The sequence below is a fragment of the Plantibacter sp. H53 genome (genome assembly GCF_001650455.1).
Taxonomy (GTDB): Bacteria; Actinomycetota; Actinomycetes; order Actinomycetales; family Microbacteriaceae; genus Plantibacter; species Plantibacter flavus_A.
Genome location: NZ_LWCT01000002.1, coordinates 57,473 through 112,680 on the forward strand (window position 1 = coordinate 57,473; position 55,208 = coordinate 112,680).

Genomic DNA, 55,208 nt, shown 5'->3' on the forward strand with positions numbered 1-55,208 from the left:
CTTCACCGTCGTCACCGGCGCCTCGGAGGACGAGGTGCGCAGCAGCAAGGCCGACGTCGTCGGCGAGGCCCTCCGGCGCCTCACCGCCGCCGGCGTCGACACGTCCCGCACCGTGCTCGTCGGCGACCGCCTCCACGACATCGAGGGCGCAGCGGCGCACGGGATTCCGACGATCCTCGTCGAGTGGGGCTACGGCTCGCCGGCGGAGGCCACCGGCGCCCTCGCCGTCGTCCACTCGATCGACGCGCTGTCGAACCTCATCACCGGCTGAGCGGGGCCGGAACCACTTGGTGGCCCCAGGAGGGTCTGGTTTCACCGACACCCGCTCACTAGGGTGATGACCATCCTGAGGAGGTCGACATGGCGGTGTTCACACGCGGTTTCGGAGGACGGGCACGGGAGCAGGACGACCGGCTCCCGCCCGGGCAGTTCCTCACCGAGGACTTCCCCGTCCTGTCCGCCGGGCCCACGCCGCGGATCGACACCGATGCGTGGGAGTTCCAGATCCGGACGGAGACGGGTGAGACCCACCGTTGGGACTGGGCGGCCATGCAGGCGCTCCAGCAGGACGACATCACCCGCGACATCCACTGCGTGACGCGCTGGACGAAGCTCGGCACGAGCTGGCAGGGCGTCTCCCTCGACACGCTCTTCGCCGAGGTCGAGAGCGGCTACGACTTCGTGATGGCCCACTCCTACGGCGGCTACACGACCAACGTCCCACTCGACGACCTCCTGGACGGCAAGGCCTGGATCGCCACCGGCTTCGACGGCGAGCCGCTCGCCGCGGAGCACGGCGGGCCGGCGAGGCTCCTCATCCCGCACCTCTACTTCTGGAAGAGCGCGAAGTGGATCCGCGGCCTCGTCATGCAACAGGACGACGAACCGGGGTTCTGGGAGCAGAACGGCTATCACGCCTACGGTGACCCCTGGCTCGAACAGCGGTACTCGTGAGGCGCACGGGCCATGTCGACGTCTGGAAGGCGGCCACCGTGGTCGCGGCGACGCAGCTGACCCCGTCGGGGCGGAGCCTCATCCTCGACGCCCCCGGCTGGGGCGGGAACCTCGCCGGGCAGCACGCCGACGTCCGTCTCACCGCACCCGACGGCTACCAGGCGGTCCGCTCCTATTCGATCGCCTCGGCGGACGCCGGTGACCGCATCGAGATCGCCGTCGACCGGGTCCCCGACGGCGAGGTCTCACCGTTCCTCGTCGACGCGATCGAGGTCGGCGACCAGGTCGAGGTGCGGGGGCCGTTGGGCGGCTGGTTCGTCTGGCGGCCCGAGGACACGGAGCCGGTCCTCCTGATCGGCGGCGGTTCGGGCATCGTGCCGCTCATGGCGATGGTGCGAGCGCACGAGGCGGCCGGGAGCACGGCGCCGTTCCGACTCGTCTACTCGGTCCGCTCACCGCAGGACGCCTTCTTCGCCGACGAGCTCGCCACTGCGACCGGGGTCGAGGTCACCTGGATCTACACCCGGCGAGCGCCCGACGGCTGGGCTCGTCCCGCCGGCCGCCTCGTCGCGGCCGACCTCCAGGCACTCGAGGCCGCCGGCGACGAGGCCCTGTCGGTGTTCGTCTGCGGACCGACCGGCTTCGTCGAGTCCGTCGCCGACACCCTCGTCGCGATCGGCCATGATCCCGCCCGCATCAAGACCGAGCGGTTCGGAGGCGCGTGATGACCTCGCATCTGGACGGGAACGTCCTCGCCGGCACCCTGTCGGAACTGACCGGCACCGACCCGAGCGACACGATGTCACAGTGCCTCGGGTGCCGCGACGTCTCGCCCCTCGCCGCGGAGCTGGTGTTCGGCACCCCGGACGCGTGGGTGGTGCGCTGTCGACACTGCGACGACGTCCTGCTCGTCGTCCTCCATCACGAGGAGACCACGCGCGTCACCCTCGACGGCGTCCGCTGGTGGACAGACCTCGCCTGACGACGTCCCGCCCGGTACCGATTCGTGTTACAGTACCGGTATGGAACCAGATAGCAAGCTCGCGGCACTCCGCCGAGGCATGCTCGAACCCCTTGTGCTCGCTTCGGTCGAGCATCAGCGACGCTACGCGGGCGAGATAGCGACGGCGCTCCGCGAAGCCGGCTTCCCCGTCCAGGAAGCCACGCTGTATCCGCTCCTGAACAAGCTCCGACGCGAAGAGCTCCTGGCGCACGACTGGCAGGAGTCCACGTCCGGCCCGCCTCGCAAGTACCTCTCCCTGACCGAAGCCGGACGAGTACAGCTCCAGAACTTCCGCACTTATTGGTCCTCCCTCACCGACATGATCACGACGATCGGACACTGACATGGAACAGATCCACCACATGAGCCTGAGTGGGCATGCGGAGACGATCCCGCTGACGGCCGCCGCACACGCCCACCTGGTCCGCTACCTGTCGAACACCCGCGCCGCACTCGGCACCGACCCCGATGCGGACGAGACCGTACGCGACCTCGAGACGGCGCTCGGAGACCGCCTGCGATCGATGGCGACGACCCCTGGCGCCGCGATCGACGACGAACAGCTCGCGAGGATCCTCGCGGAGACGGGCTCCGTCGAACAGGAAGCACCGCCGACCCGGATCCTCGCCTATCCCGCTCGCGGTCGATTCTTCTGTCGCATCGGGGAAGGGAGCTGGTTCGGCGGCCTGTGCGCCGGCATCGCCGCGTACGGCGACTTCCGTGTGGACTGGGTCCGCACCGTCGCCCTCTTCCTCCTCCTCTTCACAGGCGGGACCGCCGGTCTCGTCTACCTGGCACTCCTCCTCATCCTGCCGAAGGTCGACACGGTCGCCGAGTATCGGCGACAGTGTTCGGAGCCGGTGCCGAGTCGATGAGGCTGCTCCGACAGGCGGTCCGTAAAAGCTATTGACATTAGCTAAAAGGCAATGCACACTAGCTTCATGAACACGAACCCGGCATCGACAGGGCCCGCCACCCGCCACCTCGACCGCCCCGAGGGCAAGATCGCCTACGAGCTCCAGGGCGACGGCCCGCTCGTCGTCCTCGTCCCGGGAATGGGCGAGCTCCGCTCCTCCTACCGCTTCCTCGCCCCCGCACTCGTCCAGGCCGGCTACCGCGTCGCCTCCACCGACCTCCGTGGTCACGGCGACAGCGACACGACGTTCTCGTCCTACGGCGACGTCGCGACCGCCTCGGACATCCACGCCCTCATCCGCGAACTGGGCACCCCGGCCGTCATCGTCGGCAACTCCCTCGCTGCCGGCGCGGGCGTGATCGTCGCCGCCGAGCACCCCGACGATGTGTCCGGTCTCGTGCTCGTCGGGCCCTTCGTCCGCAACCCGAAGGCGAGCGGGTTCATGCTCGCCTTGTTCCGCGCCATGATGGCTCCGCTGTGGGTCGCACGGGTCTGGAAGGCCTACCTCCCCACGTTGAACGCGGGCCGGAAGCCGGTCGACTTCGACGACCACCTCGCCGCCGTCTTCGCGAGCCTGCGCCGCCCCGCCTACGGCAAGGCCTTCTCGCAGACGACGAGACGGACCGACCACGCCCCGGCCGAGGCTGCGCTCCCCGGTGTGAGCGCTCCGACGCTCGTGATCATGGGCACCGAGGACCCCGACTTCCCCGACCCCGCGGCAGAGGCCCGTTGGATCGGCGACACCCTGCAGGCGGAGGTCGTCCTCGTCGAGGACGCCGGCCACTACCCGCAGGCCCAACAGCCCGAGGTCACCTCGCAGGCCGTCCTCGGCTTCCTCCAGTCGGCGCTGCACCGTGCCTAGGGCGGGACTCAGCCGCACGCGCGTGGTGGACGAAGCGGCTGAACTCGCCGACGAGGTGGGGCTCGAGGGGCTGACCCTCGCCGCCCTCGCCGAACGGCTCGGCGTCCGGCAGCCCTCGCTCTACAAACACCTCGACTCGCTCGCCGGACTCCGCCGGGGCATCTCCCTCCAGGCGAAGGGCGAACTCGGCGACGTCCTACGGCGCGCGGCCGTCGGCCGTTCGGGCGCGGACGCGATCACGGTGATGGCCGGGGCCTACCGGGAGTGGGCCCTGAAGCACCCGGCACGCTATACGGCCGCGCAGTGGATCGCCGGGCCGGAGGACGAGGAGGACACGGCGGCATCGCTCGGCGCCATCCAGGTCATCAGCGACGTCCTCACAGCCTATGAACTTCGCGGCGACGACGCCATCGACGCGATCCGCGCGTTCCGGTCCACCCTGCACGGCTTCGTCTCGCTCGAGGCGGCCGGCTCCTTCGGCCTCGATCGAGACCTCGACCGCAGCTTCGACCGCCTCGTCCGTGGCTTCGTGATCACACTGACCGACTGGGCCGAGACGGACCGTGGCGTGTCCGACGGTCGATAGCTCCGCAACGGCTTCCGCCACGAGGAACGCGCCGGTACATTGCCGTCATGTCATGTCGCATCAGTGAACTCGTCCTGGACTGCCGCGATCCGGAAGCGCTCGCCCGCTTCTGGTGCGACGTCCTCGACTTCGTCGTGCTCGACCGAGACGAGGACGGGGTGGAGATCGGAGCCCGGGACGGCTTCGGTGGATCGCAGCCGACGATCATCCTCAGCCGCAGCGACGACCCGCCGCAGCCGAAGTCGAAGCTCCACATCGACGTCAGCCCGACCGACGGCGACCAGGACGCCGAGCTCGAGCGCCTGCTCGCCCTCGGTGCACGCCCGACCGACATCGGGCAGACCGGCGACGAGTCGTGGCACGTGCTCGCCGATCCCGAGGGCAACGCCTTCTGCCTCCTGCGCACGCCCGTCAAGCCGGTCTGAGGGTCGTCGGGCACGGTGCCGGTGGGATAATCGGCGCATGTCCTCGACCGCGCGGTACGCCAGGCAGCTCGCCCTCCCCGGGTTCGGACCAGCGGCGCAGCAGCGCCTCGCAGACGCACGGGTGCTGATCGTCGGCGCGGGTGGCCTCGGCAGCATCGTCATCCCGGCGCTGGCCGCTGCCGGTGTCGGTTCCGGCGAAGGCGCGATCCACCTCGTGGACGACGACACGGTCGAGCTCAGCAATCTGCATCGGCAGACCGTCCACCGCACCGCGGACGTCGGCCGTCCGAAGGTCGACTCCGCCGCCGACCGCGCCCTCGCCGTCAACACCGATGCGACGATCCTCAGGCACCGCCTCCGCCTCGGACCCGGCGAGATCATGGGTCTCCTGGCCGACGCGGAGATCGACCTCGTCATCGACGGCAGCGACAACTTCGAGACCCGGTATCTGGTCGACGACGCCGCGACGCTCGCCGACGTCCCGCTCGTCTGGGGTGCGGTCTCGCAGTACGGCGGGCAGGCCGGGCTCAGCTGGTCGTCCCGCGGCCCGCGCTACCGCGACCTCTTCCCCCACCCGCCGACGGACGGCTCGGTGCTCTCCTGCGAAGCCGGCGGCGTCCTGCCCACCACGGTCGGGGTCATCGGGTCCATCATGGCGACCGAGGCGATCAAGGTGCTCACCGGGGTCGGGACCCTCTCGCTCGGCCGTGTGACGATGTTCGACGGACTGAGCGGCGGGTTCCGCGAACTCCGGTACGAGCGAGACCCCGCGGGCGCCCGACAGGTGTCGCTGGACGAGCACCTGCACCGGACGCCGGGAGGGGATGCGGCGAGCGCCGCAGCGGCAGCACCCCACGAGCCGCGACACGCCGGACGCACGATCACCGCACCACAGCTGGCGGCGAGCGACGACGAGGCCGTCCTGCTCGACGTCCGGGAGCCGTGGGAGGCGGAGATCGCCCGGTTGCCCGGCTCGACGCTGATGCCGCTCGGCTCGCTCCCCGAGACACTCCACGGTCTCGACCCCGAAACGCCCGTGATCGTCTACTGCCACCACGGCATCCGGTCCGAGTCAGCGCTCCGCCTGCTCCTCGAGCGCGGCTACTCCGCAGTCCATCTCGAAGGCGGTATCGACGCCTGGTCGCGCCTCGTGGACCCGACCGTCCCCCGCTACTGACCGCGGCTCCGAACACCCCGTGCAGCCCCACCGACCGACCTCGACGACGGGAACCACCATGACGACGCCACCGCCCACGAGTCGGAAGACCGTCGAGCAACACGCCTCCGACGTCGCAGCCCTCCTCGACGACGTGACCGACACCGGCGCCGAGCACGTGCCGATCGACGAGGCCGCAGCTCGGGTGACGGCCGTGGCGGTGCCGTCACCGGTCGACCTGCCGCTGTTCCGCAACTCGCAGATGGACGGTTTCGCGGTTCGGGCAGCAGACCTCTCGGGTGATGAGACGCGACTGCGAGTGGTGGGCGAGATCGCCGCGCGCCCGATCGACCCGGCGCCGCTCGAGCCGGGAACCTCGGTGCGCATCATGACGGGCGCGGTCGTTCCGCCGGGTGCGGACGTCGTCGTGCCCGTCGAGGAGAGCGAGGTCGAGACGGATTCCCACGGTGTCGAGACCGTCGTCCTCGGTCGTCCGCGCAACGGCGGCGAGCGCCCGGTGGGACTGTTCGTCCGGGAGCGCGGGAGCGACGTCCGCGCCGGTGAGGAGCTGCTGCCGGCCGGCCTCCGCCTCGCTTCACGACACCTCGCCGTGTTGGCTGCGGCCGGCATCACGACCGTCGAGGTGCGTCGGCGGGTGCGGGTCGCGATCGTCACGACCGGTGCCGAACTCGTCGAACCCGGCGAGACGCCGACGCTCGGCCAGACCTTCGACTCCAACGGGACCGCGCTGGCGGCCGCCGTCGTCGCAGCCGGGGCCGAGGTCGCCGCTCGTGCGCGCGTCGTCGACGATGCCGACGTCCTGCTCGCGCTGCTCGACGACCTCCACGGCGAGGTCGATCTCATCCTCACCTCAGGCGGGATCTCCATGGGAGAACACGAGGTCGTCCGTGACGTCCTCGGGCCATCGGGCGGCTGGATCGGCTCGGTCGCGATGCAGCCCGGCGGTCCGCAGGCGCTCGGTGCCCACCGGGGTGTCCCGATCATCGCGTTCCCCGGCAACCCGGTGAGCACCCAGCTCTCGTTCGAGGTCTTCGTCGCTCCGGTCCTCCGCCGGGTCGCCGGGCTGCCGCAGGCGTCGCGTGTGCCGGCCGAACTCGCGGTGGCCGCGCGTTCGGTGCCCGGCAAGCGACAGTTCCTCCGCGGACGCCGACGAGACGACGGCCGGGTCGAACCGGTCGCAGGCCCCGGCTCCCACCTCGTGGCCGGGCTCGCGGCGTCCGACGTGCTGATCGTGATCCCGGAGGACACCCTCGAACTCGACGCCGGTGACGCTGTGGAAGCATGGGCACTATGACCGGGCTCACACACCTCGACGACGACGGCCGCGCACGCATGGTCGATGTCGGCGACAAGGCCACGACGAAGCGGGTCGCGACGGCGACGGCGACGTTCACCACCCGACCGGACGTGATCGCGCTCGTCCAGGCGGACGGTCTGCCGAAGGCGGACGTCATCGCGACCGCGCGCATCGCGGGGATCGCGGGGGCCAAGCGGACGAGCGAGCTCATCCCGCTGTGCCACCAGCTCGCGCTGTCGTCGGTGAGCCTCGACTTCGCCTTCACCGAGGACTCGATCGTCATCACCGCGACGGCGAAGACCACCGGCCAGACCGGGGTCGAGATGGAGGCCCTGACGGCCGCTTCGATCGCCGGCCTGACGCTGCACGACATGGTCAAGGCCGTCGACCCGGCCTCGGTCCTCGGCGACATCCGGCTGCTCGGGAAGTCCGGCGGCAAGCGCGGGAACTGGACGCCGGAAGCGTCGGAGCCGATCGAAGCACCTGTGGCGCGGACGGTCCGTCCGCGAACCGCGGCCGTCATCGTCGCGTCGACCGCCGGCGCGGCCGGCACGCGCGAGGACCTCACGGGGCCCCACATCTCCGCATGGCTGTCCGAACACGACTACGCGGTCGATGCGGTGACGGTCGTGTCCGACGCCGACGTGCACCTCGCGATCACGGCAGCCCTGGACGCCGCGCCCGCGGTGCTCATCACGACGGGCGGCACCGGCCTCTCGCCGAGCGATCGCACCCCGGAGGCGACGCAGCCCCACCTCCACCGCGAACTGCCCGGCATCTCGGAGGCGATCCGCACCCTCGGGTCGACCAAGACCCCGACCGCGGCGCTCAGTCGCGGGCTCGCGGGGGTCTCAGGCGGCACCGTCGTGGTGAACCTGCCGGGGTCGACCGGCGGCGTCAAGGACGGGCTCGCGGTCCTCGGCGGCCTGCTCGACCACCTCGTCGCCCAGATCGCCGGAGGTGGCGCGCATGAGTGAGTCGACGGTCCCCGAGGTCCTGGCGCTCATCTCGGAGTCGCCACTCGACGCACACGCGATCGAGGACTTCGTCGCGGCGCCCGCCAACGGCGCACTCGTGGCCTTCCGAGGGATCGTGCGCGACCACGACCACGGCGAGGCGGTCGACGCCCTCGACTACCGCGCCCACCCCGACGCCCAACGGTTCCTCGAGGACTGCTGCCGGACGGTCGCCGCGGAGACCGGCCTCCGCGTCGCCGCCGCCCACCGCGTCGGGTCGCTCGTCGTCGGCGACCTGGCCCTCGTCGCCGCCGTCGCCGCTGCGCACCGGGCCGAGGCGTTCGCCGCCTGCGAGCGTCTGGTCGAGGAGATCAAGCGCACCGTCCCCATCTGGAAGCGCCAGTACCTGGCCGACGGCGAGACGGAGTGGGTCGGTCTGTGAACGATCGGCCCGCCCTCGATTCGCCCCGAGTGGTCGCACGCACGAAGCGTGGGCGACCATTCGGGGTGAAGCGAGCTGTCAGCGCGGCAGCACGTCGTAGGTGATGCGCACGAGCCCGTCCTCGGGCGTCGCGTGGGTGCCGCGGAGCCGCAGGCGGACGTCGGCGTCGAGGTCGCCGAAGAGGCGGGCGCCCGAGCCGATGAGCACCGGCGCGACCGACACGGTGAGCTCGTCGACGAGGCCCGCACCGAGGAACGCCTGGATGGTCCTGCCTCCGTCGACGTAGACGCGGCCGGCCCCGGCCTCGTCGAGCAGGGCGGTCGCTTCGTCGAGCGACCCGGCGACCGTGATGCGGTCGTCCCCGGCCTCGAGCGTGGTGCTCAGCACGACGACCCGCTTGCCCTCGAACGGCCACTCGCCGAAGCCGAGCACAGTGTCGTAGGTGGTACGTCCCATCACGAGGGTGTCGATCGTCGGGAAGAACGAATCCCAGTCGAGCGCCGGGTGCCTCCCCGGCGCATCCGCGGCATGCTCCCGCGGCTCGAGCTCCGTGAGCCAGCCGAGGTCGCCGTCGGGCCCCGCGATGAACCCGTCGAGGCTCACGCCGATGAAGACACAGCCGTGCCAGGAACGTCCGCGAGTCATGAGGACGATCCTGCCTCCGACCTCCGACATCGACTCCGTACGGAAGATTGCCGTACAATGACGGCATGGCATCTCCGCTGAAAGACAAGCGCATCGAGGTCCGCGTCACCAGCGCACAGAAGGACGCGATCGCCGCCGCCGCAGCGATCGAAGGTCGGTCCATCACCGATTTCACCACGTCCGCCGCTACGGAACGGGCGGCTGACGTCATCCGCCGTGAGCGCGACATCCGCGTGGACGCGGCCGCCTTCGAACAGTTCGAAGCGATCCTGGAACGCCCAGCGCGTTCGATCGACGGACTCCGCGACCTCCTGAACCGACCCACGATCTTCGTTGACTGACTTCCGGACTCCACGGCCGCTCGCTACTGGAGACGTCCTCTCCGACTTCCGCTGCGGCGTCGACGTCCTCGACAGCTGGCTCCGCGGATACGCACGGAACAACGAGCGCAGCGGTGGGTCGAAGACGATGGTCTCGGTGACGACCGAGGGTCGCGTCGCGGGTTACTACTGCCTCTCGGCGAGTTCGCTCGTTCGAGAAGATGCGCCGCAGCGGCTCGCGCACCGGGCACCCGATCCGATTCCCGTCGTCCTGATCGGCCGGCTCGCCATCGATCAGGAGTTCACCGGCCTCGGCCTCGGAACCGCCCTCCTGCAGCATGCCGTCCTTCAAGCGATCAGCGCGGCGGAGATCATCGGGATGCGAGCGATCCTGGTCCACGCCCTGACCGACGACGTCATCCCGTTCTACGAGCGATTCGGCTTCGAACGATTTCCCGGTTCGAGTCGCGCCCTGTACCTGTTGGTCTCCGACGCACGCGCGACCCTGGTCGGCTGAGCGCACGTCGATCGCCGCCCGCACACCTGTGGGGGCGCGTCAACCACTCCGCATCACGGCAGCGAGCGACGTAGGGTGATCTGATGCCCGAAAACGCCCCCGAAGCATCCGACCCGTTCGTCCGCGTCCGGGGAGCCAACGAGAACAACCTCCGCAACGTGGACGTCGACGTGCCGCGCGATGCGATCGTCGCCTTCACCGGGGTCTCCGGCTCGGGCAAGTCGTCGCTCGCGTTCGGCACCATCTTCACCGAGGCGCAGCGGCGGTACCTCGAGTCCGTCGCCCCATACGCCAGGCGACTGATCCAGCAGGGTCACGACCCGCACGTCGACTCGATCTCCGGCCTGCCACCGGCGGTCGCCCTGCAGCAGCGACGCGGCGCCCCCAGCTCGCGCTCCAGCGTCGGCACGGTGACGACCCTCTCGAACTCGCTCCGCATGCTCTTCTCGCGCGCCGGCACGTTCCCGGAGGGGTTCACGACCCGACTCGACTCCGACGCCTTCTCCCCCAACACCGCCGTCGGCGCCTGCCCGGAGTGCCACGGCATCGGCGTCGCACACACGGTCACCGAGGATTCCCTCGTGCCCGACCCGTCGCTGAGCATCCGCGAGGGAGCGATCGCCGCCTGGCCGGGAGCCTGGCAGGCGAAGAACCTCCGCGACATCACCATCGCCCTCGGATACGACGTCGACCGCCCCTGGCGGGAGCTCGACCAGGAGGACCGCGACTGGATCCTCTTCACCGAGGAGCAGCCGGTCGTGCAGATCACGCCGCAACGAGACCGGGTCGCCAAGCCGTACAACGGGATGTTCTGGAGCGCCAAGCAGTACGTCTTCCACACCCTCTCCGACTCGAAGAGCCAGATGATGCGGAACAAGGTGCTGCAATTCGTGCGCTCGGGTCCGTGCCCGCTCTGCCACGGCACGGGACTCCGCCGTGAGGCGCTCGCGGTCACCTTCGCCGGCCGCACGATCGCGGAGCTCAACGCCCTGCCGATGACGGAGCTCGCCGAGGTCATCCGCCCCACCACTGAGCTGAAGGACGCGGCGCCCGCACTCCCGACCACGCTCTCCGGCGAGCGCACCGATGTCGCCGTCGCCATCACGACCGATCTCCTCGCGCGCATCCGCGTGCTCACCGACCTCGGACTCGGCTACCTCGGGCTCGGGCGTGTGACGACGACGCTCTCCCCCGGCGAGATGCAACGGCTCCGGCTCGCGACCCAGCTGCGCTCCGGGCTCTTCGGCGTGGTCTACGTCCTCGACGAACCGTCAGCGGGTCTGCACCCGGCCGATGCGGAGCCCCTCCTCGAGGTGCTGGAGCAGCTGAAGCGCTCGGGCAACTCGGTCTACGTCGTCGAGCACAACATGGACGTCGTCCGGAACGCGGACTGGATCGTCGACGTCGGCCCCGGTGCAGGCGAGGGTGGCGGCGACGTGCTCTACAGCGGGGCCGTCGAGGGTCTCGCCGAGGTCCAGGCCTCGGCGACCCGCCCGTTCCTCTTCCCCGAACAGCACGGTCCGGCTCCCGAGCGACGAGCACTCCGTGAGACGCGCGATTGGCTCGAGGTCGAGGGCATCACGCTCCACAACCTCGCCGGCGTCGACGCCTCGATCCCCCTCGGGACCTTCGTCGCCGTCACCGGTGTCTCGGGTTCCGGTAAATCGACCCTCGTGAGCCGCGTCCTCCGCGACGTCGTGCGCGACCACCTGCGGGCAGCCGGCCGGACGACGGACGACACCGCAGACGATGACGACGAGGTGCCCACCGAGACCGATGCGACCGAGGGTTCCGGCCTGGCGGAGGCGACGGTGCCGGACGGACACGCCGACACGCTCACCGTGCGTCGGGTGCGAGGGCTCGAGCACGTGGACCGCCTCGTCCGGGTCGACCAGAAGCCCATCGGTCGAACCCCGCGGTCGAACCTCGCGACCTACACCGGGCTGTTCGACGCCGTCCGCACCGCGTTCGCCGCCACGGACCTCGCCCGCGAGCGCGGGTACACGGCCGGCCGGTTCTCGTTCAACGTCGCGGGAGGTCGCTGCGAGACCTGCCTCGGTGAGGGCTTCGTGTCGGTCGAACTGCTGTTCCTCCCCGGCAGCTACGGGAAGTGCCCGACCTGCAACGGCGCCCGGTACAACGCCGAGACCCTCGAGGTCACCTACGACGGGAAGTCGATCGCAGACGTCCTCGCACTCACCGTCGAGCAGGCGGCCGAGTTCCTCGCGGCCGTTCCGGCGGCGGCGCGCAGCCTCCGCACCCTGCTCGAGGTCGGCCTGGGGTACCTGCGGCTCGGCCAGCCGGCCACCGAGCTGTCGGGCGGTGAGGCGCAGCGCATCAAGCTCGCGACGGAACTCCAGAGGGTGCGACGCGGTCACACCCTCTACCTCCTCGACGAGCCGACGACCGGCCTCCATCCGGCCGACGTCCGTCGTCTCCTGGCGCAGTTGAACGCGCTCGTCGACTCCGGCGACACCGTCGTCGTGGTCGAGCACGAGATGGACGTCGTCGCGGCGGCCGACTGGGTGATCGACCTCGGACCGTCCGGTGGTGACGCTGGTGGACGCATCGTGGCCGCGGGCACCCCGGATGCCGTCGCCGCAAACCCCGACAGCCGCACCGCGCCCTACCTGGCGAAGCGACTGGCGTTGCTCGGTGCGGCACCGTCACCGAGCGCCTAGCGTGGAGTCCATGTCGACGACCGGTGCGCACCCTGACCTCCGCGCGCGGCGCATCGCCGTCCTCGTCTGGGCGGTCGCCGCGATGGTGATGCTGGTGCTCGCTCCCATCGAGGAACTCATCTGGGCACCGCTCGCGATGACGGACGATTCCTACGGCCTCGAGGCGATCTACGGGGTGTTCACGCCCACCACCCTGGCCGTCGGCCTCGTCGGAGTCGCGATCGCGTTCCTGCTCGGTCTCACGGCGATCCTGGTGTTCACCTCCTTCGGATGGCGCGGGCGGCTCGGCACGCACTGGGTCCACGTCGCGACCCTCGGATCCATGCTCGTCTGGCTCGGTCTCATCGCCATGTTCATCGCCGGCTTCGGCGTCGGGAACACCGTGTCCGACGAGATCCCGCCGTACGTCGGCCGGTCGTCGTCGGTGGGCGAACTCCTCCAGATGCTCGCACTCGTGGCGTTCCTGGCGACCGTCGTCGGTGCGATCTCCTCGCTCATCCTGATGTTCCGGTCGGCCGGGGTGGCCCGTCGCGCCTGGCAGGCTTCGCGATGAGCCCCTATCCGACATCTGACGTGTAGGGTCACGGAGTATGACGCAGCCCGAATCAGCGTTGCTCTCCGTGACCTACGTGAGCACGTCCGCTGCGCCGCTGACCCAGACCGCGCTCGAAGCGATCCTCCGGCAGTCCCGCGTCAACAACGGACGCTCGGGCCTCACTGGCATGCTCGCCGTGCGCGGCGACGACTTCTTCCAGGTGATCGAAGGGCCCCCAGCGGTCGTGCGCCACGTGCTGCAGCGGTTGCGCGAGGACACCAGACACAGCGAGCTGCGGGTCCTGGTCGAGGAGGAGATCGACTACCGGCGGTTCCCCGACTGGACGATGCGCTGCGAGAACCTCGACGACTACCCGGTCGATTCGATCCCCGGCTACCGGGCGTCGCACGAGGACGAATCGGATGCACGGCGCCATCGCATCCTGGACCTCGTGCGATGGTTCCAACACCGCGCGACCCGCGCCCTGGCCGAGCGTGGTCGCTCGGCGACGTCGCCGTCCTAGCCGCCGGCGAAGGGCGGGAGGACGTCGACCCGGGCGCCGAGCGGACGGGCGTCGTCGCGACTGACGACGCCGTCGACGAGGAACGAGCCTGAAGCGAGCACCTTGGCCATCGCGTCACCGTAGCGCTCGAGCAGCACGGACTTCAGTTCGCCCACCGTCGCGACCGCGGGAAGGGACTCCTCGGGCACGCCTGCGGCCTCTTCGGCTGCGGCGAAGTAGCGCACGAGCACCTGCAGCGTCGTCGTCTCAGCCACCGATCGCTCCCATGCTCCGCTCCGGACGGACGAAGTCGGGCGACGCGATCCGGTGCCCGGCCTGCTTGTGCCACATCGCCGCGCGCCAGCGGTCCGCGATCTCGACGTCCTCGACACCCGAACGCAGCATGCCTCGGAGGTCGGTCTCGTCGTCGCCGAAGAGGCAGGAGCGGATCGTCCCCTCGGCCGTGAGCCGGGTTCGGTCGCAGTCGTCGCAGAAGGAGCGCGTGACCGAGGCGATGATGCCGACCGTCGCCGGGCCGCCGTCGACGAGCCACTCCTCGGCGGGAGCGGACGGGTCCTCGCGGTGCGGAGCGGTGAGCGTGAACCGGGAGCCGAGGACGTCGAGCAACTCGGCCGCGTCGACCATGTTCTCCCGCACCCACGCCTCGTCGGCGTCGAGCGGCATCTGCTCGATGAAGCGGAGACGGCAACCGTTCTCGATCGCCCAGGAGAGCAGGGCGACCGCGCCGTCCAGTGTGTCGCGCATGAGGACGGCGTTGATCTTCAGCGGCGTCAGCCCGGCGCGCTTGGCGGCTTCGATGCCGGCCAGGACGGCGGGCAGGCGGTCGCGGCGCGTGAGCCGCGCGAAGTGGTCGCGGTCGACGGTGTCGAGGGAGATGTTCACGCGGGTGAGCCCGGCTGCCACGAGCTCGTCGACACGCTTGTCGAGTCCGATGCCGTTCGTGGTCATGGAGATGGAGGCGTCGCCGGCGACGGCGGAGCTGCGGGCGATGATCTCCGCGAGGTCAGGACGCATGAGCGGCTCGCCGCCCGTGAACCGGATGTCGTGCACGCCGAGGTCGCGGACGGCGATCTCGACGAGTCGACCGATCTCGGTCGGCGTCAGGAGGTCGTCGCGGGCGATCGCCGGGAGCCCCTGCTCGGGCATGCAGTACGTGCAGCGCAGGGAGCACTTCTCCGTGATCGACACCCGGAGGTCGCGCGCCACGCGGCCGAACCGGTCGATGAGGCCGTCGACGTCGGGGCGCCCGGCAGCGTCCGGGATGTGCCTGAGCGGCGACCCGATGCGTGGGATTCCGAGCCCGACTGTGGTCATCCCCCCAGGGTACGGGGATGGACGGCCGACTTGCCCCTCTAGAGCCGCTTCGGGGAGGAACGCCCAGCGGGCGCGCGTAGCATGACGGACATGGAGCCCCGCCGCCGCACCCTGCTCGCCGGTGCGTCCGGCGTCGTCGCAGCCGTCGCCACCCTCGGCTCGGCCGAGGCCGTCGCGGCGTTCGTCGCCCCCGCGAGCTCGCCCCTGCTCGCCGTGGGTTCCCTCGTGATTGACCTCGTGCCCGGCTGGGTGAAGGACCTCGTCATCGCCCTGTTCGGCACCGACGACAAGCTCGTGCTGCTCATCGTGCTCGGCGTGCTGGTCGCGGCCCTCGCCGTCGGGATCGGTGTCCTCGAGGAGCGTCGGCCGGCGGTCGGGAGCATCGCGCTCGCGCTCGTCGGCGTCGTCGCGGTCGTCGCAGCGATCACCCGTGCCGACGCGGGCCTCGACTGGGCCTTCCCGAGCGTCGTCGGCACGGCGGTCGGCATCCTGGTGCTGCGATTGCTCGTGACCCGCCTCCGCACCTGGGACGACGCGACGGTCGCGGACGAGGCCCGGCCGGTCGTCGGGGCCTCCCGGGCCGAACTCCCCCGACGCTCCTTCCTCGTCCTGCTCGGCGGCACCGCGGTCGGTGCCCTCGTCATCGGGGTCGGCGCACGCGTCGCCTCGGCCGGAGCGGTCGCCGTGGAGAGCATCCGGAAGGCGCTCAAGCTCCCGACGGCCGCCGTGGCCGCGCCGCCGGTCCCGGCCGGAGCCGAACTCGGCATCGACGGGCTCACGCCGGTCGTGTCGGCGAACGACTCCTTCTACCGGATCGACACCGCCCTCCAGGTGCCGAACATCGACCCCTCGACCTGGAGCCTCAAGATCACCGGCATGGTCGAGCAGGAGGTCGAGATCGGGTTCGAGGAACTCCTCGCCCTCCCGCTGCAGGAGTCGATCATCACGCTGACCTGCGTCTCGAACCCCGTCGGTGGCGACCTCATCGGCAACGCGCTCTGGCTCGGGTACCCGATCCGCGAGCTGCTGGCGCGCGCGAAACCCACGGCCGGTGCCGACATGGTCCTGTCGCGGAGCATCGACGGGTTCACCGCCGGGACCCCGCTCGAGGTCCTGCAGGACGAGGACCGCGACAGCCTCCTCGCCGTCGGGATGAACGGGCAACCGCTCCCGCTGCAGCACGGCTTCCCGGTTCGCATGGTCGTCCCGGGGCTGTACGGGTACGTCTCCGCCACCAAGTGGGTCGTCGAGCTGGAGGTGACCCGCTACGCGGACGCTCGGGCCTATTGGACCGACCGCGGCTGGTCGGAGCGCGGGCCCATCAAGACGGAGTCACGCATCGACGTGCCGCGTGACGGTGGACGTGTCGCGGCGGGGAACGTCGCGATCGCCGGCGTCGCCTGGGCGCAGCACACGGGCGTCAACCGTGTCCAGGTCCGGATCGACGACGGCGACTGGCTCGACACGACGCTCGCGACCGCCATCTCCGACGACACCTGGGTGCAGTGGGTCCTCCAGTGGGACGCCCCGGCCGGTGACCACACCATCGCCGTCCGCGCGACCGACGCCGCGGGCAAGACGCAGAGCGAGACCCCCGTCGACGTCGTCCCCGACGGCGCGGAGGGATGGCACACCATCAGCGTGGGCGTCGGCTGACCACGTCGCCCGCACGATTCGGGTTCTGGACGACAGGTATATTAGCCTGGGCCGACGCGTGACGCGTGCGCCGACGTGATCATCACGATTCCGAACCGGGACCCCACCGTGTCTCCGGCTCGGAGTATCGTCACTCGGGCACGTCCTTCATGGTCTCCGTCGGTTCGCGCTGCCGTCGGAGGCACTGGTCTCGCGCCAGCCCAGTTCCGCCCCCTCCGTCCGCACGGCCGCTCCGCCGCGGACATGAACCACAAAGGACCTCACGTGGCCCTCCTCGCCCTCGCCCTCCGACACGCCAAGCCGTACGCGGCCTGGGTCGTCGCGGTGTTCGTGCTGCAGCTCATCTCGACGATCGCGGCCCTCTACCTCCCCAGCCTCAACGCCCAGATCATCGACCAGGGCGTCTCCCGTGGCGACACGGACTTCATCTGGTCCACCGGCATGACGATGCTGCTCGTCTGCCTCGTCCAGGTGGCCGCAGCCATCGGCGGGGTCTACTTCGGCGCCCGCACCGCCATGGCCATCGGCCGCGACCTGCGCCGGGAGTTCTACCGGAAGGTCGACTCGCTCGGCGCACTCGAGATCGGCGGCTTCGGCAGTGCGACGCTCATCACCCGCGGCACGAACGACGTCCAGCAGGTCCAGATGCTCGTCCTCATGACCCTCAACTTCATGGTGTCCGCACCCATCATGTGCGTCGGCGGCATCATCATGGCGCTCCGCGAGGACGCGGGGCTGTCGTGGCTGGTGTGGGTCTCCGTGCCGGTGCTGTTCATCATCGTCGGGTTCCTGGTCTACCTCCTCATGCCGCTGTTCCGCCAGATGCAGGACCGCATCGACGGCATCAACAGTGTGCTGCGCGAGCAGATCATCGGCATCCGCGTCGTCCGGGCGTTCGTCCGCGAGCCGTTCGAGTCGGAGCGGTACAACCGTGCGAACGAGGCGCTCACGCGCGTGTCGATCAAGGTCGGCAACATCTTCGTCCTCATGTTCCCGGTCATCATGATGGTCCTGCACCTGGCGACGGCTGCCGTGCTCTGGTTCGGTGGCCAGCGGGTCGACGCCGGCCAGATGCAGGTCGGTTCCCTCACCGCGTTCCTCCAGTACCTGCTCCAGATCCTCACCTCGGTGATGATGGGCGTCTTCATGGTCATGATGATCCCTCGCGCGGTCGTGTGCGCCGAGCGCATCCAGAGCGTCCTCGACACCGAGCCGAGCCTCACCGTGCCGACGAGCACCGACATCCGCGTGCCGTCGGTCGGACGGGTCGAGTTCACCGGCGTCACCTTCGGCTACCCCGGCGCGGAGCGACCGGTCCTGTCGGACGTCACGTTCACGGCGGAGCCCGGCAAGACCACCGCGATCGTCGGCTCGACCGGCTCCGGCAAGACGACGCTCCTCTCGCTCATCCCGCGCCTCTACGACCCGCAGCAGGGCCACGTCACCATCGACGGCGTCCCCGTCTCGCAGCTCACCCGGCAGCAGATCGCCGGGGTCGTCGGCATCGTGCCGCAGAAGCCGTATTTGTTCTCGGGCACGATCGCCTCGAACCTCCGATTCGGACGTCCCGACGCCACCGACGACGAGCTGTGGAGCGCCCTCGACGTCGCACAGGCTGAGGACTTCGTCCGCGCGAAGCCGAAGATGCTGAACGACGGCGTCGCCCAGGGCGGCACGAACGTCTCCGGCGGCCAGCGTCAACGTCTGTGCATCGCCAGGGCCCTCGTCGCGAAGCCCCTGGTCTACCTCTTCGACGACTCGTTCTCGGCCCTCGACGTCGCCACCGACGCACGACTCCGCGCAGCCCTCGGCGACAGCACCGCCGACGCGACCGTCATCATCGTCGCGCAGCGCATCGCGACGATCCGCGAGGCCGACCACATCATCGTCATGAACGACGGCGGCATCGTCGGCCGCGGCACCCACGACGAACTCCTGGACTCCAACGAGACGTATCGCGAGATCGTCCAATCGCAGCTCGCTGTGGAAGGGGTGGCGTGACCATGGCCCGTTCACCACGTGACAAGCGCTCCTCCGGCACCTCGAAGGACACCGCTCAGGCTCCCGAGCTGAACGCGGTCGAGGAGGAGGCGCTCGCACCGGAGTTCACCCCGGGTGAGTCCGACGGCGACATGTTCGGCGGCACCCCGTCGAAGAAGGCCGAGCAGTTCTGGCCCTCCGCGAAGCGACTCGTCGGCCTCCTCGCCCCCGAGAAGGTCAAGATGAGCATCGTCGTCGGGCTCGTCGTGCTCTCGGTCGTGCTCACGGTCATCGCCCCGAAGATCCTCGGTCTCGCGATGGACGCGATCTTCAACGGCGTGATGGGGTCGCAGCTCCCGGCCGGCGCGACGCTCGATCAGGTCGTCGACCAGGCACGCGCATCCGGCAACGACCAGTACGCCGACATGCTCGAGAAGTCGGACATCACCCCGGGGCAGGGGATCGACTTCACCCTGCTGGGCCGTCTGATCATCATCGTGCTCGGCATGTACATCGTCGCGTCGATCCTCAACTGGGCCCAGGGGTACATCCTCAACGGGCTCGTCATGCGCGTGGTCTACAACCTCCGGCGGGACATCGAGCGCAAGCTCAACCGCCTTCCACTGAGCTACTTCGACACCCGTCAGCGCGGCGACCTCATGTCGCGTGTCACGAACGACGTCGACAACATCCAGACCGCCCTCCAACAGGCGTTCTCGCAACTCGTGCAGTCGGCCCTCACGGTGCTCGGCATCACGGCGATGATGTTCATCGTGTCGTGGCAGCTCGCACTCATCGCGCTGATCGCACTGCCGCTGTCCGCGCTGATCGCCGGGGTCATCGGCTCGCGGTCACAGAAGCTCTTCACCGCGCAGTGGAAGAACACCGGCTCGCTCAACGGGCACATCGAGGAGTCGTTCTCAGGCCTCGAGCTCGTGCGGGTCTTCGGCCGCGACAAGGAGATGCTCGCCGAGTTCGACGAGCGCAACGAGAAGCTCTACCGGGCGGCGTTCGGCGCGCAGTTCGTGTCCGGCATGATCATGCCGGCGATGACCTTCGTCTCCTACCTGTCCTACGTGCTCATCGCCGTCGTCGGCGGCCTCCGGGTCGCCTCCGGCCAGATGACCCTCGGCGACGCGACCGCGTTCATCCAGTACTCGCGTGAGTTCTCGCAGCCGCTCAGCCAGATCGCCGGCATGGCGAACCAGCTGCAGTCGGGCGTCGCGTCCGCCGAGCGCACCTTCGAGCTGCTCGACGCCGAGGAACAGGACCCGGAGACCGCGGACGCACACCTGCCCGAGCACACCGACGGCCACGTCGAGTTCGACGGCGTCTCCTTCAGCTACGACCCCGAGAAGCCGCTCATCGAGGACCTCTCCTTCTCCGCGCAGCCGGGTCAGACCGTCGCGATCGTCGGGCCGACCGGGGCCGGGAAGACGACCCTCGTGAACCTCGTCATGCGGTTCTACGAGCTCACGGGCGGTCGCATCCTGCTCGACGGCGTCGACATCACCGCCCTGACGCGCGCCGAGCTGCGGTCGCAGGTCGGGATGGTGCTGCAGGACGCCTGGCTGTTCGATGGGACGATCCGCGAGAACATCCGGTACGGCCGACTCGACGCGAGCGACGCGGAGGTCGTCGAGGCCGCCGAGGCGACGATGGTCGACCGCTTCGTGCGCCAGCTGCCCGACGGCTACGACACCGTCCTCGACGCGGACGGCGGCAGCGTCTCGGCCGGTGAACGCCAGCTCATCACGATCGCCCGTGCGTTCATCGCGAAGCCGAAGCTGCTCATCCTCGACGAGGCGACGTCCTCCGTCGACACGCGGACGGAGCTGCTCGTGCAGCACGCGATGGCGGCACTGCGCTCCGACCGGACCTCCTTCGTCATCGCCCACCGCTTGTCGACCATCCGCGACGCGGACACGATCCTCGTGATGGAGAACGGACGGATCGTCGAGCAGGGCTCGCACGCGCAGCTCCTCGAGGTCGACGGCGCGTACGCCGAGCTCTACCGCACGCAGTTCCGCGGCGGCGAGGAGCAGTCGGCGATCGACGAGGCGGCCGTCGCCAGCGGGTCCGACACGGCACACGCCCCGCGCAGCTGAGTCGGCTCCCACCCCGCGTCAGGCGGGCTCCCGATCATCGGGGCCTGCCTGACGCGCGTTCAGCCGAGGGTGGCCGACCGCCAGGTGCCCTGATCGTTCACCCACAGCCTTCCGTTCCCGACGAGGATGTCGCCGGACTGGCCACCGTACGGCCGCGCGAGACCCATGTGCCGGGTGGAGAGGTAGCTCGTGTTCGGCTGCGCGTTCGCGTGTGCCGTGTTGTCCGACTCCCAACGGTTGCCTTGGACCACGGATGGCCCGGTCGTTCCGAAGGTGTCGAGGCCGTACTCGCACTCGCGTCCGGTGTTGCCGATGATCGTCGCGCCACCGGTGCAGTTGTTCACGGCGACCGCGACTCTGACGCGGTCGATGCGGTTCCCCATGACCACGATCGAGCCGGCACCCTGGTGGAGCACCCCGAACCCGTTGGAGGTCGCGGCCCCGGTGATGGAGTTGTCGGAGACCACCGCGTCCTGGGCGAGGTACGACACGACACCGCCCACCGAGCCCGATGCGAGCGTGACGGCGACGCGGTTACCCGAGACGACGGGCTGTCCGGTCCGATCGAGCGCGATCCCGATCGGACAGGTGCCGCCGCCGATCCGGACCACGTTGTCGGTGATGAGCGCGTCGACGGCGCCGATGACGGTGGTCGAACCGCCCGGGGGTGTCGCCGCCTGGGCCATGATGCCCGCAGCAGCGACGCCGCGGATCTCGATGACGTTCCCGGAGACCACGGTTCCCTGCGCATCGCGGTAGATCATCGCCGGGCAGCGCTTCGGCCCCCAGGCGGACCCCTGGTCGTCGTCGGCCGTCCGCGTCCAGCGCACCGTGTTCGCGACCAGGGCGACCGATCGGGTGTCGATGACGGCGAGTCCCCACCAGGTGGCGTCGGACACGGTGTTACCGGTCACGACGGTGTGGGCCATCCCCTCCACGGCGATGGACCGGCGGAACGGCCCGGTGACGACGTTGCCCTCGATCGTGACCATCGAGTCGGCCCAGGAACCGGGGTCGACCGCGTAGTCGGGCAGGTTCTCGGCGTGGATGCCGACCCGTGCGTCGGTGCCGGGGGCGGCCGAGACGATGTTGCCGACGACCGCCGAACGCGCACCCCAGACGGTGATGCCGTCGCCACGATCCTCGCCCGCGGACGAGGCGGAGCCTCGCCCTCCGCCCGAGCCGACGATGTTCAGGACATGGCACCCCGAGATGACGACGCCCTCGAACTCACCTGACGGTTGCACGGCGATGCCGTTCTGGAACCCGTCGACGGTGACGCCGTCGATCAGGACGTCGTTCGCCCAGATGCTGATCCCGGTGTTGCGCTCACCCGTGCTCGATGCGGTCGGGCCCGCGTAGCTGACCCGGAGGCCGGTCACCGAGCTGCCCGACACGATGAGCTTCAGCGCCGGGGCCGCCTCGACACCTCCGACGAACCGGAGCTCGCCGCGCCCGCGGAGGTGCAGGCGACGGTCGATCCTGATCGTCGCGTCCACGGCGATGACGTCGCCGCCGCGGACGACCACGGTGCTGCCGGCCGGGACGGCCGCGAACCAGGCGAGGACCGCGGCGGTGCTGACGGAGGCACCGGTCGGGTCGATCCCGGGACCTTCGAGGACGAGCTCGACGGGCGGGACGGCCTGGGTGTCCGCGTTCCCGGTCGGTGCCGACGGTGCGGGATCGGGTTCGGGTGGCGACGGGGCCCCACGGTCGGGATCGGGATCGGGTTCGGGCTCGACGGCCGTCGGTTCGGGTTCCGGGACCGGTCCGGGTTCGGCTCCGGTCCTCCGCCACCGAGCTGTTCCGTCGCTTCGTGATGTCCTGTCCACAGTCCACACAGTACAGAACCATGAGGTACAGAAGCATCCTAGAGTGGAGATCCGGCGTGACCACCGCCGTCCGATCATCCAGGAGCACCATGCCGTCACCGGAGAACCACGCGACCGGAAACCCCCGACGCGACCGCCGACCGGCACCCCGCGTCGACCACACCGCCTTCGCCGGTGCCCGCGCCGTCGCCGCCTGGTGGGTGGTGTTCTCACACTCCGCGGACTGGCTGTTCTCCGTGCTCCCCGAGCTCTCGTGGCTCGCGCCGATGGCCCACACCGGACTCGCCGTCGACGTGTTCTTCGTCTTGAGCGGGTACACGATCGCCCGGGCCTACCAGGATCGGCGCTGGACCTGGCCCATCTACGGTCGCTACCTCCGGAACCGCTTCGCGCGGATATACCCGGCACACGTGACCGTGCTCCTCGCCTTCGTGCTGCTCTGCGTCGGCGGGGCGATCGTCGGTGTCTCAACGGACGACGGGGCGTTCCCGCCCATCGGCCTCCTCGCCGAACTCACCCTCACCCGCGCATGGTTCGGCGACGCACTCTGGTGGAACCCACCCGCCTGGTCGCTGTCGGCCCAATTCCTCGCGTTCATCCTGTTCCCGGTGTTCGCCCTCGCCCTCCGCGACCGGATGCGCGGCCCGGTCCCGATGATCGCCCTCTCGGTCGGGCTCGTCTCCACGACGACGATCGCCGCCGCCATCGCCCCGTCGGCCATGAACGGCATGGCGACCCCGGCCGTCCGGGTGCTGTGCTGCTTCGCGCTCGGCATCTGTCTGGCGGAGTGGACGGCAGCCCTCCCGGTCACCCGACGAGCGGCGTGGGTCGCCGCAGGAGGCGCCAGCGGCCTGGTGGTGGCGGCGATCGCACTCGAACCCGGAGCACCACGAGCCTGGGCCGCGATCACCTTCGCGGCGATCATCGTCGGAGGCCTGGCGGTCGCGAGCCCGCGCTCCACCGCAGTGCTGCGCAGTCGCCCCGCGCGCATCCTGGGGCAGCTCTCGTTCTCCACGTACCTCGTGCACGTCTTCGTGCTCATCCTGCTGGCGAAGGCGATCCCGCCGAGCGCCGTCGACGGCATGCCGTTCCTCCTCCGGGCCCCGATCAGCCTGGTCTGGTTCGGCTCGATCCTCGCCGCGTCCTGGCTGCTCCACACGCTCGTAGAGGTGCCGTGGCATCGCAGACTCGCAGCACCGCGGACGAGCCGGGCCGTCCATGCGGACGGATGGGCCACCGGCGCTTAGACGTTCGTGCCCGCCAGCGGACGCCGCGCCGCCCGGACACCCCGCGCGATGCGCTCGGGGAGCCGCAACGCGGCGCTGACGAAGGAGAGGACCGCCACGGTGAGCGACACCCACAGTACGGACCAGGCCGCATCGGTGGGCGGGCCCAGCAGCATCGACGCCGCCGCATCCCCGACGCCGCCGGGGATCGCGACCGACACCGCGAACACGAGGGCGAGTCGGGCAGCGCCGAGTAGGATGAGCGTCAGGCCCGCCGCGAGCAGGACGCCGATCGCAGCTCCGGCGACGGTCCGGCTCGGGTTGCGGCGCCCCAGCCAGAGCAGGATCACCCCGAGTGCGAGGAGCCCGATCGCGAGCCAGGGCGACCAACCCGCCGCCGTTTCGATCACCCGGATGCCATCGAGCACTGGCGCGACCTGCGATGCCGGGACGACGTCGACCACGCGGTCGACGTCCGGGATGGCGGCCGCGAAGCCGAACCCGGCGTCGACCAGCCAGGTGCGGGTCGCGGAGACGATCGGTCCCAACTGCACGCCCAGGCCCTGCTCGGCCGAGACGTCGATGACGGCACCCTGGGAACCGGCGACGCCCGCGACGAGCTGCTCATGCGTGACGCGGAGGGCCTCGGTCCATGCGGTCGCGAACGCGGGCGAGGCCGCGAACTCGGCGACGTTCCGGCGCAGGACCTCGCGCAGCGCATCCGCGGTGTCGCCGCCGATCGCGCCGAGCACTTCCGAGATCGCCGGCGGGAGCGAGAGGGTCGCCGCAAGGTCGGCCGGTACTGCAGCCGCCGCATCGAGGTCGACCTGACCCTCCAGCGCGGCGAGCGCCTGGTCACCCACGAAGGCTTGGACGGCGGGGTCCGTGGCCAGCGGGGCGAGGGTGTCGACGAACGTGTCGGTGTCGCGGAGCATCGTGTCCGCCCATGTGCTGACGAGGGCGACCGGGATCAACAGGGCGCCGATCACGATCGCGACCGTGCCGAAGAACCCCCACGCGCCCGCTCCACGTCGGACCGGCTGCTCGACGGCCTCCGCCCGGAGCGCGTCGAAGGTGACGAAGTCGTTGCGGGCGTCGGACGACGGGCGATCGGTCACGCGCCCGAGTCTACGAGTCGGCGTCGTCCGGGCGCCTGGGTCCGCGAGACCGCGCGATCGCTTCGACCGCCGCGACTGTCGATACCGTCACCCGTTCCGGCAGCGCGTCGAGCGGGAACCAGCCGAGGCCGCTGTGCTTCTCCGGCTCTCGGAGTTCAGGTTCGCCGACGGTGTCCTCCGCGAGGTACACCGGCGAGATCCAGTGCTGGTGCAGCGCCTGCTCGAAGTGGTCGACGACGCACAACAGCTCGATCGATCCGAGCTCGAGCCCGGTCTCCTCCAGTGCCTCGCGACGGACGGCGTCCTCGAGGCGCTCCATCCAGTCGACCTTCCCGCCGGGGATGCCCCAGGATCCGGCCTCGGGCTCGCGGAGGCGCTCGAGTAGGAGGATCCGACCCTCGCGGACGATCGCGACGCCGCACCCGCACCGCGGGTGGGACACAGGCTCTTCAGCGGGTGGAAGCGTGGTGGACGACACGTGCTCACGCTACTCGACGCCGAACCGGCTCGGCCGTGAACGATCACGGTACGCTTGCCTCCGGCACCACGACGATTCGATGATGAAAGCGCAGACCATGCCCTACGAAGCAGCCGAAACCCGTTACGACGACATGACCTACCGCCGCGTCGGCCGCAGCGGACTGCGCCTCCCAGCGCTGTCCCTCGGTCTCTGGCACAACTTCGGCGAAGGCCGCAGCATCGAGGTCCAGCGGGCCATCGTGCGCCGCGCCTTCGACCTCGGGATCACCCACTTCGACCTCGCCAACAACTACGGCCCGCCCGCGGGTTCCGCCGAGACCGCCTTCGGCCGCATCTTCGCCGAGGACCTCGCCGCCCACCGTGACGAGATCATCATCACCTCGAAGGCCGGCTACTACATGTGGCAGGGCCCCTACGGCGAGTGGGGCTCGCGCAAGACCATGCTGTCGTCGCTCGACCAGAGCCTCGGCCGTATCGGTGTCGAGTACGTCGACGTCTTCTACTCGCACCGCCCCGACCCGGAGACCCCGATCGAGGAGACGATGGGTGCGCTCGCGACGGCGGTCGAGCAGGGCAAGGCGCTGTACGCCGGTATCTCGAACTACTCCCCCGAGCAGACCATCGCCGCGGTGGCCGCGCTGCGTGAGCACGGTGTCCCGCTGCTCGTGCACCAGCCCCGCTACTCGATGTTCTCCCGTGAGGTCGAGGACGGCCTGCTCGACACCCTCGATGACCTCGGTCTCGGTGCCGTCGTGTTCAGCCCCCTCGCGCAGGGCATGCTGACCGATCGCTACCTCGGTGGAACGGTCCCGTCGGACTCGCGTGCGGCGACGAGCCACTTCCTCAACGAGGAGTCGATCACGGGCACCTACCTCGAGCGCGCCCGCGGCCTGCAGGCGATCGCCGAGGAACGCGGCCAGACCCTCGCGCAGCTGGCGCTCTCGTGGGTACTGCGTCGCGACACGGTCACGTCCGCGATCATCGGCGCCAGCTCGGTCGAGCAGCTCGAGGGCAACTACGCGGCGATCCACCGGTTGGACTTCGACGACGCCGAACTCGCGCGCATCGACGAGTTCGCCGTCCACGGCACCCTGCGCTAGCCACCGCTCCTTCGATCGATCCCCCGCTCTGTCCCCGACTCAGGAAAGCTCCGGCGCGTCGCCCCCGCACCCACTCGACCCGCCGGGGTTCTCCTGAGACAGGTTCACAACTCAGGAAGACATCGGCGTGGCGTACAGAGCGCCCCGGTGTGTCGGGATGACACGCCGGGGCGTTCCTGCGTTGTGAACCGCGCGGAGTCGGGTCAGATGAGGTCGTCCGAGAGGTGGTTCGGCGTGCCGAAGCGGTGCGCCGTGATCGAGACCGCCTGCTCCTGGAGGAACGGCAGCAGCTCGATGCGGCCGGCCTCGGTGACGTCGCCCGCGTAGATCGCGACGTCGGGGCTGCCGGAGGTCGCGTGGGCGACACCCTCGGTCGTCCCGCCGATGATCCGGACGCGCGCGCCGGCCTTCGTCCCGACGAGTGAGGCGGCGGTCACGTACCAGCGGTCCTCGCTCTCGACGGTGATCCCACCGGCGATGGCTTCGACGGCCGGGACGAGCTTCGGCGGCAGCGCGACGGCAGACGACACGTGCACGGTCGCGCCTGCGGTCGCACCGGCGGCGACGACGCGGAGGAGCTCCGAGACCGAACCACCGTCGACGAGACGCACGTGAACCTCACGAGGCACGTACCGGAACACGTTGCGCTCGGCGGTCAGCTTCGAGACGTCCTTCGCGACCCCGAACTCGTCCGCCCACGCGGCAGCGTCGCTCGCGACCGACCGACGCAGGAACGCGAACTCGTCGGCGGTGAGCACCGCGTCAGCGGCGCGCAGCAACGAGGCGACAGCGGGCTTCGGACCACGGCGCTCCGCCGACCGACCGACGGTGCGCTCAGCCGTGCTCTCGGCGCTCGACCACGAGCCGAGGCCGAGGAGGTAGTTCGGGCCACCGGCCTTCGTGCCCGCGCCGACCGCGGACTTCTTCCAACCACCGAACGGCTGACGCTGCACGATCGCGCCGGTGATCCCGCGGTTCACGTACAGGTTGCCCGCCTGGATGCCGTCGAGCCACAGGCGCAGCTCGGCCGGGTTCAGGGAGTGCAGCCCGGCGGTGAGGCCGTAGTCGATCTCGTTCTGGATCGCGATGGCCTCCTCGAGGGTCTCGGCCGTCATGATCCCGAGGATCGGGCCGAAGTACTCGGTGAGGTGGTACTCGGAGCCGCGCGCGACGCCCGCACGGACGCCTGGGCTCCACAGCTTGCCGCTGTCGTCGAGCTGCTTCGGCTCGACGAGCCACGACTCACCGGTGCCGAGCGTCGTCAGGCCGCCGAGCAGCTTGCCCTTCGCCGGCTCGATGATCGGGCCCATCTGCGTGGTCGGGTCGACCGGGTAGCCGACCTTCAGCGACGTGACGGCGTCGACGAGCTGGTGACGGAAGCGGCGCGAGGAGGCGACCGAACCGACGAGGATCACGAGTGACGCGGCCGAGCACTTCTGGCCGGCGTGACCGAAGGCCGACGCGACGACGTCCTTCACCGCGAGGTCGAGGTCGGCGCTCGGGGTGACGATGATCGCGTTCTTCCCCGACGTCTCGGCCAGGAGCGGCAACTCGGGGCGGAAGGAGCGGAACAGCTCCGCGGTCTCGTAGCCACCGGTGAGGATGACGCGCTCCACCGCCGGGTGGGCGATCAGGCGCTCACCGAGCGAGTTGTCGGCCAGCTGGGCGAAGCGGAGCACCTCGCGCGGCACACCGGCCTCCCACAGCGCCTCGATCATGACGGCACCGCTGCGGCGAGCCTGACGGGCGGGCTTGATGATGACGGGCGAACCGGCGGCGAGCGCCGCGAGGGTCGAGCCGGCGGGGATGGCGACGGGGAAGTTCCACGGCGGGGTGACGACGGTGAGCTTCGCGGGGGTGAAGGTCGCGCCGTCCACGTGATCGAGCTCGCGGGCGCGCTCGGCGTAGTAGTGGGCGAAGTCGATCGCCTCCGACACCTCGGGGTCGGACTGGTCGAGGGTCTTGCCGGTCTCGGACGCCATGACCTCCATGAGGTCGGCGCGACGCTGCTCGAGGACGTCGCCGGCGCGGTGCAGGATGACCGCACGCTCGGCGCCGGAGAGCGACCCCCACGAGGCGCCCGCTGCGGTCGCCCCGTCGATGACGGCGTCGAGGGCTTCGACGCTGTCGAGGATGGACGCGGCGACGGTGTCGTTCCCGAGCCGCGACTCGGCGACGCGGGTGAGGATGTCGCGTCCCCAGACGCGGTTCGCGGGGAGCGACGGGTCGGTGTCGGGGGTGTTCTCGAACGCGTCCACCGGCGAGGCCTCGGCGGCCTTCGTGCGGTCCTGCTGTCGGTTCGGCGCGGGGACGGTGGTGTCGAGCTCCGCGAGCGACGCGAGGAACCGCTGCTGCTCACGGGCGAAGAGGGTCTCGTTCTCACTCAGCTCGAACACGGCGGACATGAAGTTGTCCTGGCTCGCGCCCTCCTCCAGGCGGCGGATGAGGTACGCGATGGCGACGTCGAACTCCTGCGGGTGCACGACCGGCGTGTAGAGCAGGAGCTCGCCGACGTCGCGCTTCACGGCCTCGGCCTGGCCCTGGGCCATGCCGAGCAGCATCTCGAACTCGACGCCGCGCTCGACGCCCCGCTGCTTGGCGAGCAGCCAGGCGAAGGCGATGTCGAAGAGGTTGTGGCCGGCGACGCCGATGCGCACGTTGTCGATGCGGTCGGGGTGCAGAGCGTACTCGACGACGCGCTTGTAGTTGGTGTCGGAGTCCTGCTTGGTGGACCAGGTGGCGAGCGGCCAGTCGTGGAGGGACGACTCGACCTGCTCCATGGGGAGGTTGGCGCCCTTCACGATGCGCACCTTGATGCCGGCGCCGCCCGCGGCACGACGACCGGCCGACCACTCCTGGAGACGGATCATCGCGGAGAGCGCGTCGGGCAGGTAGGCCTGCAGGACGATGCCGGCCTCGAGGTCGCGGAACTGCGGGAGGTCGAGGAGCTTGGTGAAGACCGCGATCGTGAGGTCGAGGTCCTTGTACTCCTCCATGTCGAGGTTGATGAACTTCGCAGGGCTCGCCTTGGCGGCACGCTCGAACAGCGGGGTGAGGCTCGTGACGACGTGCTCGACCGCTTCATCGAACGCCCAGACCGAGTGGGGGCTGACGGTCGACGACACCTTGATCGACACGTAGTCGACGTCGGGGCGGGCGAGCAGCTTGTGGGTGCCCTCGAGACGACGTGCCGCCTCGCCCGTACCGAGGACGGCCTCGCCGAGCAGGTTGACGTTGAGGCGGGTGCCGGGCGTCTTGATCTTCGCGATCGCGGGGCCGAGCTTCTTGTCGGTGGCGTCGACGACGAGGTGGCCGACCATGTTGCGGAGCACCTTGCGGGAGATCGGGATGACGACGCCGGGCAGGATGGGGGCGAACGCACCACCACAGCGGACGGCGGCCTTCAGGTACCAGGGGAGGAACGCGGGCACCTTCGGAGCGATCGTCTGCAGGGTGCGGGCCGCGACGCGGAGGTCCTCCGGACGCACGACGCCGTCGACGAAGCCGACCGTGAACTCGAGGCCGGTCGGGTCCTTCAACACACCGGCGAGCTGCTGCGCGGAGGCGTCGGCGGGGATCGTCGAGGCCGTCTGGAGCCAGCGGCGGACGAGGGCGATGGCCTCGGTGGCGAGGGCATCGCGGTCGAGCTGCTGCGTCGATGCAAGAGTGTCGGTCATGGTGCCAGTATCGGCGTCTGGACCAATAAGATACAGCGAAGGTTTTCGAATGATATCCATCGGTTGAGCCGATGGTTTTGGAGGGCACCGTGCTTGACGTCCGACGGCTCCGCCTGCTGCGCGAACTCAAGATCCGCGGGACGATCGCCGAGGTCGCCTCCGCGCTCAACTTCAGCCCCTCATCCGTGTCGCAGCAGCTCTCGGTCCTCGAGCAGGAGACCGGTGTCGAGCTCCTGCGGAAGGTCGGTCGACGGGTGCAGCTCACCCCGCAGGCTGAGATCCTCGTGGGGCACACGGACGCGCTCCTCGACACGCTCGAGCGCGCCGAAGCCGACCTCGGGGCGTCCCTCACGACCGTGTCGGGCACCATCCGCGTCGCGGTCTTCCAGTCGGCGGCGCTCGCACTCATGCCGGCGGCCCTCAGCGCCATGCGCCGCGACCACCCGGACGTCCGCGTGGAGATGGTGCAGCACGAGCCGGAGACCGCCCTGGCCGAGACCTGGGCGCGCGACTTCGACGTCGTCGTCGCGGAGCAGTACCCCGCCCACGCCGCCCCGCGGCACCCCGGACTCGACCGCCGTCAGCTCGCCACCGACCCCATCCGACTCGCGTGCCCGCCGGTCCCGAACGAGATCCACCCGGTCCTGCGCATCGAGGACGCGGCCGACCTCCCCTGGGTGATGGAGCCGCACGGAGCGGCGTCGCGACACTTCGCCGAGCAGTTGTGCCGCCGCGCGGGGTTCGAGCCCGACGTCCGCTACCAGACCGCCGACCTCCAGGCGCAGATCCGGTTGATCGAGTCCGGCAACGCGGTCGCCCTCATCCCCGACCTCCAGTGGGCGGGCGAGCCGGCCAGCTGTCGCCTCGTCGACCTGCCCGACCTCCCACGACGCACCATCTTCACCTCAGCGCGCGAGGCCGGCGTCACCCGCCCGGCGATCGTCGCCTTCCGCGCCGCGCTCGAGGCCGCGGCGGCCTGACAGCCCGCGGGCGATGATCGCCGGTCGACAAGCTCAGGGACCCCGTCGACAGGGTCGGGGACCGAACGCAAGGGGGGTGCGCCTCCCAGCCGCCGGTGCTTGGCTGGAATTCCGCATTTCTCCGAAGGAGCACCCGCATGACCGACACCACCACACGCCCCGCAACCGCCGCCGGCACCTTCGCCCTCGGCGGCGACCTCACCGTGAACCGACTCGGCTACGGCACGATGCAGCTGACCGGCGAGGGTGTCTGGGGCGAGCCCGACGACCGCGACGGCGCCATCCGCCTGATCAAGCGCGCCGCCGAGCTCGGCGTGAACTTCTTCGACAGCGCCGACGCCTACGGCCCCGACGTCACCGACACCCTCCTCCGCGAGGCCCTGCACCCCTACGACGACATCGTGATCGCGACGAAGGTCGGCCAGACGCGACAGGGTCCCGGCGAGTGGACGCCCACCGGCGTGCCCGCCTACCTCCGCCAGCAGGTCGAACTCGGTCTCCGCCGTCTCGCCGTCGACCGCATCGACCTGCTGCAGTTGCACCGGATCGACCCGACCGTGCCGTTCGAGGACCAGATCGGCGAGCTTCGGAAGCTGCAGGACGAGGGCAAGATCCGGCACATCGGCCTCAGCCAGGTGAGCGTCGCCGAGGTCGAGGCGGCCCAGCAGATCGCTCCGATCGCGTCGGTGCAGAACCTCTACAACCTCACCGACCGCTCCTCGGAGGATCTCCTCGACTGGTCGACGGAGCACGGCGTCGCCTTCATCCCGTGGTTCCCGCTCGCGACCGGCGCGCTCAGCAAGGAGGACGGCCCGCTCACGCAGCTCGCCGAGCGACACGACGCGACCCCGTCGCAGCTCGCGCTGGCCTGGCTGCTCAAGCGCTCGCCCGTCATGCTCCCGATCCCGGGGACGTCGAGCATCGAGCACCTCGAGGACAACCTGCAGGGCGCGACGATCGAGCTCACCGACGACGAGTTCGAGGAACTCTCCGCCGTCTCGGAGTAGTACTCCCACCGCCCTTCGACAGGCTCAGGGACCGGACGCGACAGGGTCACGGACCGGACCACCCGGTCACTGAGCGACCACCCGGTCACTGAGCCTGTCGAAGTGCGGCTCGGCGCAGGGACCGACCGCCCGCCTCAGCGGAGGCGCTTCGACAGCTCGTGCGCCTGCTCCAGCAGCAGGCCACCGAGGAACGCCTGGCGCTCAGGCCGGAACCGGGACTCGATCCCGGTGAGACTGAGCGCCCAGGCGGGCTTCCCCGCCGCATCGAAGACCGCCGCACCCATGCCCCAGCTGCCTTCGAGGATGAGCGCCGGGTTCACGGCGTACCCGCGCTCGCGCGTCTCACGGATCCGCTCGCGCACGCGATCGGCGGCATGGGCCTCGCCCCACCGCTCGTCGAGGTCGGCGCGACCCAGGTAGTCGTCGATCTCCCCGTCGCTGGAGAACGCGAGGATCGCCAGCCCTGCCGACGCGACCCCCAACGGAAAGCGGACTCCCTCCGTCAGCACGAACGACCGCACTGGGAAACTCCCCTCTTCGCGCAACAGACACACGGTCTCGAAGCCACGGCGCACCGACAGGAAGGCGCTTTCGCCGCTCTCGTGCGCGAGGATCCGCACGCTCTCCCGGGCGAGCTCCGCGACGTCGTACCGCTCCGCCGCGACCGATCCGAGGAGGAACAGCTCCGGACCGAGGTGCCACCGGGCGGCGCGGACGTCGTGGTCGAGGAAGCCCTCGGCAGCGAGCGAGGCGAGCAGGCGGTGCGCCGTCGGCCGTGTGAGCCCGGTGGCCGCGGCCACCGCCGAGGACGACGCCCCGCCGGGATGCTCCGACACGATCTTGAGGATCCGACTCACGCGCGAGACGACCTGGGCGCCGCGCATCCCCTCAGCCACGTCGCACCATCAGCTTGTCCACATGGTGAGCCTACGCCGCAGCCGGGACCACGTCATGAGCGAATCCGCGATCAGGGCCGATGCCACCTTTGACACCGCAGGACGCCTGTGACTGACTACTGGAGAGACGATCGGCTGGAACCACCATGTGGTCAAGCCGGCACGCCATCCACAAGGGAGTGACATGACGAAACACTGGTCGAGCGCCGCCGAGGCGCTGCACGAGGTCGTCCGGGACGGAGCGACCATCGCGGTCGGCGGGTTCGGCCTGAGCGGCAACCCGACCGACCTCATCGAGGCTTTGCGGGACACGGGTGCCACCGACCTCACGATCGTCTCCAACAACATGGGCGTCGACGGCAAAGGCCTCGGCATCCTCCTCGAGAACCGACAGGTGCGGAAGGTCGTCGCGTCGTACGTGGGCGAGAACAAGCTCTTCGCCAAGCAGTTCCTCGACGGCGAGCTCGAGGTCGAGTTCACCCCGCAGGGCACGCTCGCCGAGCGGCTGCGCGCGGGCGGTGCCGGTATCGCCGGGTTCTACACGAAGACCGGCGTCGGCACCCCGGTCGCCGAGGGCAAGCCGACGGAGGTGTTCGACGGGGAGACCTACGTCCTCGAGCGCGGCATCGTCGCCGACGTGGCCCTCGTCCACGCGTTCCGCGCCGATCGCGAGGGCAACCTCGTCTTCCGGCACACCGCGCGGAACTTCAACCCGATCGTCGCGACCGCCGGCCGGCTGACGATCGCCGAGGCCGAGGAGGTCGTCGAGGACGGCTACCTCGACCCGAACAGCGTCGTCACGCCCGGCATCTTCGTCCAGCGCCTCGTCACGGCGACGCCGCGGGTGAAGGACATCGAACAGCGCACCGTCCGCCCGGCGGCCGCCACCACGACACCGGCAGGAGCCTGATCATCATGTGGACGAGAGACGACATGGCCGCGATCGCGGCGACCGAACTCCGCGATGGCGAGTACGTGAACCTCGGCATCGGCATCCCCACGCTCGTCGCGAACCACGTCCCGCCGGGCGTCCACGTCACGCTGCAGAGCGAGAACGGCCTGCTCGGCATGGGTCCGTTCCCGATCGAGGGCGAAGAGGACGCCGACCTCATCAACGCCGGGAAGCAGACGGTCACGCTCCTCGAGGGCGGGAGCTACTTCGACTCGGCGACCTCGTTCGGCATGATCCGCGGCGGCCACGTGCAGCTGGCCATCCTCGGCGCGCTCCAGGTCTCGGGTGCGGGCGACCTCGCGAACTGGACGATCCCGGGCAAGCTCGTCAAGGGCATGGGCGGCGCGATGGACCTCGTCGCCGGGACCCCGCGGGTGGTGGTCGTCACCGAGCACGTCGCGAAGGACGGCAGCCCGAAGATCGTCGAGCAGTGCGATCTCCCGCTCACCGGCGTCGGTGTCGTCGACCGCATCATCAGCGACCGCGCCGTCTTCGATATCGTCGAGGGGGCGCTCGTCCTGCGGGCCTTCGCGCCCGACACGAGCGTCGCCGAGCTGCGCACCCTGACGGGCGCGGAGTTCTCCGTCGAACTCGACCCCACCACCACCGGCGAGGTGCCGACAGCACCCGCCACGCCTCAGGAGGCACACGCATGAGCACCGTCATCGTCGGGTACGCCCGCACCCCGTTCGTGAAGTTCAACGGGGCGTTCGCGTCCGTACCCGCCACCGAGCTCGGCGCCCACGCCATCCGCGCGGCCCTGTCGCGGGCGGGGGTCGACGCCGCCGACGTCCAGCAGGTCATCGCCGGCCAGGTGCTGCAGGGCGCCGCCGGCCAGAACCCCGCCCGGCAGTCCGCCGTCGGGGCCGACATCCCCTTCACCGTCCCCGCCATCACCGTCAACGCCGTGTGCCTCTCCGGCATGGAGGCGATCGTCACCGGCACGCGTCTCATCGACGCCGGCGAGGTCGACGTCGTCGTCGCGCTCGGCCAGGAGTCGATGAGCCTCGCCCCGCACGCCTGGTCGGGCTCGCGCGCCGGCAAGCGCTACGGCGCCATCGAGCTCGTCGACACCCTCGACCACGACGGCCTGACCGATGCGTTCGAGCACCGGTCGATGGGTTCGTCCACCGAGGAGCGCAACGGCCCGCTCGGCATCGCACGCCCGGAGCAGGACGCCTGGGCGGCCGGGTCGCACCAGCGGCTCGCAGCAGCTGCGGACGTCCAGGCCGAGGAGATCGAACCCTTCTCCGTGCCTGGTCGCAAGGGTCCGACCGTCGTGAGCGCCGACGACGGACTCCGCGCCGACACCACGGCCGAGTCGCTGGCCGGGCTGCGTCCCGCGTTCGGCGGCGAGGGGACGATCACCGCGGGCAACTCCTCCCAGATCACCGACGGAGCGGCCGCGGTCGTGCTCATGAGCGAGGAAGCCGCTGCGGCCCGGGGACTCACCCCGATCGCACGCGTCGTCGCGCACGCGCTCGTCGCCGGACCCGACGTCAGCCTGCAGGCCCAGCCATCGAACGCGATCGTCGCAGCCCTCGCGAAGACCTCCCGCACGACGGGCGACCTCGCAGCGGTCGAGATCAACGAGGCGTTCGCCGCCGTGTCGGTCCACTCCACGAACGAGCTCGGCGTGGATCCCGCGATCGTGAACGCGAACGGCGGCGCGATCGCCCTCGGTCACCCGATCGGCGCCTCCGGTACGCGGATCGTCGGCCACCTCGCCCGTCGTCTCGCCGCCGCCGGCTCGGGTTCGATCGGTGCCGCCGGTATCTGCGGTGGTGGCGGCCAGGGCTCCGCGATCATCCTCGAGGCCGTCTGACCTGTCCGTAACTCCTGCTGGACGCTCGGCGCCGATCCCCGCCCGTGCGCAACTCCTGCTGATCACGCCGCGTCGCCGCACGCCCCGGCCTGTCGGGTGAGCCGCGCGGCTCCAAGCAGGAGTTGTGCGCACGGGCGGGGATCACCGCCTCAGAGGAGCAGGAGTTGTGCGCGAGACGAGCTGGCCGCGCTGCCGCCTCAGACGGGCTCGCCGGTGACGGTGTAGCGGAGGTGGACGACGCCGGCCCCGAAGCGACGCTCGTCGACGAGTTCCAGGCGTCGCCGGAGGTTGGCCGGCAGCGCACGCAAGCCGCCACCGACGATCACCGGTGAGAGGAACAGCTGCACCTCGTCGACGAGCCCCGCTGCCATCGCCTCGGCTGCGAGGTGCGGGCCGCCGACGCTGAGGTCGCGGTCCGATTCCGCCTTCCACCGGCGAACGGCCTCCGGGTCGAACGATCGCTCGAGCGTGGTCCGTGCCGTCGAGACCGCATCGAGCGACGTGGAGTACACGACCTTGTCGGCCGCGAGCCACAGAGCCGCGAAGTCGGCGATCTCGCGAGGCTCGTCCGGCAGCTCGTCCGCCGTCTCCCAGAACGTCATGATCTCGTACATGCGTCGGCCGAACAGGTAGGTGCCGATCGGCCGGGAGAGCTCGTTCACGAAGGCGTGCACCTCGGCATCCGGGGCGCTCCAGTCGAAGCGTCCCTCCTCATCGGCGAGGTAGCCGTCGAGCGAGCTGATCGCCGAATAGATGAGCCTGCCCATGTGTCCTCCGTCGCCGGTGCCGGTACGCGAGAGGCTAGGCCGCAGAGGCGACCGCCCACAAGGGGTGGCTCCGGCACCGACGGTCAGGCGGGCGGGATCACGAGCGTCACGAAGGAGTCGGCCGGCAGGGTCGGCGTGATGACGTCGTCGCCCACCACGATCTGGATGGGGAGCGGCTCGCCGAGGTCGTTCTGCATCACGAGCACGACGCCGCCGTCCGGGTTGCGGAAGGCGAGCAGGTTCTCGTGTCCGGTCCAGCTCATCGTTGCGAGCCGCTGCGCTCCCGGCTGCAGGAAGTGCCCCAGGTGCCGCATGAGGAAGTACTCGTGCGTGTAGCGGAAGGCCCGGGTCTCGGGATCCACGACGACGAGCGAGTTCTGCGCCCAGCCCCAGCGGCTGACCCCTCCCTCGGTGAGCGCGAGGTTCCAGTACGTGTAGGCCTGTGCGCCGTTCGTGAAGAAGTGGCGCATGAGTCCCCAGGTGTGCCGCACGAAGCGCCAGTCGTTCCGGCCGTCACCGCACTCCTGCTCGGTCTGGTACAGCGCGAGGTCCGGGTGGGCGTGATGCACCGCGGCGATCGCGCCCTTGCCGGCCCACTGGAATCCGACTCCGGCGACCCAGGGACCGGCCGCCGGATCCCGGAGCACGGTCTCGATCTGCGCGTCGTGCGGCCGCTCCTGCGTGCCGAGGAAGACCCGCACTCCGAGACGGTCCATCTCCGGCCCGAGGACCGCGATGAACCGAGCGAGCCCCTCGGCCGTCCACACACAGCTCGGGAACACCTGCGCCGAGTTGAACTCGTTCTGCGGCATGACCATCTCGACCCGGATACCCTCCTCGCCGTAGGCCTCGACGAAGCGGGCGAAGTACCGGGCGTAGGTCTCGAGGTAGCGGTCCTCGAGGATGAAGAGATCCGTCCCCTCGGAGCCCAGCTGGTCGTCACGGATGCCGTTGTCGACGCCTGACTCCGCCCAGGGTCGCGCGGCCGCGTAGTGCCCGTTCGTCTTCATCCAGGTGGGCGGGCTCCACGGCGACGCCCAGAGGCGCAGATCGCCCTGGTAGCGCTGTGCCGCCTGGATGAAGGGGACGAGCGTCGCGCGGTCGTGGTCGATGCTGAAGTGCTCAAGGTCGAAGTCGCCGTCGACCTCGTCGTAGGAGTACCAATCGGTGGAGAAGTCGTTGGCGCCGACGGGCATGCGGCAGAGCGAGAGGTTGAGCCCCGCGCCCGGCGTGAAGAGGTCGGACAGGATGCCCTCTCGGTCCTCCTCGGACAGGAGCCCGAGCGCGGTCCAGCCGAGTTCGTTGAAACACCCGCCGATGCCGTCGACGGTCTGTTGCGGGTTCGTCACGTCGACCATGACGTTCGGCATACCCGCGAGTCGACCGAACCCGAGAGCCTCCTGCTCCTGCCAGGGGGCGTCCTGGGTGGTCACGACCCAGGCGACCGACCGCGCCGATGCCGTGGTGCCTCCGCTGGCGACGGGGCTGCTGCTGGCGGGACTGCTGCTCGTCATCGAGTGCCTTTCGACGGGGGTCCTCCGTGGACCGCGACCGGTGCTCCCACCAGTATGTTGCAGAACCCGCGAAAACCGAAGACCGGTCGCCATTCACGATCGGGCGCGTCGCGCAGCAGGGCTCTCCCGGGCGGCGCCCCCCCCCGGGACATCCCGCTCGTATGCGGTTCGCAGGCGGTCGTACACTCGATGGATGGCCGATCCCACGACGGTCCGGGAGCCGCAACCCGGAGCAGACCTCCCCGACGCCCGCGGGCGCACCGGTCTGCACCGGACCGGCCTCGACCTCACCGGCAACCCGCGCGTCCAGGTGACCGACGTGGAACTGGTCGCCGCCGCCTGGCACGTCCTCCGCCGGACGACCCTGCGGGTCCAGGACCGCTCGGGCGCCTGGTCGACGCAGCAGCGCGAGACCTACGACCGCGGCAACGGCGCGACCATCCTGCTCTACCACAGTGACTCCCGGAAGGTCCTGCTCACCAGGCAGTTCCGCTACCCGGCCTACGTCAACGGACACCCGACCGGCGAGCTCATCGAGACCGCCGCGGGCCTGCTCGACGACGACGATCCCGAGACGGCGGTAGCCCGCGAGGCCCGCGAGGAGACCGGGTTCGCGGTCGAGGCCGTCCAGCACGTGTTCGACGCCTTCATGAGCCCCGGCTCCGTGACCGAACGCCTGCACTTCTATGCTGCCGAGTACGACCCCGCTGCGCGTCGTGGCGATTGGGGCGGGCTCGCCGAGGAGGGCGAGGAGATCGAGCTCCTCGAACTCGACATCGACGACGCGATCGCGCGCATCGGCGACGACATCATCGACGCGAAGACCATCATGCTGCTGCAGTGGGCGAGGCTCTCCGGCCCGTTCGCGACGGCGACGACGCCTGTTCCGCCTGCACCACCCGCACGCTAGTACCGCCGAGACTCCCGGACCCCGAGCTCGCCAGAACCCCGTGCCACCCGACCCCGGGTGGCCCATCGGCGAACCCGAACACCGGTCGGCCCCCGGTCCCCTGCCCGTCAGACCGAGCGGATGATGTCCGTGAGCACCGCGCAGCCGAAGTCGAGCGCATCGAGTGGCACACGTTCGTCGACACCGTGGAACATCCCGGGGAAGTCGAAGTCCGCCGGCAACCTCAGCGGGATGAACCCGTACCCCGTGATGCCGAGTCGGCTGAGCGCCTTCGCGTCGGTGCCGCCGGGGATGAGGTGCGGGAGCACGGTCGCACCGGGATCGTGCCGCTCGATGACCGCTTCGATCACCGAGACGAGCTCACCGTCGTTCGGCGACTCCATCGCGATGAGCTCCAGCTGGACCTCGACGTCGACCCCCTCGCCCGCCGCCTCGCGGATGCGCGCGATGACCTCGTCCCGCTGGCCGGGCAGGAACCGGGCGTCGACCGTCGCGGTCGCGGACTCGGGGATCACGTTCTCCTTGTACCCGCCGGTGATCATGGTGACGTTCGCCACGTTCTGCAGGCCGGCGCGCAGCCGCGATGCGCTGGGACCGACGAGCGCGGCGAGTTCGAACGGCGACAGCTCGGAGGACGCTCCGGTCAGTTCGCGCAGTCGCTGGAACAGGTGCGTCGTGGTCTCGGTGAACGACACCGGCCAGTCGAGCGCGCCGATCCGGCCGACGGCGGCGGCGAGCTTCACGATCGCCGAATCCTGGCTCGCGAGCGAGGCGTGACCGGCGGCACCGTGGGCGGTCAGGCGCAACCAGAGCACGCCCTTCTCACCGGTGTTGAGCAGGTACGCGCGGGTGTCGGCCCGTTCGCCGAGGGTGACGCTGTACCCGCCGCCCTCGCTGATCGCGTCGCGGACGCCGGCGAACTGCTCCGGGTGGTGCTCCACCATCCACTGCGAGCCGAGGACGCACCCGGCCTCCTCGTCGGCGAAGAACGCCAAGACGACGTCGCGCTCGGGCTGCTCCCCCGCCGTCGCCATGCGCCGGACCGACGCGACGATCATCGCCACCATGTTCTTCATGTCGACGGCGCCGCGGCCCCACAGCATGCCGTCGGCGATCTCGCCGCCGAACGGGTCGACCGTCCACGCGGCCGCGTCGACCGGGACGACGTCGAGGTGCCCGTGCAGCAGCAGACCGGGCAGCGTGCGGTCACGACCCGGCCATCGCGCGACGAGGTTCGTCCTGCCGGGCTCTGCCTCGAAGCGCTCGCACACGATCCCGACCTCACCGAGCAGGCGTTCGACGAGGTCCGCCGCGCGGGACTCGCCGACGGCACGCCCGCCGCCGTAGTTCGAGGTGTCGATCCGGATGAGGTCGCGCGTGATGGAGACGACCTCGGAGAGACCGACCGGGTCGCCCACGCGTTCGCCCACGCTCATTCGGCGGCCCGCGGGACCACGGTGAACCGGCGGTTGGCGAGCGAAGGCACCCGTGCCCGCACGGTGTCGAGTCGCGCCGGATCGAGCTCGGCGAACACCACGCCCGGTGCCTCGCCGGCGGAGGCGATGACGACGCCGGCGGGGTCGACGATGATCGAGTTGCCGGTGGCGAGCGGGCCGGTCTGGTTGGCGCTCACGACGTAGGCGGTGTTCTCGATGGCCCGGGCGCGGACGAGGGTGGTCCAGGCGTCCTCCTTGCCCGGGCCGACGATCCACATCGCGGGCAGCAGGATGACGTTGGCGCCGGCGTCGATGAGGCGCCGCGCGCTCTCCGGGAAGCGGAGGTCGTAGCAGGTGAAGGCGCCGATGCGGAGGTCGCCGAGCTCGAGGACGAACGGTTCGGTGAGCTCGCCGGCCGAGATGCCGTCGCTCTCGGCGTAGCCGAAGGCGTCGTAGAGGTGCACCTTCCGGTACGTCGCGGTGATGTTGCCCTCGGCGTCGATCGCCACGAGCGTGTTGTAAGGCAACCCACCGGGGTTCTCCTCGATGGTGCCGACGACCGTCGGGAGGGAGCGCGCTGCGGCTGCGGCGGCGACGCCCGTGATGAAGGGGCCGTCGAGTGGCTGGGCGATCGCGGCGAGCGCGCTCGGCGGCTCCGAGGTGGCGTAGCTGCTCATCTCCGGCAGCACGAGCAGTTCGGCGCCGCCCGCTGCGGCCTCACCGAGCAGGGCGACCACGCTGGCGAGGTTCTCGTCGATGTCCGTTCCGGCGGAGAACTGCCCGGATGCGATGCGCATGTGAAACCTCGTTCCGTGGGAAGGGCCGCGACCGTCAGCGCGCGGCCGTCCAGCCACCCTATGCCGAGAGTGGGGGCGTGCGCCGCCGGAGCCGGAGCCGGCCCTGGCTCACGAGGATGCCGAGCACGACGATCACGCCGCCCACCGGCTCGTTCCAGTGCAGGACCTCACCGAGCACGAGGATGCCGAGGACGACACCGACGAGGGGTGTGAGGTAGGTGACGGTGGACGCCGCCGTCGGACCCCAGGAGTCGACGATCGTCGTCATCCAGATGTAGGCGACGCCGGTACCGAGTGCTCCCAGGGCGAGCATGCTGAGGACGACCGGGGCGTCGAGCGACACCGGCTGCATCGCGATGAACGGCGAGAGCACGAGCATGATGACGGCGGCGAGCGAGATCTCCACGGCGGAGATGACCACCGCGTCGTAGCCGTGGGTGCCGAGGACGAACTTCCGGAGGTAGACGAAGGCGATGCCGTAGCAGAGGGTCGCGCCGAGGCAGGCGAGCTGCGCCGGGATGGACTCGAGGATCGCCGGGTCGGCCAGGACGCGCCAGGGCCCGACGACGATCGCGACGCCGAGGGCTCCGACGAAGATACCGAACACCTGCAGGCCGTTCAGCCGCTCCTTCGGGAGGAACACCGCGCCGACGGCGAGCGTCATGATCGGCGTGGTCGCGTTGAGGATGCTCGACAGGCCGGACGGCAGGAACTGTCCCGCCCAGGAGAACAGGAGGAACGGGGCGACGCAGAGGAAGACGGAGACGACGGCGAGGTGCGCCCAGAGCCGACGCTCCCGCGGCCAGCGGCGTCGGGTGATGAGCATGATGATGCAGAGCGTGACGGCGCCGAGCACCACGCGGGACAGTGCGACCTGCGTCGGAGCGAGTCCGGTGAGGCCCGTCTTCATGAAGAGGAAGCTGGCACCCCAGATGAGTGCGGCGCCGAGATAGGCGCCGAGCACCCTGCGGGACCCTGGTGCGACGAGCGCGGTGACACGGGTGTTCGCTGCTGCGGTGCTCATCGTGCTCCCTCGGGTCGGACGACTCAGCTTGGCATCACCCACCGACGCAGTGTTCGCAATTCAGGACGCACCCGCGTGTCTCGTCGGCGCCGCCGCCCCGCAGCACGGACACGCCGGGGGCATCCTGAATTGCGAACGGGTCAGGCGGTGGTGGCGACGGGCTCCAACCGGTGGATCGCTTCCACGAGCGGCGCGAGTTCCGGGAGCGATTCTGCGGTGGTGAGCGACTCCTCAAGGGCGCGGTCGTGCACCGGCCGGGCCTCCTCGAGCAGCGCCTTCCCGGCCGCCGTGAGCTCGGTGTAGACACCGCGGCGGTCGTCGGCGCACAGCACACGGGTGAGGAGCTCGCGATCCTCGAGGCGGTTGACGAGTCGGGTGGTGGCGCTCGGCGACAGGGCCGTCGCGCGGGCGAGCTGCTGCATGCGCATATGCCAGCCGTCCTGGCGCCCCAGGGCGTCGAGCACGGTGTACTCGACCACCGAGAGCCGGGCCTCGGCCTGCAGCGCACGTTCCAGATCGGACTCGATCGATCCGTACAGGGCGGCGAGCGTCCGCCACCCCTGCGCGCGGATCTCAACAGCGTCGTCGGCGATGCCCATCGGGACTCCTCGGTTCGAACATCGATCAATTGATTGCAGACGCACATAGTTGCTTGCGCTATTACCTAGCGCGTGCAACGATATCTATCACGCGTCTGCAACTATCAGCGTACGCGTCCCGCCCTCCGGCCACCAGCACTCCCCCACGACCCCCAGGAATCGCAGGAATCGTCATGCCACTCGGTCTCATCGCCCTCGCCCTCGGCGGCTTCGGCATCGGCCTCACGGAGTTCGTCATCATGGGGCTGCTGCCCGAGGTGGCGGACGACTTCGGCGTCTCGGAGGCCGCAGCCGGCTGGCTCATCTCCGGCTACGCCCTGGCCGTCGTCGTCGGGGCACTCGCCCTCACCGCGGCGGTTACCCGCCTGCCGAAGAAGCCCGTCCTGCTGGCCCTGATGGTGCTCTTCATCGCCGGCAACCTCGTCTCCGCACTCGCCGGCGACTACCAGGTCATGCTCGCGGGCCGCATCCTCGCCGCCCTCAGCCACGGAGCGTTCTTCGGTATCGGCTCGGTACTGGCGGCGGCAATGGTCCCCGCGCACAACCAGGCCGGCGCGATCGCGATCATGTTCACCGGCCTCACCGCGGCGAACGTGCTCGGTGTCCCCTTCGGCACGCTGCTCGGCCAGCACTTCGGCTGGCGCTCGACCTTCTGGGCCATCACGGTGATCGGGGTCATCGCGTTCATCGGCATCCTGACCCTCGTGCCGAAACCGAAGCACGACGGGGCCCCGGCATCACTGCTCGCCGAGCTGCGCGCATTCCGCTCCGGCCAGGTCTGGCTCTCGATCGCTGTGACGGTCCTCGGCTACGGCGGCATGTTCGGCGCCTTCACCTACATCGCGTACACACTCACGGAGGTCAGCGGCTTCGCCTCGACCACGGTGCCGTGGCTGCTCATCCTCTTCGGCGTCGGACTCCTGGTCGGCAACATCGTCGGCGGCAAGGCGGCGGATCGGAACATCGACCGGACGCTCATCGTCGTGATCGCGGTGCTGACCGTGATCCTGGTCGCGTTCGCCGCGACCGCTCAGTCGCCCGTCGCCACGGTGATCGCCCTCGTCCTCATGGGCGGCTTCGGATTCGCGACCGTGCCCGGCCTGCAGATGCGGGTGATGCGGTACGCGTCGGCTGCTCCCACGCTCGCCTCGGGAGCGAACATCGCCGCGTTCAACCTCGGCAACGCGGTCGGCGCCTGGCTCGGCGGCGTCACGATCACCGCCGGCCTCGGCTACACCTCGCCGATCTGGGCCGGTGCGGCCATTACTCTGCTCGGGCTGATCGTCATCATCGGCGCGTCGAGCGCCGAGAAACGCGCCCGCCGTCGTCCACGACTCCTGCAGGATGAGCCCGCCGACGCCGCCCGCCAGGAGATCCCGCACCCCGCGTGATCCGCGCGCGACTCCAGCAGGAGTTGTGGACGCTCTGGGCTGCGCACCTCGACAAGCTCGGTGACCGCGGTAGGGGCGCTCGGCGAGCAGGCCAGCGGAGGGCGAAGGGCGCGGGGCGCGCTACCGTGGGCGGATGAGCCGAACGCCTCGCCCCAGTGACACCATGATCGCGGTCGCCGAGCACTGGGCGGCCGAGCGACCGGCGATGCAGCCCGGCAGCCCGACCATCACGATGCTCGGAGCGGGCACGGCGAACGAGGTCGCAGCGGTCGAACTCGACGGCGGCGAGCGCGTCATCGTCAAGCTGTCCCCCGCCGACGCCGACGGGCTCACCTACGAGCGCTCACTCATGGCGACCGAGGCGCTCGCGCTGCGCATCCTCGGGCGTGCGGAGGTGCCGCAGCCGGAGATCGTCTTCGAGGCGACGCTCGACGGACGCGACGCGCTCGTCATGACCGAGCTCACCGGCCGGCCGGCGAACAGCACCGAGACCGTCCCCCTCGCCCGCGACGTCCTCGGCCGCACGCTCGCCCGTCTGCACGAGGCGGGTCGCACGCCGTTCCACGTGGAACCAGGCGACGTCGACATCCCGGCGGAGGCTGCGTCCACGGATCCGTCGACCGGACTCGCCGAGGGGAAGCGGTTCGGCTACCCCGTACGCCCGGACCTCCAGGCGGCGAGCGCCGCCGACGCCTACCGACTCGTCGTGGAGGCCGTCCTCGCCGACGCCCTGCGGTTCGACGTCGACCTCCCGGTCGCGGCGGACGAGATCCGACGCCTGGTCGACACCGCACTTCCGGCCTTCGACAGCGTGAGGGAGCCGATACTGGTCCACTTCGACCTCTGGGAGGGCAACCTCCTCGTCATGCCCGAGCACGGGGCGGAGGCCGCCCAACTGACCGGCGTCATCGACCATGAACGCGCGCACTGGGCCGACCCGACCGCCGACCTCGTCTCCCTGGCGCTCTTCACCGATGTGCCGGAGACGGTCGCCGCCGACACGGAACTCCTCCGCGCCTACCGTGAGGTAGCCGGCCGCGAACTCCTCCCCGACGAGGACGCCCGGACCCGCACGCGCCTGTGGTCGCTGTACCTCGCGCTCGTCATGGTGGTGGAGGGCGTTCCGCGCGGCTATGAGGGTGACTGGTTCGACGAGCACGACGCGTCGGTGCGCACGTGGATCCGCGACATCGCGGCCTCGCTCGCCTGACCCGTGCGACTCCCCCGGACCCGTGAGCCGACCTCCACCGGCCCCTGAGCCGACCTCCATCGGTCCCTGAGCTTGTCGAAGGGCGGTCATGGCACTTCGACAAGCTCAGTGACCGGGAGTCGTGCGCAGCGGCGGTTGCGCGCGTCCGGATCGACGCCGCTAGACTGGTCGGCTCGCCAGGCGGTGGGCGGCCCGGCGCGAACCAGCGCGGGCCCGTTCGGGAGCGATGGGCTCCCTGGGGAGTGCGCACCATGGGCTACATCGACGTCAGTGACCTCAGCTACACGCTGAGCGACGGACGGACCCTGCTGGACGAGGTCTCGTTCCGCGTCGGCGAAGGGGCGATCGCCGCGCTCATCGGAGCGAACGGCGCAGGCAAGACGACGCTCCTGCGGATCATCCGCGGCGAGCTCCAGCCCGACTCCGGGGTGGTCTCCATCGACGGCGGCCTCGGCGTGATGGACCAGTTCGTCGGTCGCGGCGACGACGACCGGACGGTCCGTGACCTCCTCGTTCAGGTCGCACCTCCGCGGGTCCGTGCGGCGGCCGAGGCGGTCGACCGCGCCGAGCTGGCCCTCATGGAGGACGACGTCGAGGCGACGCAGATGGCCTACGCGACGACGCTCGCCGAGTACGCCGACGCCGGCGGGTATGACCAGGAGGTGCTCTGGGACAGCTGCTGCGAGGCGGCACTCGGGGTGCCCTACGATCGCGCGCAGTGGCGGACGCTCGGAACCCTGTCCGGTGGCGAGCAGAAGCGGCTCGTCCTGGAGGCCCTGTTCCGCGGCCCCGAGCAGGTCCTCCTCCTCGACGAGCCCGACAACTCCCTCGACGTCCCGACGAAGCGCTGGCTCGAGGGGATGCTCGCCGAGACCCGGAAGACGGTCCTCCTCGTGTCGCACGACCGCGAGCTCCTGGCACAGGCGGCGACCCGCATCATCACCCTCGAGGTCGGTGCGGCCGGCAGCACGACGTGGACCCATGGCTCCAGCTTCCGCAGCTACCACGAGGCCCGCGACGCCCGCCTCGACCGACTCGACGAACTCCGCCGGCGCTGGGACGAGGACCGCGTGAAGCTGCGCGCACTCGTGCTTCGTCTGCGCGAGCAGGCCAAGTTCAACGACTCCATGGCCTCCCGCTACCGCGCCGCGCAGACCCGACTCGCCAAGTTCGAGGAGGCCGGTCCGCCTGAGGAGCGGCCGAAGGACCAGCAGGTCACGATGCGCCTCCGCGGCGCACGCACGGGCCGTCGCGCGGTCGTCTGCACGGGGCTGGAACTGACCGGCCTCATGCAGCCGTTCAACGCGGAGATCTGGTTCGGCGAGCGCATCGGCGTCCTCGGTTCGAATGGGTCGGGCAAGTCGCACTTCCTCCGGCTGCTCGCCGGTGGTGGGACGGATCCCGACCCGGGCGCTGGGCATCTCGCCGCAGCGGGCGACGCGCTCGTCCCGGTCGAGCACGACGGCGACGCCAAGCTCGGCGCGCGCGTGCAGCCGGGGTGGTTCGCACAGTCGCACCGGCACCCCGAACTCGTCGGCCGGACCCTGCTCGACATCCTGCACCGCGGCGACGAGCACCGATCGGGTCTCCCCCGCGAGGCCGCCAGCCGCGTGCTCGACCGCTACGGGCTGGCGGGTGCGGCCGAGCAGTCGTTCGAGTCGCTCTCGGGCGGACAGCAGGCGCGCCTGCAGATCCTCCTGCTCGAACTCTCCGGTGCCACGCTGCTGCTCCTCGACGAGCCCACCGACAACCTCGACCTCGTCTCGGCGGAGGCGCTCGAGCAGGGTCTTGCGGGTTTCGAGGGCACCGTGATCGCGGTCACCCACGACCGCTGGTTCGCGCGCGGCTTCGACCGCTTCCTCGTCTTCGGCGCCGACGGCCGGGTGCAGGCCTCCGACGAGCCCGTCTGGGAGGAGAGCCGCGTCGACCGCGCACGGTAGCAGGTACCTGTTCAGGTACCAACGAGCTATCATCGATCCATGCCGGCACTCAACGTGACCTTCACCGACGCGGAACTCGAGCAGCTCCGCGCATCCGCCTCAGGCGCGGAGACCTCCCTGAAAGTGTTCGTCCACGATGCCGCATTGGCTGCGGCGAACGACCGGAAGCGGATGATCGCCCAACTCGCGCAGGAGGTCGCAGCGACCTCCGCCGAGCTCAATGCGCGCCTCGCGTGACCGCGTACTTCCTTGACCGCGAGGATGTCCTCACGGCCAGCGCCGCCGCGCTCGGCCACCAGCCTGCCGTCCGCGATTTCGGACTTCTCGACGCTGCAGTCGCCCGGCCGCAGAGCACCGTTTTCGGACTCGACGCCTACCCGGACATCTTCCTGAAAGCGGCAGCCCTACTGCACTCCATCGCTCGCAATCCTGCTTTCGTCGACGGAAACAAGCGCACGGCTTGGGCGTCTGCGTGGGTGTTCCTCGGCGTGAACGGCATCCGGCTCAGCCACGGTTTCGACGTGGATGCAGCGGAGGCGTTCATGAACAGCGTCGCCACGGGTGACGCGGAGCTCGCATTCGTCGCATCCGTGCTGCGCAGTTTCGCCGCGCGGGAGGAGGACTGAGGCGACACCCCCTGCATGAGTCGCCGCCTTGGTCAACCCACCGTCATCCTCAGGACCGTTCCCTACGCTGGCATCAACAACCCGAGCTCGGAGGTGATGGTCATGCAGTACAGCATCGCCATCGGGCGTGCCACCTACGACATCGAACCGGGTGTCGACATTCCTGCGCTCATGTCCGAGATCGAGTCCGCCGTCCAGGTCGGCGGTCGCTTCGTCCGCGTCCCGCTCGCCTCCGACCGGAACCTCGACGTCCTCGTCAGCCCCGGCCTGCACGTCAGCGTGGAGTCCTTCGCGAACCGGGCATTGGAGATCGTCCCGACGCTCGAGACGGAGAGTCTCTCCGGTCTCGACGAATACGATGAGTTCGGCGAGTTCTGACCCGACCGTCCTCGACGGCTATGAGCCGAGCGTCGTGCTCGGGTACTCACCGAAGCGGTTGGTGTACGAGGCGGAGAAGCGTCCGAGGTGGGCGAACCCCCATCGGTTGGCGATCTCGGCGACCGTGGCCCGCCCCGGGTCGGCCTGACGAAGTTCCTCCTGCACCCGATCGAGCCGGACACGCCTGAGGTAGTCGATCGCGGTGATGTCGTGCTCCTTGCGAAAGGCGCTCTGGAGACTGCGCTGGCTCATGCCGACCGCTTCGGCCACGTCCTCCGTTCGAATCGCGAGATGCGCGTTGGCGATCATGAACTCGACGGCCGCGCGGGTCTTCCCGCCGCTCGGTACCCCGATCTCGACCGGCGCATGGAGCGCCGTGTGCGGGAAGGTCTCCAAGAGCGCGACCGCTGCCGCGCGGTTCGCCTCGGACCGCAGGAGCGCTGGACTCGTGTCGTCGTAGATGACCCGGGCGACGGACGTCACCGAGGCGGCCCAACGACGGAGCTGTTCTCCGGACGGGCGGGCCGTCGTGTCGAAGAGGATCGGGCCGCTCGTGCCCTCCACCTCGCCGGCCACCCGCTCGAGGAACGTCCCGTCGAAGTGCATCAGGTTCTGCCGGTAGTCCGTGAAGTCGAACTCGGCGAGCCGGTTGTTCGCGAACATCGCCGGCTGCCCGTGCACGAGTCGAACCGGATCACCGGCGAGATCGGTGGCGCCACTGCCGCCGGTCAACCACGAGACGATGTACTCGCCCTGCGTCAGGACCGTGCCCGTGACGTGGCCGTCGAACTGGGTGCCGCGCAGGGTCAGCTCGTCGTCGCCGATGGCGGTGTATCGAAAGGTGAAGTCGGATGCCGTGGGCTCGATGACCATCGAGCCGGCGTTGTAGGCACCGGCGAACAGGTCGCGGGCCTCATCGACGTCGCGACCTGCGACCTCGGACCGCTCGACGGGTCCCGTGTGTTCGCTCATCGTTCATAGAATCTCACGACGATCCTGAACTGTCACCCTTGACGGGGCGTCCGGACGCGGAGCAGTCCACTCGATGTCAGGCGGTCCCTTGCAGGAAGCCGTGCTCCGCGCCGAGGACGTCGGTCATCGCCGACGACGTCATGTGGGCGAAGCGGGGTAGCACCGTCGTCTCGTGGACAGCGGTCGGACGTTCGGACCACACGGTCACGACGATGAGTCCGCCCTCGGCGCGAAGCGACCACGCGACGACGTGCCGGGTGAGGACACGGACGGTGTCGCCGTCGACGTCCAGGGCGATCGCCGAGCGACTGAGCGAGAGACCGCCGCCCGCCTCGGCGCTGACGTGCGAGGTCTCGAAGACGATGTCGGTCCGGTCGAGCAGCCGGCCCGTGGTGCGCGCGTCATCGAGGGCGAGGAAGTCGGGCGCACTGGAAGACCAGGTCGTCACGGTCCCACCCCCAACTGGTGTTTCGCAGATGCCCGACTGCCGGAGCTCGTCGTGGCGTTGATCGATCCGCCGGAGCGGATCCTTGGACCTAGGCCGCCGACTCGACGCGCTTCACGCCGCTGGCAGCGGGCTCCGGAACGACCCGCATGCCCTTGGCACTGTTGGCCTGCTCGAGAAGCGCGGCCAGCCATTCCCGGTTGAGTTCAGGGGCACGGCTGCCGTAGAAGGAGAACTGGAGGGGGATCATCGGGTTCAGCCAGAGCGACTGGCGTCCGGTACCGCGGCCGGGCACGGCATCGAGGTGGAACGCGAAGCTCTCGTTGCGGCGGAACTTCGTGAAGATGACCGTCTGCAGGTGAGCGAGCAGTCGGTCTTCGATCTCGTGCGGGGTCGGAGGGGTTCCGTAGAGGAGGTTGCCCATGGTCGCGCCATCCGTTCAGTCGTGGTCCGAGGAGATTCCCGGCGCCAGGAATAACGCTAGACGGTCTAGCATTCCGGTGCTCAGAACTATCCGAAATGCGCCGACACCCGTCGTCGAGGTCCTCAACGACGGCGTGGATCAGCTCCCGAAGGCCCAGGCTTCGCGGTCGCCGCGCAGTCTGGCCGCGAGCGCCGTCGCCTGTTCGTCCGTCAGTGAGGCGACGTAGTCGAGGATGCCGCGCGCCCGACCGAGGCGCCCCAGTGCGCGCGGGTCGCTCTGCGGACGACCGGACTCGGACTCGGGGTCGGCCGGGAGCCAGTCGGGGTTGTCCGCCCGCAGGCGGAAGTAGCCGTCCGTGGCGAGTTCGACGAAGTCGAGCAGTTTCTGCGGTGCGCGCGGGCCGTCGCGCGGGTCGTCGAGCCAGCTGTCCAGTTCGGTGACGAGCACGTCGAGCACTCGCGACTGGCCGCGCTGATAGGTGGCGAAGTCCGGGCGGTCGATGACGAACCGGGTGTGGACGAACTTCAACACGGTGACGTCGTGCCACGCCTCGGGCAGGAGTGACACATGACCGGATCGCACGTTCGGCTCCTCCACGACGAGGACGGAACGCTGGAGGCGGCCGATCCAGGACGACACGAAGGATTCGATGGCGCGCTCGGTGCGGCTGGAACCGTCGAAGGGGACCGCGAGGAGTCCTTCGACGAGCTCGGTCGCGACCCGCTGGACCGACGCCCGGAAGTGCTCGTCGCTGGCGATCCACGGGTCGCGCGAGACGATCCGCCGGCGCAACAGTTCGAGCGAGTGGCCGGGTGCGCGGTTCCAGAGTTCCTCGGCGTCGAGCGCGGCGAGGGTGTGCTGGTCGCGGAGGAAGGTGCGGAACTCGACCGCCACCGCCGCCTGCTGCAGGACGCCGGCCCGGTAGAAGTCGTCGAGGTCGTGCAGGGAGTAGGCGATGTCGTCGGCGACGTCCATCACGGAGCACTCGACGGTCTGCTGCCAGGGGGCGATCGCGGTGAACGCACTGCGTGCGTCGAGCATGTCGTCGAGATCGAGGGTGTACGCGGAGAACTTCGGCGGCGCGGTCTCCCAGCGGCTTGCGGTGGACCCGCGCGGCATCCTCGTCGGGTCGGTGGGGTCGAGGTCGGGACGGTGGATGGTGCGGCCCCAGGGGTACTTGAGCACGGCGGCGCGGGAGGCCGCCGTGAGGTTGAGGCCCTCCTTCACCGTCTCGCACACGTCGAGCGCGGAGAGGATGCGGAACGACTGCGCGTTGCCCTCGAAGCCTTCCGCGAGGCCGAGTCGCTCTCGGGCCAGGCGGTCGAGGACCTGCTCGCCGAGGTGGCCGAACGGCGGGTGGCCGAGGTCGTGAGCTGAGGCCGCTGCCTGCACGACGACCGGGTCGCAACCGCCGAGCCGCTCGACGATGGCGTTCTGCTCGGGATCGGTCGTGGTGAGCTGCATGGCGATGGCGCGGGCGACCGCGGTCACTTTGATCGAGTGCGTGAGCCGGTTGTGGACGACCTGGCCGACACCGGAGGGCGAGACGACCTGCGTCACGGCGGACAACCGCGCGAAGTACGGGGAGAACCGGATGCGCTCGAGGTCGACCCGGTACTCGGGGTACTCCTCGCCGGTCGCGAACCGGTCCACCGGCTCGGGGATGAGTCGCCGTCGCCGCTGGTCGTCGTCCATCCCCTCACTGTATTGGGCGGCGGGTGGGAGACTGCAGGGATGCATCCGATCGATCGACTTCGAGCCGAGGTCGCCGCGCACGAGTCGAACGCCTGGGCCAGCGAGCTCGGCTGGGAACCGCTCTTCGTCGCCTCCCCCGAGGCACGGGTCCTCATCATCAGTCAGGCGCCTGGTCGCCTGGCTCAGGAGTCGGGCATCCCGTGGAACGACCCGAGCGGCGTCCTCCTCCGCTCATGGATGGGTGTGACGCCCGAGGAGTTCTACGACCCGGCGAACGTCGCGATCGTCCCGATGGACTTCTACTTCCCGGGCAAGGGGACGAGCGGCGACCTGCCGCCGCGCCGGGACTTCGCACCGCGCTGGCATCCGCCCCTGCTCGAGCAGCTGACGGAGGTGCGCTTGACGATCCTCATCGGCGCCTACGCCCAGCGCGCCTACCTCGGACCGCGGGCCGGTCGCACCCTGACGGAGAACGTCCGGTCCGCGGAGACCCACCTCCCGCTCTTCCCGATCGTGCACCCGTCGCCGCTCGCGCGCGGCTGGCGCACCAAGAACCCCTGGTTCCAGGAGGAGACGGTCCCGCTGCTGGCCGCGCAGGTGCGGGCGGCGCTCACGGCGTGACGAATAGGCTGATGAGGACGACGGGACCCTGGCGTCTGATCGACCGATGAAGGACACACGGTGACCGACGAACCGAACACGGATGGTGGCCTGCGCCAATCGGTCCAACCGCCGGCGCATCCGGATCCGGGTGCCGAGTCCGCGGAGCTGGAGGGTCCGGTCAGTGGGCGAGCGGCCGGGATCGGCATCACGCTCCTCCTGTTCGCGCTGCTGATCGTGAGCTGGTTCGTCCAACTCTCGTTCGCCCTGCAGGGCGAGTTCGGGCCGCCCGAGGACCGGCTGAGCGGCGGCGGCATGCTCGGTGGCTTCATCCTCGGCGCCGTGATCGCGATCGCTCCGCCGATCGTCACGCTCATCCTGCAGGCGAGGGTCCACAAGCGGACCCCTCGTCACTCGATCATCGCCGCCGTCGGCGCCGCCGTCGTGCTCATCATCGCCGTACCGATCAACGCCATCGTCATCGGCCTCCAAGCGGTGAGCGTCATCAGCGGAAACTAGGAGCCCTCCTCCGCCGACGCTCCGAGCTCGTGCGCGAGGCCGCATCCGGCGGTGGCTCCATGGCGTGTATCCCGGCGGCGAAGGACCGCACTGAGAGGATTGACGCTGTGCGATGCGTCTTGATTGCTGATCATGAGATTCCCGAGCGCCCGCCGTTGACGGTGAGGCCCGGAGACGTCGTTCAGGTCGGGGACCGGGACACAGAGTGGCCCGCGTTCGTGTTCGTGACGGCATCACACGGAACGGGTTGGGTGCCCGCCCGCCATCTCGACGTCGACGGGTCGGTGGGTGTCGTCCGCGCCGGATACGACACCACCGAGCTGCCCGCAGTCACCGGCGACACCGTCGACATCGTCGAGGATGATCCGGAAAGCGGCTGGTCCTGGTGCCGGAACGCCGACGGTCGCGAGGGGTGGATTCCCCACCGCGTGCTCACGGTGGAGTGATCGAGATGCTTGACTCTGACACCGTGTGAGGAGGGAGAACTGAGACATGTTGTCCATCGGAGCGTTCGCGCAGATCGGCCAGGTGACCCACCGGATGCTCCGGCATTGGGACACCGCAGGTCTGCTCGTGCCTGCCCACGTGGACGAGTCCAGCGGCTACCGCTCGTATGATCCTTCGCAGTTGGAACGACTGCATCGGATCGTGGCGCTTCGACATCTCGGCTTCGGTCTCGAGGACGTCGCCCTGATCCTCGACCAAGGGGTGGATGCCACGCGCATCGCCCGGTTGTTGCAGGCGCGTCGAGCCGAGGTCGAACGCGAGCATCGCGTCGCGGCCGCACGACTCGTCGATGTGGAACGGCGGCTCCACCTCATCGAAAGAGAGCATCACATGTCAGAGATCGAGATCATCGAGAAGCCCCTGCCCGCCGTTCGGCTGGCCGCCCGCCGTGGCGTCGTCCCCTCCCAGCCGGACATCGCGGACTTCGTCGGACCCTCGTTCGACGCGGTCGCGTCCATCATCGGAGACGAGAGCGGTTCGCTGACCACGCCGATCGCGCAGTACAGCGCGAGCGAGGACGGCACCGAAGTCGTCGTCGGCTACGCCTACAACGGCGCGCCCCGCGAAGGCTTCGAGGTCGTCGAGCTGCCGGCAGAGCTCCTGGCGATCTGCGGCATCCATCTCGGGTCGATGGACCGGATCGCTGAGAGCTGGCAGTCGATCCACGCCGAGATCATCGCCCGGGGCTTCGTGCCGGCGGGGCCGTGCCGCGAGCTCTACGTTCGGGCGGTGTCGGAGGATCAGTCCGACTGGGTCACGGAACTGCAGCAGCCGATCGCTGCCGCCTCGGTGCTGCGTGACAGCACGACATAGGGCGCTCGTCCAGCGTGGTCGGTGACCGTCTGACGCGGCTCGAACCCGACGGCTCGCCAGAACCGGACGCCGCGCTCGTTCCCGACCTCCGGGTCGACGGTGAGTCGAGCGATGTTCCGTTCCCTTGCGCGGGCCACCATGGCATCGACCACCCGTCGACCGGTCCCCTGACCTCGCGCCGAGGGCGACAAGATGAGGTCGATCCCAGCGCAGTCAGCCCCGTCCACGTGCAGCTGGACGAGCCCGACCGCCTGCTCCTCGACGAGGACGAGATAGCACTCGACGTCGGGCAGTCGCGCCCCTAGGTACTTGGCGCGGATGAGTTCGTCGGAAAGCCGTCCCGGCCCGCCCCATCCGTGGAAGGAAGGGTCATCGAACAGGCGACGAAGCGTGATGAAGTCATCCGTGGACGCGAGTTTCAGCCTCATCGAAGCCATCATGCCCGGGGGCCAGTGAGTGTCCATCCCCGCAGGCCGCCCTTACAGACCGGCGATTTCAGCCGATCGCACGACGAAGTACACGAGGATGGCGACGAATGCCACGACGAGGACGACGGCGGTCCAGAACATCACGATGCGAAGCCGTCGTATCTGTGGAGATTCGCCGGGTCGATTCCAGGGTGCGCGAGCCATGGAGCAACCATAACGGGGG

General features: G+C 70.0%; 58 protein-coding genes (1 of these 58 cut by a window edge). 39 read left to right on the top strand and 19 right to left on the bottom strand.

Annotation, left to right across the window (positions count from 1 at the left end):
- The 13 genes from A4X17_RS01660 to A4X17_RS01720 all read left to right on the top strand — a co-directional run.
- Nucleotides 1–271 carry the 3' end of an HAD hydrolase-like protein gene (locus A4X17_RS01660; RefSeq protein WP_231884265.1) on the top strand. It extends 425 nt beyond the left edge of the window, so only the last 271 of its 696 coding nucleotides appear in the window; its start codon lies off the left edge, out of view; it ends in the stop codon at nt 269–271.
- An 89-nt stretch (nt 272–360) separates the two neighbouring features.
- The gene (locus A4X17_RS01665; RefSeq protein WP_064293929.1) at nt 361–954 is read left to right on the top strand and encodes a sulfite oxidase-like oxidoreductase; all 594 of its coding nucleotides are present in this window, start codon (nt 361–363) and stop codon (nt 952–954) included.
- Entirely contained in the window at nt 951–1,679 is a 729-nt protein-coding gene (locus A4X17_RS01670; protein ID WP_197478991.1) for a ferredoxin reductase, read from the top strand. The genes A4X17_RS01665 and A4X17_RS01670 overlap by 4 nt, the downstream gene beginning before the upstream one ends.
- Entirely contained in the window at nt 1,679–1,936 is a 258-nt protein-coding gene (locus tag A4X17_RS01675) for a DUF6510 family protein (protein ID WP_064293931.1), read from the top strand. The genes A4X17_RS01670 and A4X17_RS01675 overlap by 1 nt, the downstream gene beginning before the upstream one ends.
- 40 nt (nt 1,937–1,976) lie before the next feature.
- A complete protein-coding gene (locus A4X17_RS01680) occupies nt 1,977–2,300 on the top strand; it encodes a PadR family transcriptional regulator (RefSeq protein WP_064293932.1) in 324 nt (107 codons plus the stop codon).
- 1 nt (nt 2,301) lies between these two features.
- Complete coding sequence (locus A4X17_RS01685; RefSeq protein WP_197478992.1) at nt 2,302–2,832, top strand: PspC domain-containing protein; 531 nt, start codon at nt 2,302–2,304, stop codon at nt 2,830–2,832.
- Between the two features lie 66 nt (nt 2,833–2,898).
- Complete coding sequence (locus A4X17_RS01690) at nt 2,899–3,735, top strand: alpha/beta fold hydrolase (RefSeq protein WP_064293933.1); 837 nt, start codon at nt 2,899–2,901, stop codon at nt 3,733–3,735.
- 22 nt (nt 3,736–3,757) lie between these two features.
- Nucleotides 3,758–4,321, top strand: coding sequence for a TetR/AcrR family transcriptional regulator (locus tag A4X17_RS19795; RefSeq protein WP_197478993.1), 564 nt, complete (start codon nt 3,758–3,760; stop codon nt 4,319–4,321).
- Nucleotides 4,322–4,368: 47 nt separating this feature from the next.
- The gene (locus A4X17_RS01700; RefSeq protein WP_064293935.1) at nt 4,369–4,746 is read left to right on the top strand and encodes a VOC family protein; all 378 of its coding nucleotides are present in this window, start codon (nt 4,369–4,371) and stop codon (nt 4,744–4,746) included.
- Between the two features lie 37 nt (nt 4,747–4,783).
- Nucleotides 4,784–5,923: a ThiF family adenylyltransferase gene (locus tag A4X17_RS01705; RefSeq protein ID WP_064293936.1), complete on the top strand. Its 1,140-nt coding sequence runs from the start codon at nt 4,784–4,786 to the stop codon at nt 5,921–5,923.
- A 58-nt stretch (nt 5,924–5,981) separates the two neighbouring features.
- Complete coding sequence (glp, locus tag A4X17_RS01710) at nt 5,982–7,217, top strand: gephyrin-like molybdotransferase Glp (protein WP_064293937.1); 1,236 nt, start codon at nt 5,982–5,984, stop codon at nt 7,215–7,217.
- Nucleotides 7,214–8,197 (top strand): bifunctional molybdenum cofactor biosynthesis protein MoaC/MoaB, encoded by a 984-nt coding sequence (gene moaCB, locus A4X17_RS01715; RefSeq protein ID WP_064293938.1) that lies wholly within the window; start codon nt 7,214–7,216, stop codon nt 8,195–8,197. The genes glp and moaCB overlap by 4 nt, the downstream gene beginning before the upstream one ends.
- Nucleotides 8,190–8,618 carry a molybdenum cofactor biosynthesis protein MoaE gene (locus A4X17_RS01720; RefSeq protein WP_064293939.1) on the top strand — a complete coding sequence of 143 codons (429 nt, stop codon included), beginning with the start codon at nt 8,190–8,192 and terminating at the stop codon, nt 8,616–8,618. Before moaCB ends, A4X17_RS01720 begins: the two co-directional genes overlap by 8 nt.
- 78 nt (nt 8,619–8,696) lie before the next feature.
- Here the strand turns inward: A4X17_RS01720 and A4X17_RS01725 are convergent, their stop codons facing one another.
- A complete protein-coding gene (locus tag A4X17_RS01725; RefSeq protein ID WP_064294119.1) occupies nt 8,697–9,263 on the bottom strand; it encodes a dihydrofolate reductase family protein in 567 nt (188 codons plus the stop codon).
- 65 nt (nt 9,264–9,328) lie between these two features.
- Between A4X17_RS01725 and A4X17_RS01730 the strand changes: the two genes are divergently transcribed.
- From A4X17_RS01730 to A4X17_RS01750, 5 genes are all read left to right on the top strand, one after another.
- Nucleotides 9,329–9,604 (top strand): DUF1778 domain-containing protein, encoded by a 276-nt coding sequence (locus A4X17_RS01730; RefSeq protein WP_064293940.1) that lies wholly within the window; start codon nt 9,329–9,331, stop codon nt 9,602–9,604.
- The gene (locus A4X17_RS01735; protein WP_064293941.1) at nt 9,597–10,100 is read left to right on the top strand and encodes a GNAT family N-acetyltransferase; all 504 of its coding nucleotides are present in this window, start codon (nt 9,597–9,599) and stop codon (nt 10,098–10,100) included. Before A4X17_RS01730 ends, A4X17_RS01735 begins: the two co-directional genes overlap by 8 nt.
- An 83-nt stretch (nt 10,101–10,183) precedes the next feature.
- Nucleotides 10,184–12,781: an excinuclease ABC subunit UvrA gene (locus A4X17_RS01740; RefSeq protein ID WP_064293942.1), complete on the top strand. Its 2,598-nt coding sequence runs from the start codon at nt 10,184–10,186 to the stop codon at nt 12,779–12,781.
- A 10-nt stretch (nt 12,782–12,791) separates the two neighbouring features.
- Nucleotides 12,792–13,334, top strand: coding sequence for a hypothetical protein (locus tag A4X17_RS01745; protein ID WP_157583284.1), 543 nt, complete (start codon nt 12,792–12,794; stop codon nt 13,332–13,334).
- Nucleotides 13,335–13,371: 37 nt separating this feature from the next.
- Nucleotides 13,372–13,839, top strand: coding sequence for a BLUF domain-containing protein (locus A4X17_RS01750; RefSeq protein WP_064293944.1), 468 nt, complete (start codon nt 13,372–13,374; stop codon nt 13,837–13,839).
- On the opposite strand, the gene A4X17_RS01755 is transcribed toward A4X17_RS01750, so the two are convergent.
- Nucleotides 13,836–14,093 (bottom strand): MoaD/ThiS family protein, encoded by a 258-nt coding sequence (locus tag A4X17_RS01755; RefSeq protein WP_064293945.1) that lies wholly within the window; start codon nt 14,091–14,093, stop codon nt 13,836–13,838. The genes A4X17_RS01750 and A4X17_RS01755 overlap by 4 nt on opposite strands.
- On the bottom strand, nt 14,086–15,153 hold the full coding sequence (moaA, locus tag A4X17_RS01760; RefSeq protein ID WP_064293946.1) for a GTP 3',8-cyclase MoaA: 1,068 nt from the start codon (nt 15,151–15,153) through the stop codon (nt 14,086–14,088). The genes A4X17_RS01755 and moaA overlap by 8 nt, the downstream gene beginning before the upstream one ends.
- Before the next feature lie 90 nt (nt 15,154–15,243).
- Here moaA and A4X17_RS01765 point away from each other — a divergent pair, with 90 nt between their 5' ends.
- The 3 genes from A4X17_RS01765 to A4X17_RS01775 all read left to right on the top strand — a co-directional run bounded on the left by A4X17_RS01765 (nt 15,244) and on the right by A4X17_RS01775 (nt 20,897).
- Nucleotides 15,244–16,809: a molybdopterin-dependent oxidoreductase gene (locus A4X17_RS01765; protein ID WP_064294120.1), complete on the top strand. Its 1,566-nt coding sequence runs from the start codon at nt 15,244–15,246 to the stop codon at nt 16,807–16,809.
- Between the two features lie 264 nt (nt 16,810–17,073).
- Entirely contained in the window at nt 17,074–18,810 is a 1,737-nt protein-coding gene (locus A4X17_RS01770) for an ABC transporter ATP-binding protein (protein WP_064293947.1), read from the top strand.
- A 2-nt stretch (nt 18,811–18,812) separates the two neighbouring features.
- Nucleotides 18,813–20,897: an ABC transporter ATP-binding protein gene (locus A4X17_RS01775; protein WP_369808439.1), complete on the top strand. Its 2,085-nt coding sequence runs from the start codon at nt 18,813–18,815 to the stop codon at nt 20,895–20,897.
- 59 nt (nt 20,898–20,956) lie between these two features.
- On the opposite strand, the gene A4X17_RS01780 is transcribed toward A4X17_RS01775, so the two are convergent.
- Nucleotides 20,957–22,729, bottom strand: a complete 1,773-nt coding sequence (locus A4X17_RS01780) for a right-handed parallel beta-helix repeat-containing protein (RefSeq protein WP_064293948.1) — start codon at nt 22,727–22,729, stop codon at nt 20,957–20,959.
- An 89-nt stretch (nt 22,730–22,818) separates the two neighbouring features.
- Here A4X17_RS01780 and A4X17_RS01785 point away from each other — a divergent pair, with 89 nt between their 5' ends.
- Nucleotides 22,819–23,976 (top strand): acyltransferase, encoded by a 1,158-nt coding sequence (locus tag A4X17_RS01785; protein ID WP_064293949.1) that lies wholly within the window; start codon nt 22,819–22,821, stop codon nt 23,974–23,976.
- On the opposite strand, the gene A4X17_RS01790 is transcribed toward A4X17_RS01785, so the two are convergent.
- Nucleotides 23,973–25,073: a hypothetical protein gene (locus A4X17_RS01790; protein WP_064293950.1), complete on the bottom strand. Its 1,101-nt coding sequence runs from the start codon at nt 25,071–25,073 to the stop codon at nt 23,973–23,975. The two genes, A4X17_RS01785 and A4X17_RS01790, sit on opposite strands and share 4 nt — an antisense overlap.
- 10 nt (nt 25,074–25,083) lie before the next feature.
- Nucleotides 25,084–25,551 (bottom strand): NUDIX domain-containing protein, encoded by a 468-nt coding sequence (locus A4X17_RS01795; protein ID WP_197478994.1) that lies wholly within the window; start codon nt 25,549–25,551, stop codon nt 25,084–25,086.
- Nucleotides 25,552–25,648: 97 nt separating this feature from the next.
- On the opposite strand from A4X17_RS01795, the gene A4X17_RS01800 reads away from it, so the two are divergent.
- Nucleotides 25,649–26,653, top strand: coding sequence for an aldo/keto reductase (locus A4X17_RS01800; RefSeq protein WP_064294122.1), 1,005 nt, complete (start codon nt 25,649–25,651; stop codon nt 26,651–26,653).
- A 203-nt stretch (nt 26,654–26,856) separates the two neighbouring features.
- Here the strand turns inward: A4X17_RS01800 and A4X17_RS01805 are convergent, their stop codons facing one another.
- A complete protein-coding gene (locus tag A4X17_RS01805) occupies nt 26,857–30,330 on the bottom strand; it encodes a bifunctional proline dehydrogenase/L-glutamate gamma-semialdehyde dehydrogenase (RefSeq protein ID WP_064293952.1) in 3,474 nt (1,157 codons plus the stop codon).
- Between the two features lie 89 nt (nt 30,331–30,419).
- Here A4X17_RS01805 and A4X17_RS01810 point away from each other — a divergent pair, with 89 nt between their 5' ends.
- Together A4X17_RS01810 and A4X17_RS01815 are read left to right on the top strand one after the other, a co-directional pair.
- Nucleotides 30,420–31,310, top strand: a complete 891-nt coding sequence (locus tag A4X17_RS01810) for a LysR family transcriptional regulator (RefSeq protein ID WP_064294123.1) — start codon at nt 30,420–30,422, stop codon at nt 31,308–31,310.
- A 137-nt stretch (nt 31,311–31,447) separates the two neighbouring features.
- Nucleotides 31,448–32,317 carry an aldo/keto reductase gene (locus A4X17_RS01815; protein WP_064293953.1) on the top strand — a complete coding sequence of 290 codons (870 nt, stop codon included), beginning with the start codon at nt 31,448–31,450 and terminating at the stop codon, nt 32,315–32,317.
- Between the two features lie 134 nt (nt 32,318–32,451).
- Here A4X17_RS01815 and A4X17_RS01820 read toward each other — a convergent pair whose 3' ends face one another.
- Entirely contained in the window at nt 32,452–33,201 is a 750-nt protein-coding gene (locus A4X17_RS01820; protein ID WP_064293954.1) for an IclR family transcriptional regulator, read from the bottom strand.
- A 196-nt stretch (nt 33,202–33,397) separates the two neighbouring features.
- Here A4X17_RS01820 and A4X17_RS01825 point away from each other — a divergent pair, with 196 nt between their 5' ends.
- From A4X17_RS01825 to A4X17_RS01835, 3 genes are read left to right on the top strand one after another with little or no spacing between them, the layout of a single operon-like run.
- Complete coding sequence (locus A4X17_RS01825; protein ID WP_064293955.1) at nt 33,398–34,123, top strand: CoA transferase subunit A; 726 nt, start codon at nt 33,398–33,400, stop codon at nt 34,121–34,123.
- Nucleotides 34,124–34,128: 5 nt separating this feature from the next.
- Nucleotides 34,129–34,821 (top strand): CoA transferase subunit B, encoded by a 693-nt coding sequence (locus A4X17_RS01830; protein WP_369808440.1) that lies wholly within the window; start codon nt 34,129–34,131, stop codon nt 34,819–34,821.
- Entirely contained in the window at nt 34,818–35,990 is a 1,173-nt protein-coding gene (locus tag A4X17_RS01835; RefSeq protein ID WP_064293957.1) for an acetyl-CoA C-acyltransferase, read from the top strand. The genes A4X17_RS01830 and A4X17_RS01835 overlap by 4 nt, the downstream gene beginning before the upstream one ends.
- Before the next feature lie 197 nt (nt 35,991–36,187).
- Here the strand turns inward: A4X17_RS01835 and A4X17_RS01840 are convergent, their stop codons facing one another.
- Together A4X17_RS01840 and A4X17_RS01845 are read right to left on the bottom strand one after the other, a co-directional pair.
- On the bottom strand, nt 36,188–36,757 hold the full coding sequence (locus A4X17_RS01840) for a dihydrofolate reductase family protein (RefSeq protein WP_064293958.1): 570 nt from the start codon (nt 36,755–36,757) through the stop codon (nt 36,188–36,190).
- 83 nt (nt 36,758–36,840) lie between these two features.
- A complete protein-coding gene (locus A4X17_RS01845) occupies nt 36,841–38,271 on the bottom strand; it encodes a glycoside hydrolase family 30 beta sandwich domain-containing protein (RefSeq protein ID WP_082915853.1) in 1,431 nt (476 codons plus the stop codon).
- Between the two features lie 193 nt (nt 38,272–38,464).
- Between A4X17_RS01845 and A4X17_RS01850 the strand changes: the two genes are divergently transcribed.
- Nucleotides 38,465–39,181 carry an NUDIX domain-containing protein gene (locus A4X17_RS01850; RefSeq protein ID WP_064293959.1) on the top strand — a complete coding sequence of 239 codons (717 nt, stop codon included), beginning with the start codon at nt 38,465–38,467 and terminating at the stop codon, nt 39,179–39,181.
- Between the two features lie 107 nt (nt 39,182–39,288).
- Here the strand turns inward: A4X17_RS01850 and A4X17_RS01855 are convergent, their stop codons facing one another.
- From A4X17_RS01855 to A4X17_RS01870, 4 genes are all read right to left on the bottom strand, one after another.
- Nucleotides 39,289–40,617 carry a M20/M25/M40 family metallo-hydrolase gene (locus tag A4X17_RS01855; protein ID WP_064293960.1) on the bottom strand — a complete coding sequence of 443 codons (1,329 nt, stop codon included), beginning with the start codon at nt 40,615–40,617 and terminating at the stop codon, nt 39,289–39,291.
- Nucleotides 40,614–41,414, bottom strand: coding sequence for a carbon-nitrogen hydrolase family protein (locus A4X17_RS01860; RefSeq protein WP_064293961.1), 801 nt, complete (start codon nt 41,412–41,414; stop codon nt 40,614–40,616). Before A4X17_RS01860 ends, A4X17_RS01855 begins: the two co-directional genes overlap by 4 nt.
- A gap of 58 nt (nt 41,415–41,472) precedes the next feature.
- Complete coding sequence (locus A4X17_RS01865; RefSeq protein WP_082915854.1) at nt 41,473–42,438, bottom strand: DMT family transporter; 966 nt, start codon at nt 42,436–42,438, stop codon at nt 41,473–41,475.
- Nucleotides 42,439–42,578: 140 nt separating this feature from the next.
- Nucleotides 42,579–43,037: a MarR family winged helix-turn-helix transcriptional regulator gene (locus tag A4X17_RS01870; protein WP_064293962.1), complete on the bottom strand. Its 459-nt coding sequence runs from the start codon at nt 43,035–43,037 to the stop codon at nt 42,579–42,581.
- Between the two features lie 173 nt (nt 43,038–43,210).
- Here A4X17_RS01870 and A4X17_RS01875 point away from each other — a divergent pair, with 173 nt between their 5' ends.
- From A4X17_RS01875 to A4X17_RS01900, 6 genes are all read left to right on the top strand, one after another.
- Nucleotides 43,211–44,428, top strand: a complete 1,218-nt coding sequence (locus A4X17_RS01875) for an MFS transporter (protein ID WP_064293963.1) — start codon at nt 43,211–43,213, stop codon at nt 44,426–44,428.
- Nucleotides 44,429–44,561: 133 nt separating this feature from the next.
- Entirely contained in the window at nt 44,562–45,638 is a 1,077-nt protein-coding gene (locus A4X17_RS01880) for a phosphotransferase family protein (protein WP_082915855.1), read from the top strand.
- A gap of 251 nt (nt 45,639–45,889) precedes the next feature.
- Complete coding sequence (locus A4X17_RS01885; protein WP_064293965.1) at nt 45,890–47,578, top strand: ABC-F family ATP-binding cassette domain-containing protein; 1,689 nt, start codon at nt 45,890–45,892, stop codon at nt 47,576–47,578.
- A gap of 39 nt (nt 47,579–47,617) precedes the next feature.
- Nucleotides 47,618–47,815, top strand: a complete 198-nt coding sequence (locus tag A4X17_RS01890; RefSeq protein WP_064293966.1) for a hypothetical protein — start codon at nt 47,618–47,620, stop codon at nt 47,813–47,815.
- The gene (locus A4X17_RS01895) at nt 47,812–48,204 is read left to right on the top strand and encodes a type II toxin-antitoxin system death-on-curing family toxin (RefSeq protein ID WP_064293967.1); all 393 of its coding nucleotides are present in this window, start codon (nt 47,812–47,814) and stop codon (nt 48,202–48,204) included. Before A4X17_RS01890 ends, A4X17_RS01895 begins: the two co-directional genes overlap by 4 nt.
- 102 nt (nt 48,205–48,306) lie before the next feature.
- Nucleotides 48,307–48,582, top strand: coding sequence for a hypothetical protein (locus A4X17_RS01900; RefSeq protein ID WP_139205466.1), 276 nt, complete (start codon nt 48,307–48,309; stop codon nt 48,580–48,582).
- A gap of 18 nt (nt 48,583–48,600) precedes the next feature.
- Here A4X17_RS01900 and A4X17_RS01905 read toward each other — a convergent pair whose 3' ends face one another.
- From A4X17_RS01905 to A4X17_RS01920, 4 genes are all read right to left on the bottom strand, one after another.
- Nucleotides 48,601–49,554, bottom strand: a complete 954-nt coding sequence (locus A4X17_RS01905) for a helix-turn-helix transcriptional regulator (protein WP_064293969.1) — start codon at nt 49,552–49,554, stop codon at nt 48,601–48,603.
- A gap of 76 nt (nt 49,555–49,630) precedes the next feature.
- On the bottom strand, nt 49,631–50,002 hold the full coding sequence (locus A4X17_RS01910) for a hypothetical protein (protein WP_064293970.1): 372 nt from the start codon (nt 50,000–50,002) through the stop codon (nt 49,631–49,633).
- An 88-nt stretch (nt 50,003–50,090) separates the two neighbouring features.
- Nucleotides 50,091–50,423: a hypothetical protein gene (locus A4X17_RS01915; RefSeq protein WP_064293971.1), complete on the bottom strand. Its 333-nt coding sequence runs from the start codon at nt 50,421–50,423 to the stop codon at nt 50,091–50,093.
- Nucleotides 50,424–50,561: 138 nt separating this feature from the next.
- Complete coding sequence (locus A4X17_RS01920; RefSeq protein WP_064293972.1) at nt 50,562–52,118, bottom strand: deoxyguanosinetriphosphate triphosphohydrolase family protein; 1,557 nt, start codon at nt 52,116–52,118, stop codon at nt 50,562–50,564.
- Nucleotides 52,119–52,157: 39 nt separating this feature from the next.
- Between A4X17_RS01920 and A4X17_RS01925 the strand changes: the two genes are divergently transcribed.
- From A4X17_RS01925 to A4X17_RS01940, 4 genes are read left to right on the top strand one after another with little or no spacing between them, the layout of a single operon-like run.
- On the top strand, nt 52,158–52,739 hold the full coding sequence (locus A4X17_RS01925; RefSeq protein ID WP_064293973.1) for a uracil-DNA glycosylase family protein: 582 nt from the start codon (nt 52,158–52,160) through the stop codon (nt 52,737–52,739).
- A 60-nt stretch (nt 52,740–52,799) separates the two neighbouring features.
- Nucleotides 52,800–53,237 carry a hypothetical protein gene (locus tag A4X17_RS01930; protein WP_064293974.1) on the top strand — a complete coding sequence of 146 codons (438 nt, stop codon included), beginning with the start codon at nt 52,800–52,802 and terminating at the stop codon, nt 53,235–53,237.
- Between the two features lie 29 nt (nt 53,238–53,266).
- Nucleotides 53,267–53,683, top strand: a complete 417-nt coding sequence (locus A4X17_RS01935; protein WP_231884267.1) for an SH3 domain-containing protein — start codon at nt 53,267–53,269, stop codon at nt 53,681–53,683.
- A gap of 46 nt (nt 53,684–53,729) precedes the next feature.
- Complete coding sequence (locus A4X17_RS01940) at nt 53,730–54,557, top strand: MerR family transcriptional regulator (RefSeq protein ID WP_064293975.1); 828 nt, start codon at nt 53,730–53,732, stop codon at nt 54,555–54,557.
- Here A4X17_RS01940 and A4X17_RS01945 read toward each other — a convergent pair.
- Nucleotides 54,485–54,985, bottom strand: a complete 501-nt coding sequence (locus tag A4X17_RS01945; protein WP_197478995.1) for a GNAT family N-acetyltransferase — start codon at nt 54,983–54,985, stop codon at nt 54,485–54,487. The genes A4X17_RS01940 and A4X17_RS01945 overlap by 73 nt on opposite strands.
- Between the last annotated feature and the right edge of the window lie 223 nt (nt 54,986–55,208).

What these genes read in the sequence shown, in the direction of transcription:
- A4X17_RS01665 (WP_064293929.1), top strand. Translation starts at nt 361, where the DNA reads ATGGCGGTGTTCACACGCGGTTTCGGAGGACGGGCACGGGAGCAGGAC.
- A4X17_RS01675 (WP_064293931.1), top strand. Translation starts at nt 1,679, where the DNA reads ATGACCTCGCATCTGGACGGGAACGTCCTCGCCGGCACCCTGTCGGAA.
- A4X17_RS01680 (WP_064293932.1), top strand. Translation starts at nt 1,977, where the DNA reads ATGGAACCAGATAGCAAGCTCGCGGCACTCCGCCGAGGCATGCTCGAA.
- A4X17_RS01685 (WP_197478992.1), top strand. Translation starts at nt 2,302, where the DNA reads ATGGAACAGATCCACCACATGAGCCTGAGTGGGCATGCGGAGACGATC.
- A4X17_RS01690 (WP_064293933.1), top strand. Translation starts at nt 2,899, where the DNA reads ATGAACACGAACCCGGCATCGACAGGGCCCGCCACCCGCCACCTCGAC.
- A4X17_RS01700 (WP_064293935.1), top strand. Translation starts at nt 4,369, where the DNA reads ATGTCATGTCGCATCAGTGAACTCGTCCTGGACTGCCGCGATCCGGAA.
- A4X17_RS01705 (WP_064293936.1), top strand. Translation starts at nt 4,784, where the DNA reads ATGTCCTCGACCGCGCGGTACGCCAGGCAGCTCGCCCTCCCCGGGTTC.
- glp (WP_064293937.1), top strand. Translation starts at nt 5,982, where the DNA reads ATGACGACGCCACCGCCCACGAGTCGGAAGACCGTCGAGCAACACGCC.
- moaCB (WP_064293938.1), top strand. Translation starts at nt 7,214, where the DNA reads ATGACCGGGCTCACACACCTCGACGACGACGGCCGCGCACGCATGGTC.
- A4X17_RS01720 (WP_064293939.1), top strand. Translation starts at nt 8,190, where the DNA reads ATGAGTGAGTCGACGGTCCCCGAGGTCCTGGCGCTCATCTCGGAGTCG.
- A4X17_RS01725 (WP_064294119.1), bottom strand. Translation starts at nt 9,263, where the DNA reads ATGACTCGCGGACGTTCCTGGCACGGCTGTGTCTTCATCGGCGTGAGC.
- A4X17_RS01730 (WP_064293940.1), top strand. Translation starts at nt 9,329, where the DNA reads ATGGCATCTCCGCTGAAAGACAAGCGCATCGAGGTCCGCGTCACCAGC.
- A4X17_RS01740 (WP_064293942.1), top strand. Translation starts at nt 10,184, where the DNA reads ATGCCCGAAAACGCCCCCGAAGCATCCGACCCGTTCGTCCGCGTCCGG.
- A4X17_RS01745 (WP_157583284.1), top strand. Translation starts at nt 12,792, where the DNA reads ATGTCGACGACCGGTGCGCACCCTGACCTCCGCGCGCGGCGCATCGCC.
- A4X17_RS01750 (WP_064293944.1), top strand. Translation starts at nt 13,372, where the DNA reads ATGACGCAGCCCGAATCAGCGTTGCTCTCCGTGACCTACGTGAGCACG.
- moaA (WP_064293946.1), bottom strand. Translation starts at nt 15,153, where the DNA reads ATGACCACAGTCGGGCTCGGAATCCCACGCATCGGGTCGCCGCTCAGG.
- A4X17_RS01765 (WP_064294120.1), top strand. Translation starts at nt 15,244, where the DNA reads ATGGAGCCCCGCCGCCGCACCCTGCTCGCCGGTGCGTCCGGCGTCGTC.
- A4X17_RS01775 (WP_369808439.1), top strand. Translation starts at nt 18,813, where the DNA reads ATGGCCCGTTCACCACGTGACAAGCGCTCCTCCGGCACCTCGAAGGAC.
- A4X17_RS01785 (WP_064293949.1), top strand. Translation starts at nt 22,819, where the DNA reads ATGCCGTCACCGGAGAACCACGCGACCGGAAACCCCCGACGCGACCGC.
- A4X17_RS01800 (WP_064294122.1), top strand. Translation starts at nt 25,649, where the DNA reads ATGCCCTACGAAGCAGCCGAAACCCGTTACGACGACATGACCTACCGC.
- A4X17_RS01805 (WP_064293952.1), bottom strand. Translation starts at nt 30,330, where the DNA reads ATGACCGACACTCTTGCATCGACGCAGCAGCTCGACCGCGATGCCCTC.
- A4X17_RS01815 (WP_064293953.1), top strand. Translation starts at nt 31,448, where the DNA reads ATGACCGACACCACCACACGCCCCGCAACCGCCGCCGGCACCTTCGCC.
- A4X17_RS01820 (WP_064293954.1), bottom strand. Translation starts at nt 33,201, where the DNA reads ATGCGCGGCGCCCAGGTCGTCTCGCGCGTGAGTCGGATCCTCAAGATC.
- A4X17_RS01825 (WP_064293955.1), top strand. Translation starts at nt 33,398, where the DNA reads ATGACGAAACACTGGTCGAGCGCCGCCGAGGCGCTGCACGAGGTCGTC.
- A4X17_RS01830 (WP_369808440.1), top strand. Translation starts at nt 34,129, where the DNA reads ATGTGGACGAGAGACGACATGGCCGCGATCGCGGCGACCGAACTCCGC.
- A4X17_RS01835 (WP_064293957.1), top strand. Translation starts at nt 34,818, where the DNA reads ATGAGCACCGTCATCGTCGGGTACGCCCGCACCCCGTTCGTGAAGTTC.
- A4X17_RS01840 (WP_064293958.1), bottom strand. Translation starts at nt 36,757, where the DNA reads ATGGGCAGGCTCATCTATTCGGCGATCAGCTCGCTCGACGGCTACCTC.
- A4X17_RS01845 (WP_082915853.1), bottom strand. Translation starts at nt 38,271, where the DNA reads ATGACGAGCAGCAGTCCCGCCAGCAGCAGCCCCGTCGCCAGCGGAGGC.
- A4X17_RS01850 (WP_064293959.1), top strand. Translation starts at nt 38,465, where the DNA reads ATGGCCGATCCCACGACGGTCCGGGAGCCGCAACCCGGAGCAGACCTC.
- A4X17_RS01855 (WP_064293960.1), bottom strand. Translation starts at nt 40,617, where the DNA reads ATGAGCGTGGGCGAACGCGTGGGCGACCCGGTCGGTCTCTCCGAGGTC.
- A4X17_RS01860 (WP_064293961.1), bottom strand. Translation starts at nt 41,414, where the DNA reads ATGCGCATCGCATCCGGGCAGTTCTCCGCCGGAACGGACATCGACGAG.
- A4X17_RS01865 (WP_082915854.1), bottom strand. Translation starts at nt 42,438, where the DNA reads ATGAGCACCGCAGCAGCGAACACCCGTGTCACCGCGCTCGTCGCACCA.
- A4X17_RS01870 (WP_064293962.1), bottom strand. Translation starts at nt 43,037, where the DNA reads ATGGGCATCGCCGACGACGCTGTTGAGATCCGCGCGCAGGGGTGGCGG.
- A4X17_RS01875 (WP_064293963.1), top strand. Translation starts at nt 43,211, where the DNA reads ATGCCACTCGGTCTCATCGCCCTCGCCCTCGGCGGCTTCGGCATCGGC.
- A4X17_RS01880 (WP_082915855.1), top strand. Translation starts at nt 44,562, where the DNA reads ATGAGCCGAACGCCTCGCCCCAGTGACACCATGATCGCGGTCGCCGAG.
- A4X17_RS01885 (WP_064293965.1), top strand. Translation starts at nt 45,890, where the DNA reads ATGGGCTACATCGACGTCAGTGACCTCAGCTACACGCTGAGCGACGGA.
- A4X17_RS01890 (WP_064293966.1), top strand. Translation starts at nt 47,618, where the DNA reads ATGCCGGCACTCAACGTGACCTTCACCGACGCGGAACTCGAGCAGCTC.
- A4X17_RS01900 (WP_139205466.1), top strand. Translation starts at nt 48,307, where the DNA reads ATGCAGTACAGCATCGCCATCGGGCGTGCCACCTACGACATCGAACCG.
- A4X17_RS01905 (WP_064293969.1), bottom strand. Translation starts at nt 49,554, where the DNA reads ATGAGCGAACACACGGGACCCGTCGAGCGGTCCGAGGTCGCAGGTCGC.
- A4X17_RS01915 (WP_064293971.1), bottom strand. Translation starts at nt 50,423, where the DNA reads ATGGGCAACCTCCTCTACGGAACCCCTCCGACCCCGCACGAGATCGAA.
- A4X17_RS01920 (WP_064293972.1), bottom strand. Translation starts at nt 52,118, where the DNA reads ATGGACGACGACCAGCGGCGACGGCGACTCATCCCCGAGCCGGTGGAC.
- A4X17_RS01925 (WP_064293973.1), top strand. Translation starts at nt 52,158, where the DNA reads ATGCATCCGATCGATCGACTTCGAGCCGAGGTCGCCGCGCACGAGTCG.
- A4X17_RS01940 (WP_064293975.1), top strand. Translation starts at nt 53,730, where the DNA reads ATGTTGTCCATCGGAGCGTTCGCGCAGATCGGCCAGGTGACCCACCGG.
- A4X17_RS01945 (WP_197478995.1), bottom strand. Translation starts at nt 54,985, where the DNA reads ATGAGGCTGAAACTCGCGTCCACGGATGACTTCATCACGCTTCGTCGC.